The sequence below is a fragment of the Nocardioides sp. Arc9.136 genome, from assembly GCF_030506255.1.
Lineage (GTDB): Bacteria > Actinomycetota > Actinomycetes > Propionibacteriales > Nocardioidaceae > Nocardioides.
The window spans coordinates 1,692,984-1,750,654 of sequence record NZ_CP113431.1 but is presented as its reverse complement, the minus strand read 5'-3'; the positions used below and the strand labels follow the sequence as shown (position 1 = coordinate 1,750,654).

General features: G+C 74.0%; 52 protein-coding genes and 1 tRNA gene (2 of these 53 cut by a window edge). 11 read left to right on the top strand and 42 right to left on the bottom strand.

The features are described 5' to 3' along the window. On the top strand, positions 1-536 hold the end of the coding sequence (locus tag OSR43_RS08485) for an acyltransferase (protein WP_302270858.1). 694 nt of this gene lie to the left of the window's left edge; the window shows 536 of its 1,230 coding nt (coding positions 695-1,230); the start codon falls outside the window, past its left edge; its stop codon occupies positions 534-536. On the opposite strand, the gene OSR43_RS08480 is transcribed toward OSR43_RS08485, so the two are convergent. Continuing rightward, the gene (locus tag OSR43_RS08480) at positions 428-4,588 is read right to left on the bottom strand and encodes an alpha-(1->3)-arabinofuranosyltransferase family protein (protein ID WP_302270857.1); all 4,161 of its coding nucleotides are present in this window, start codon (positions 4,586-4,588) and stop codon (positions 428-430) included. The genes OSR43_RS08485 and OSR43_RS08480 overlap by 109 nt on opposite strands. Beyond that, positions 4,585-5,355, bottom strand: a complete 771-nt coding sequence (locus OSR43_RS08475; protein ID WP_302270856.1) for a class I SAM-dependent methyltransferase — start codon at positions 5,353-5,355, stop codon at positions 4,585-4,587. The genes OSR43_RS08480 and OSR43_RS08475 overlap by 4 nt, the downstream gene beginning before the upstream one ends. A 33-nt stretch (positions 5,356-5,388) precedes the next feature. Between OSR43_RS08475 and OSR43_RS08470 the strand changes: the two genes are divergently transcribed. Next, positions 5,389-6,627 carry a glycosyltransferase family 4 protein gene (locus tag OSR43_RS08470; protein ID WP_302270855.1) on the top strand — a complete coding sequence of 413 codons (1,239 nt, stop codon included), beginning with the start codon at positions 5,389-5,391 and terminating at the stop codon, positions 6,625-6,627. A 15-nt stretch (positions 6,628-6,642) separates the two neighbouring features. Here the strand turns inward: OSR43_RS08470 and OSR43_RS08465 are convergent, their stop codons facing one another. Together OSR43_RS08465 and OSR43_RS08460 are read right to left on the bottom strand one after the other, a co-directional pair. After that, positions 6,643-6,798 (bottom strand): hypothetical protein, encoded by a 156-nt coding sequence (locus OSR43_RS08465; protein WP_302270854.1) that lies wholly within the window; start codon positions 6,796-6,798, stop codon positions 6,643-6,645. Between the two features lie 76 nt (positions 6,799-6,874). Then, positions 6,875-8,560 (bottom strand): hypothetical protein, encoded by a 1,686-nt coding sequence (locus tag OSR43_RS08460; RefSeq protein ID WP_302270853.1) that lies wholly within the window; start codon positions 8,558-8,560, stop codon positions 6,875-6,877. A gap of 57 nt (positions 8,561-8,617) precedes the next feature. On the opposite strand from OSR43_RS08460, the gene OSR43_RS08455 reads away from it, so the two are divergent. Then, positions 8,618-9,865, top strand: a complete 1,248-nt coding sequence (locus OSR43_RS08455) for a lipopolysaccharide biosynthesis protein (protein ID WP_302270852.1) — start codon at positions 8,618-8,620, stop codon at positions 9,863-9,865. A 7-nt stretch (positions 9,866-9,872) separates the two neighbouring features. Here OSR43_RS08455 and OSR43_RS08450 read toward each other — a convergent pair whose 3' ends face one another. The 4 genes from OSR43_RS08450 to polA form a co-directional block, all read right to left on the bottom strand. Then, a complete protein-coding gene (locus OSR43_RS08450) occupies positions 9,873-10,793 on the bottom strand; it encodes a hypothetical protein (protein WP_302270851.1) in 921 nt (306 codons plus the stop codon). Continuing rightward, positions 10,793-11,329 carry a SigE family RNA polymerase sigma factor gene (locus OSR43_RS08445; protein ID WP_302270850.1) on the bottom strand — a complete coding sequence of 179 codons (537 nt, stop codon included), beginning with the start codon at positions 11,327-11,329 and terminating at the stop codon, positions 10,793-10,795. Before OSR43_RS08445 ends, OSR43_RS08450 begins: the two co-directional genes overlap by 1 nt. Before the next feature lie 68 nt (positions 11,330-11,397). Beyond that, positions 11,398-13,512: a SpoIIE family protein phosphatase gene (locus OSR43_RS08440; protein WP_302270849.1), complete on the bottom strand. Its 2,115-nt coding sequence runs from the start codon at positions 13,510-13,512 to the stop codon at positions 11,398-11,400. Positions 13,513-13,734: 222 nt separating this feature from the next. Continuing rightward, positions 13,735-16,428, bottom strand: a complete 2,694-nt coding sequence (polA, locus tag OSR43_RS08435) for a DNA polymerase I (RefSeq protein ID WP_302270848.1) — start codon at positions 16,426-16,428, stop codon at positions 13,735-13,737. Positions 16,429-16,483: 55 nt separating this feature from the next. On the opposite strand from polA, the gene OSR43_RS08430 reads away from it, so the two are divergent. Continuing rightward, complete coding sequence (locus tag OSR43_RS08430) at positions 16,484-16,903, top strand: PaaI family thioesterase (RefSeq protein WP_302270846.1); 420 nt, start codon at positions 16,484-16,486, stop codon at positions 16,901-16,903. Positions 16,904-16,924: 21 nt separating this feature from the next. On the opposite strand, the gene OSR43_RS08425 is transcribed toward OSR43_RS08430, so the two are convergent. Further along, positions 16,925-17,491 (bottom strand): GNAT family N-acetyltransferase, encoded by a 567-nt coding sequence (locus OSR43_RS08425; protein ID WP_302270844.1) that lies wholly within the window; start codon positions 17,489-17,491, stop codon positions 16,925-16,927. A 136-nt stretch (positions 17,492-17,627) separates the two neighbouring features. On the opposite strand from OSR43_RS08425, the gene OSR43_RS08420 reads away from it, so the two are divergent. Then, positions 17,628-18,374: a DUF554 domain-containing protein gene (locus OSR43_RS08420; RefSeq protein ID WP_302270843.1), complete on the top strand. Its 747-nt coding sequence runs from the start codon at positions 17,628-17,630 to the stop codon at positions 18,372-18,374. A 194-nt stretch (positions 18,375-18,568) separates the two neighbouring features. Then, complete coding sequence (locus OSR43_RS08415; protein WP_302270842.1) at positions 18,569-19,933, top strand: ABC transporter substrate-binding protein; 1,365 nt, start codon at positions 18,569-18,571, stop codon at positions 19,931-19,933. A 417-nt stretch (positions 19,934-20,350) separates the two neighbouring features. Here the strand turns inward: OSR43_RS08415 and OSR43_RS08410 are convergent, their stop codons facing one another. The 6 genes from OSR43_RS08410 to OSR43_RS08385 all read right to left on the bottom strand — a co-directional run bounded on the left by OSR43_RS08410 (position 20,351) and on the right by OSR43_RS08385 (position 25,760). Continuing rightward, positions 20,351-21,139: an ABC transporter ATP-binding protein gene (locus OSR43_RS08410; protein WP_302270840.1), complete on the bottom strand. Its 789-nt coding sequence runs from the start codon at positions 21,137-21,139 to the stop codon at positions 20,351-20,353. Next, a complete protein-coding gene (locus tag OSR43_RS08405) occupies positions 21,136-22,125 on the bottom strand; it encodes an ABC transporter ATP-binding protein (protein WP_302270839.1) in 990 nt (329 codons plus the stop codon). Before OSR43_RS08405 ends, OSR43_RS08410 begins: the two co-directional genes overlap by 4 nt. Beyond that, positions 22,118-23,329, bottom strand: a complete 1,212-nt coding sequence (locus OSR43_RS08400; protein ID WP_302270838.1) for a branched-chain amino acid ABC transporter permease — start codon at positions 23,327-23,329, stop codon at positions 22,118-22,120. The genes OSR43_RS08405 and OSR43_RS08400 overlap by 8 nt, the downstream gene beginning before the upstream one ends. 20 nt (positions 23,330-23,349) lie before the next feature. Beyond that, positions 23,350-24,714 (bottom strand): SdrD B-like domain-containing protein, encoded by a 1,365-nt coding sequence (locus OSR43_RS08395; protein WP_302270837.1) that lies wholly within the window; start codon positions 24,712-24,714, stop codon positions 23,350-23,352. A 191-nt stretch (positions 24,715-24,905) separates the two neighbouring features. After that, positions 24,906-25,520: an ANTAR domain-containing response regulator gene (locus OSR43_RS08390; RefSeq protein WP_302270835.1), complete on the bottom strand. Its 615-nt coding sequence runs from the start codon at positions 25,518-25,520 to the stop codon at positions 24,906-24,908. Between the two features lie 75 nt (positions 25,521-25,595). Then, positions 25,596-25,760, bottom strand: a complete 165-nt coding sequence (locus OSR43_RS08385) for a hypothetical protein (protein ID WP_302270833.1) — start codon at positions 25,758-25,760, stop codon at positions 25,596-25,598. A gap of 70 nt (positions 25,761-25,830) precedes the next feature. Between OSR43_RS08385 and OSR43_RS08380 the strand changes: the two genes are divergently transcribed. Beyond that, positions 25,831-25,906, top strand: a tRNA-Leu gene (locus tag OSR43_RS08380). A 164-nt stretch (positions 25,907-26,070) separates the two neighbouring features. Here OSR43_RS08380 and pyk read toward each other — a convergent pair. From pyk to trpC, 8 genes are all read right to left on the bottom strand, one after another. Further along, positions 26,071-27,537, bottom strand: coding sequence for a pyruvate kinase (gene pyk, locus OSR43_RS08375; RefSeq protein WP_302270831.1), 1,467 nt, complete (start codon positions 27,535-27,537; stop codon positions 26,071-26,073). 112 nt (positions 27,538-27,649) lie between these two features. Beyond that, positions 27,650-29,119 (bottom strand): glutamate synthase subunit beta, encoded by a 1,470-nt coding sequence (locus OSR43_RS08370; RefSeq protein ID WP_302270829.1) that lies wholly within the window; start codon positions 29,117-29,119, stop codon positions 27,650-27,652. Then, positions 29,112-33,656 carry a glutamate synthase large subunit gene (gene gltB, locus OSR43_RS08365; RefSeq protein ID WP_302270828.1) on the bottom strand — a complete coding sequence of 1,515 codons (4,545 nt, stop codon included), beginning with the start codon at positions 33,654-33,656 and terminating at the stop codon, positions 29,112-29,114. The genes OSR43_RS08370 and gltB overlap by 8 nt, the downstream gene beginning before the upstream one ends. Before the next feature lie 194 nt (positions 33,657-33,850). Then, the gene (gene lgt, locus OSR43_RS08360) at positions 33,851-34,771 is read right to left on the bottom strand and encodes a prolipoprotein diacylglyceryl transferase (RefSeq protein ID WP_367891520.1); all 921 of its coding nucleotides are present in this window, start codon (positions 34,769-34,771) and stop codon (positions 33,851-33,853) included. Continuing rightward, the gene (locus tag OSR43_RS08355) at positions 34,768-35,400 is read right to left on the bottom strand and encodes an SCO family protein (protein WP_302270827.1); all 633 of its coding nucleotides are present in this window, start codon (positions 35,398-35,400) and stop codon (positions 34,768-34,770) included. The genes lgt and OSR43_RS08355 overlap by 4 nt, the downstream gene beginning before the upstream one ends. After that, positions 35,393-36,196, bottom strand: a complete 804-nt coding sequence (trpA, locus tag OSR43_RS08350; protein WP_302270826.1) for a tryptophan synthase subunit alpha — start codon at positions 36,194-36,196, stop codon at positions 35,393-35,395. The genes OSR43_RS08355 and trpA overlap by 8 nt, the downstream gene beginning before the upstream one ends. After that, the gene (gene trpB, locus OSR43_RS08345) at positions 36,193-37,476 is read right to left on the bottom strand and encodes a tryptophan synthase subunit beta (protein WP_302270825.1); all 1,284 of its coding nucleotides are present in this window, start codon (positions 37,474-37,476) and stop codon (positions 36,193-36,195) included. The genes trpA and trpB overlap by 4 nt, the downstream gene beginning before the upstream one ends. Beyond that, positions 37,473-38,255: an indole-3-glycerol phosphate synthase TrpC gene (gene trpC, locus OSR43_RS08340; protein WP_302270824.1), complete on the bottom strand. Its 783-nt coding sequence runs from the start codon at positions 38,253-38,255 to the stop codon at positions 37,473-37,475. The genes trpB and trpC overlap by 4 nt, the downstream gene beginning before the upstream one ends. 165 nt (positions 38,256-38,420) lie before the next feature. Between trpC and OSR43_RS08335 the strand changes: the two genes are divergently transcribed. After that, positions 38,421-38,840: a DUF4190 domain-containing protein gene (locus OSR43_RS08335; protein WP_302270823.1), complete on the top strand. Its 420-nt coding sequence runs from the start codon at positions 38,421-38,423 to the stop codon at positions 38,838-38,840. A gap of 40 nt (positions 38,841-38,880) precedes the next feature. Here the strand turns inward: OSR43_RS08335 and OSR43_RS08330 are convergent, their stop codons facing one another. From OSR43_RS08330 to OSR43_RS08310, 5 genes are all read right to left on the bottom strand, one after another. After that, the gene (locus tag OSR43_RS08330; protein ID WP_302270821.1) at positions 38,881-39,276 is read right to left on the bottom strand and encodes a DUF2752 domain-containing protein; all 396 of its coding nucleotides are present in this window, start codon (positions 39,274-39,276) and stop codon (positions 38,881-38,883) included. 7 nt (positions 39,277-39,283) lie between these two features. Beyond that, the gene (locus OSR43_RS08325; RefSeq protein WP_302270819.1) at positions 39,284-39,478 is read right to left on the bottom strand and encodes an HGxxPAAW family protein; all 195 of its coding nucleotides are present in this window, start codon (positions 39,476-39,478) and stop codon (positions 39,284-39,286) included. Positions 39,479-39,558: 80 nt separating this feature from the next. Beyond that, positions 39,559-40,179 (bottom strand): Trp biosynthesis-associated membrane protein, encoded by a 621-nt coding sequence (locus OSR43_RS08320; RefSeq protein WP_302270817.1) that lies wholly within the window; start codon positions 40,177-40,179, stop codon positions 39,559-39,561. Beyond that, the gene (gene hisI / locus OSR43_RS08315; RefSeq protein WP_302270816.1) at positions 40,172-40,519 is read right to left on the bottom strand and encodes a phosphoribosyl-AMP cyclohydrolase; all 348 of its coding nucleotides are present in this window, start codon (positions 40,517-40,519) and stop codon (positions 40,172-40,174) included. The genes OSR43_RS08320 and hisI overlap by 8 nt, the downstream gene beginning before the upstream one ends. A 118-nt stretch (positions 40,520-40,637) precedes the next feature. Further along, entirely contained in the window at positions 40,638-41,234 is a 597-nt protein-coding gene (locus OSR43_RS08310) for a TetR/AcrR family transcriptional regulator (protein ID WP_302270815.1), read from the bottom strand. Positions 41,235-41,289: 55 nt separating this feature from the next. Here OSR43_RS08310 and OSR43_RS08305 point away from each other — a divergent pair, with 55 nt between their 5' ends. Then, the gene (locus OSR43_RS08305; RefSeq protein ID WP_302270814.1) at positions 41,290-42,465 is read left to right on the top strand and encodes an MFS transporter; all 1,176 of its coding nucleotides are present in this window, start codon (positions 41,290-41,292) and stop codon (positions 42,463-42,465) included. Positions 42,466-42,512: 47 nt separating this feature from the next. Here the strand turns inward: OSR43_RS08305 and OSR43_RS08300 are convergent, their stop codons facing one another. From OSR43_RS08300 to hisD, 11 genes are all read right to left on the bottom strand, one after another. Continuing rightward, a complete protein-coding gene (locus OSR43_RS08300; protein ID WP_302270813.1) occupies positions 42,513-44,309 on the bottom strand; it encodes an ABC transporter ATP-binding protein in 1,797 nt (598 codons plus the stop codon). Beyond that, positions 44,306-46,117, bottom strand: a complete 1,812-nt coding sequence (locus OSR43_RS08295) for an ABC transporter ATP-binding protein (RefSeq protein ID WP_302270812.1) — start codon at positions 46,115-46,117, stop codon at positions 44,306-44,308. Before OSR43_RS08295 ends, OSR43_RS08300 begins: the two co-directional genes overlap by 4 nt. A gap of 112 nt (positions 46,118-46,229) precedes the next feature. Next, a complete protein-coding gene (locus OSR43_RS08290) occupies positions 46,230-46,871 on the bottom strand; it encodes a TasA family protein (RefSeq protein ID WP_302270810.1) in 642 nt (213 codons plus the stop codon). Between the two features lie 215 nt (positions 46,872-47,086). Continuing rightward, entirely contained in the window at positions 47,087-47,548 is a 462-nt protein-coding gene (locus tag OSR43_RS08285) for an MOSC domain-containing protein (RefSeq protein ID WP_302270809.1), read from the bottom strand. A 151-nt stretch (positions 47,549-47,699) separates the two neighbouring features. Beyond that, complete coding sequence (hisF, locus tag OSR43_RS08280) at positions 47,700-48,461, bottom strand: imidazole glycerol phosphate synthase subunit HisF (protein WP_302270807.1); 762 nt, start codon at positions 48,459-48,461, stop codon at positions 47,700-47,702. After that, positions 48,458-49,192, bottom strand: a complete 735-nt coding sequence (gene priA, locus OSR43_RS08275; protein ID WP_302270806.1) for a bifunctional 1-(5-phosphoribosyl)-5-((5-phosphoribosylamino)methylideneamino)imidazole-4-carboxamide isomerase/phosphoribosylanthranilate isomerase PriA — start codon at positions 49,190-49,192, stop codon at positions 48,458-48,460. Before priA ends, hisF begins: the two co-directional genes overlap by 4 nt. 42 nt (positions 49,193-49,234) lie before the next feature. Next, entirely contained in the window at positions 49,235-49,561 is a 327-nt protein-coding gene (locus tag OSR43_RS08270; protein WP_302270805.1) for a hypothetical protein, read from the bottom strand. Further along, a complete protein-coding gene (gene hisH / locus OSR43_RS08265; RefSeq protein WP_302270804.1) occupies positions 49,558-50,205 on the bottom strand; it encodes an imidazole glycerol phosphate synthase subunit HisH in 648 nt (215 codons plus the stop codon). The genes OSR43_RS08270 and hisH overlap by 4 nt, the downstream gene beginning before the upstream one ends. Beyond that, entirely contained in the window at positions 50,202-50,810 is a 609-nt protein-coding gene (gene hisB, locus OSR43_RS08260) for an imidazoleglycerol-phosphate dehydratase HisB (RefSeq protein WP_302270803.1), read from the bottom strand. The genes hisH and hisB overlap by 4 nt, the downstream gene beginning before the upstream one ends. Then, positions 50,807-51,916, bottom strand: a complete 1,110-nt coding sequence (locus OSR43_RS08255; RefSeq protein WP_302270802.1) for a histidinol-phosphate transaminase — start codon at positions 51,914-51,916, stop codon at positions 50,807-50,809. The genes hisB and OSR43_RS08255 overlap by 4 nt, the downstream gene beginning before the upstream one ends. 7 nt (positions 51,917-51,923) lie before the next feature. Beyond that, positions 51,924-53,222 (bottom strand): histidinol dehydrogenase, encoded by a 1,299-nt coding sequence (hisD, locus tag OSR43_RS08250; protein ID WP_302270801.1) that lies wholly within the window; start codon positions 53,220-53,222, stop codon positions 51,924-51,926. Between the two features lie 89 nt (positions 53,223-53,311). Between hisD and OSR43_RS08245 the strand changes: the two genes are divergently transcribed. Further along, the gene (locus OSR43_RS08245) at positions 53,312-53,977 is read left to right on the top strand and encodes an LON peptidase substrate-binding domain-containing protein (RefSeq protein WP_302270800.1); all 666 of its coding nucleotides are present in this window, start codon (positions 53,312-53,314) and stop codon (positions 53,975-53,977) included. Positions 53,978-54,020: 43 nt separating this feature from the next. Further along, entirely contained in the window at positions 54,021-54,518 is a 498-nt protein-coding gene (gene ybaK, locus OSR43_RS08240) for a Cys-tRNA(Pro) deacylase (protein ID WP_302270799.1), read from the top strand. 23 nt (positions 54,519-54,541) lie between these two features. Here ybaK and OSR43_RS08235 read toward each other — a convergent pair whose 3' ends face one another. The 3 genes in view from OSR43_RS08235 to dnaE are tightly spaced (at most 52 nt apart) and all read right to left on the bottom strand, a layout consistent with a single transcriptional unit that may run on beyond the window. Next, positions 54,542-56,209, bottom strand: coding sequence for a DUF3352 domain-containing protein (locus tag OSR43_RS08235; protein WP_302270798.1), 1,668 nt, complete (start codon positions 56,207-56,209; stop codon positions 54,542-54,544). Between the two features lie 52 nt (positions 56,210-56,261). After that, a complete protein-coding gene (locus OSR43_RS08230) occupies positions 56,262-56,807 on the bottom strand; it encodes a hypothetical protein (protein WP_302270797.1) in 546 nt (181 codons plus the stop codon). Beyond that, positions 56,792-57,671, bottom strand: partial view of a DNA polymerase III subunit alpha gene (gene dnaE / locus OSR43_RS08225; RefSeq protein ID WP_302270796.1) — the 3' portion only. 2,681 nt of this gene lie beyond the right edge of the window; the window shows 880 of its 3,561 coding nt (coding positions 2,682-3,561); its start codon lies beyond the right edge, outside the window; the stop codon is at positions 56,792-56,794. Before dnaE ends, OSR43_RS08230 begins: the two co-directional genes overlap by 16 nt.

The window sequence follows — 57,671 nt, the reverse complement described above, 5'->3', positions numbered from 1 at the left end:
TCGTGCACGTCCTGGCCACGCGCGGCGGCGCGACCGCACGCCGGCTGCTGGCGCCAGGACGGCAGGCGGGCGCCTGCTGGGCGCTCGCCGGCGGGCTGCTCCTGGTCTCCGCCACCCCGCTGGCCGGGCCGACGCTGCTGGTGGCGCCCACGACGGCGGAGTCCCTGACCAAGAACCTGCTCTACACCGCCATCGGGGTCCTGCTCGTGCTGCCCGGCGTCGTGGCCGACGAGCGCAGCGGCTTCGGCCGCACCTTCGGCCACCCGGTCGCGCGCCGGCTCGGGCTCACGTCGTACAGCCTCTTCGCCCTGCACCTGCCGGTGCTGCACCTGGTGATGTGGGTGACGGGCTGGCGGATCTTCACCGCGCCCGGACTGCCCCTGTGGCTGCTCGTCCTGGCCGGCAGCCTGGTCGCAGCCGAGCTCGGCTACCGGCTGCTGGAGGTCCCGGCGATGCGCCTGAAGCGCCTGGTCCCGCGCACGCGGCCCGAGCCGACGGTCGACACCGCAGCGACCAGCGTCACCACCGACAGGTAGCCCACCCAGGCGTCCTCGCCGGCCCACCCCGAGCTGCTGCCCCAGGGCGTCAGGGCGTACGCCGCGGCCGCGACGAGCAGCGGTGTGGCGAGGGCCCACGGGGACACCTCAGGTGCCCGGCGATCGAGCACCAGCACCGCCGCGACCGTCAGCGCACCGACGACCAGGCCGCCGGTCCCGGCGACCAGCCCGGCGCCGAGCAGGCCCAGCACGACCGCGACCGGACGAGCCACGCGGCGGTCGGCCAGCGGCTCCGGCACCGGGCCGGCCCAGCGGCGCCGGGTCAGCCCGACGACCGCCACCAGGCCGAGGAGTGCCAGGGCGCCGCCGAGGAGGCCGGCGCGGTAGGTGGTGTCCGGAGCGAACCGCACGGAGACCGGGCCGTCCCCGGCCAGCCGGAACCCCTGCTGCCAGCCGTCGACGACGACCGGGTCCAGGGCCGCGCCGTCCTGGGTGGCCGTCCAGCCGGCGTTGGCGTTCTCCCGGAGCGCGACGAGCGTGTCGCCGGGTGCGGGCTCGAGCACCCGCTCGACCGGCCCGGAGAGGTCCTCGACCGCCGACGTGGGCGCCGGGGCGGGGCCGGGGTCGTCGACGGCGGTGAGCACCACCGAGGCCGCCTGGGACGCGTCGCCGCGGGCCGCCGCGACGTCGACCGCGCCCGCCGAGAGCAGGAGCGGCCCGCGGACCGGACCGCAGGGCACGGCCGGGACCTCCACCCCGCGCAGCAGCTGCAGGGGCGAGGCGCGCAGGGCGGTGCGCGTCCGCCGCGTGCCGATGCGCAGCTCCGGGCCGGTGCCGCACGGCTGGCGGACCTCGGTGTCGGAAAGACCGAGGGGCAGGTACGGCACGCCCTCGAGGCCCACCTCCCCGATGCCCACCGGGACGTCGGAGCCCGATCCGTCGAAGGACAGGTCCGAGGCCCGCTCCGCGGAGAGGACCTGGATCGTCACCCCGTCGGCGCGCACGGCGGGGAAGCGGGCACGCCCGGCGCGCCCGAGCTCGAGCTCGCGGAGCGCGACCACGCGGCCCTGCCGGGTGAACGAGAGGAGCACGCTGTCGGGCAGCCGGGCGGCCACGTCCGCGTCGACATCGAGGTCGATGCCCCGCACCGGGCGGCGGCCCAGCCAGGAGAGGGTCAGCTCGACCTGCTCGTCGTCCGGGGCGGCCAGCCAGGTGCTGGCGGGGTCGCCGTCGATCGTCGCGACCGCGCCGGCCCGCGGGTCGGCCAGGGCGGTGGAGGACGCAGCGGCCGAGGCGGGCTGGTCGCGCAGCACGAGCCGGTCGAGGGCAGCGCCCGCGCGGGGCCGGGCGGTCAGCGACGCGTCGTACGCCCGCGCGGCGGGGAGCTCGAAGGAACGCCGCACGACCGGCCCGTCCTCCGAGGTGCGGTCGCGCCCGGCGGCGCACCGGTCGCGGAGGGCGACCTGGACGCAGCCGGTGCGGCCGTCGAGGCCGGCACGGAGCACGACGGCGTCCGGCGCGCCCCACCCGGCGGGCACCGACGGCAGGTCGAGCACGCGGCGCACGGTCAGGCCCGGCACGTCGACCTCGGCGATCGCCAGCTGGCCCTGGGACGGTCCCCCGGCACCCTCGACGCGCACCCAGCCGACCTCGGTGCTGCCGTCCTGGCCGGCCGGGAGCAGCACCCGGCGCGTGCCGCCGGCGCTGAGCTCGACCGGCTCGGAGGCGCCGTGCTCGGTGACCACGCGCAGCCGCTGGCGGCCGTGGCCGGCCGCGGCGGTGACGGTGAGCTGCTCGACGTCGAGCGGCTCCTCGAGGTCCACCCGCCACCACGGGGTGCCGTCGCGGAACCCGGAGTCCCAGGCGGTGTCGGGGGCGCCGTCGAGCGCGGCGTAGGGCAGCGCTCCGCGGTCGCTGCCGCCGGAGGTGTCGGCGTCGGAGAGCGAGGACGAGGCGGAGACGGCGCGGGCCCCCTCGAGCCGCGCGGTGGTCGTCCAGCGGTCCATGTCGTCGAGGGGGTAGTCGCGCACCGGCCGGTCGCTGCGCGGGACGTCGCCGGGGGTGGTCACCGCGGACGTGCCGTCGTGGATCCGGGCGAAGGAACGCTCGCGCTCGCGCAGGCCGTCGGTGAGCACGACCCGCCCCGGGCGGCCGTCGCCGGTGGACAGGTCCTCCGCGTCCGGGGCGAGCACGGTCGGACCGCCACCGAGGACGTCGAGGTCGAGCAGGTCCGGGAGGTCCTCCGGTCCCGCGGCCAGGACGGTCGGGTCGCCACCGGAGACGGCGGGCGAGGCGGCCGGGGACACGGCGTACACCTCGACGGCGGGGCGCTCGGCCTGCCAGCCGCCGTTGACCAGGATCCGCTGGCCGTCGTCGCGCAGGTGGGCGTCGCCGCCGATGGCCGGACCGAACTCCGCCACCCGCTCGATGCCGGGCGAGGCGTCGATCGCCTGGTGCACCAGCACCGGGTCGGGGACGTCGTCGGAGCGCTGCAGGTCGTTGCGGACCACGAGGTGCTCGACGCCAGCGCGCCGCAGCGCAGCGGTCAGGCCGGCCGACCCGTCACCCTCCGCGAGCCGCTGCTCGATGCCGTCGAGCATGCGGATGGTCGCCGGCGGCGTGAGCGGGATGACGTTGCGCACCGCCCACCGGGAGTCGGCGAGCCACTGCATCGGCTCGTCGGCGGTGTCGCCCCACAGGTACTCGCCGAACGGCGAGCCGGGGACCAGCAGCGCGGTCCCGCCGGCGGACTCGTCGGCGACGTAGTCCGCGACCTCGTGCCAGTAGTCCGGGACGCCGAGCGTGGCGCCGGCCGGCTCGACGCGGCCCTGGAGCGCCGGGGCGGCGGTGCCGACCACGGCCACCACCGCCGCCAGGACCAGGACCCGCCGGTTGACCCGGTCGGCGCGGGGGGCGTCGCGGTGCTCGCGCAGTGCGGCGAGCGTGCGGTCGACGACGAAGGCCAGGCCCAGCACGAGCGGCAGCCGGAGGACGGGGTCGAACTTGTGCACGTTGCGCAGCGGCGCCAGGACGCCGTCGAGCAGGTCGGCCACCGGCTCGGCGAACCAGCCCTCGACGGCGCCGCGGTGCCCGGCGGTCACCATGAGCGCGCCGACCACCAGGGAGAGGCCGAGGAAGGCGCGGTGGGGCGTGCGGCGGTCCAGGAGGCCGGCCGCGCCGAGCAGGAGCAGGACGCCGCTGAGCACCAGGACCCAGGAGGTGCGGACCAGGTCGTTGCCCGCACGCGAGCCGGCGTCGGCGTACGGCACCCAGTTGGAGGTCCCGCGCAGCGCGTCGAAGAGGGTCGTCGGGAACGTCGTCACCGACGTGGTCTCGATGAAGTCGAGGAACGGCGGGCTGTAGGCGCCCATGACGAACAGCGGCACCAGCCACCACAGCGTCCCCAGTGCGGTGAACAGCGGCCACCACAGCATCAGGGAGCGACGACGGGGACCCGGCGTGCGGGTCAGCAGCCACACGATGCCCAGCGGCAGCACCGCGAAGGTCGCCGCGGCGTTGACGCCGCCGACCATCGCGACCGCCAGCGCGGAGAGGGCGGCCGCGCGGCGGGGCGAGCCGTGCGTGGCGCCGCGGACCAACGGCAGCAGCACCCACGGGGCGACCGCGCTCGGCCACGCCTCGATCGAGATCGGGCCGAGCGTCGTCAGCAGCCGCGGGGACAGCGCGAAGGCGAACCCCGCCACGAGGCACGCGAGGTCCGAGCGGACGCCGAGCGCGCGGGCGACCTTGGCGGTGCCGACGAGCGCCACGGACATGACCAGCCCCTGCCACAGCCGCTGCACCACCCAGCCGGGCAGGTCGACGAGCCAGCCGAGCAGGAAGAACGGCCCCATCGGCCAGAGGTAGCCGTAGGCCTGGTTCTGCAGCTGGCCGAAGGCGCCCTCGGCGTCCCACAGGTGGAGCGCGCGCGAGAGCCAGTCGGCCGGGGCGAGCGCGAGGTCGAGCTTGGTGTCGGCGGCCAGCAGGCCGGGGTCCTGGACGAAGGCCAGGCCGACCAGCAGGACGCAGGAGGCGAGCAGGCGGAAGCGGAAGGTCCCCGGCGTGCTCGCGAGCGGCTCGGTGGCGGTCACCGCTTGCGCAGGACGATCACGAGGTTCCACGTCACCACCTCGCGCGCCACCGGCACGTGCAGCAGGAACCGGGACCACCGGGGGTTGTACCGAGGGGTGAGGTCGACGACCTCGGCGACGCCGAGCTCCTGCTGCGCGCGCGCCCAGCGCATCCCGGCGCCCGCGGTCACGGCGAACAGCGACTCGCCGTACCGGTTCTTCGGCTCGTGGCCGTGCCGCGCGGCGTAGCGCCGACGCGCTCGCCGGCCGCCCAGGTAGTGCCACGGCGCGGTCTCGTGACCGCCCCACGGCCCCCACCAGAGGGTGTAGGAGATGAACACGGTGCCGCCGGGCCGGGTCACGCGGACCATCTCGTCGGCCATCCGCCACGGGTCCGGCACGTGCTCGAGGACGTTGGAGGAGTAGCAGACGTCCAGGCCGTCGCTGCGGAAGGGCAGCTCCATCCCGCTGCCTACGACCGTGCCGGAGGCGATGCCGCCCAGGCCGGCGAGCTCGCCGACGTCGGCGTCGAGGGCCCAGTACGTCGCGCCCGCGGCGCGGAAGGCGTCGCGGAAGTAGCCCGGCCCGCCGCCGACGTCGAGGAGGACCGAGCCCTCCAGCGGCACGTACGTCGAGAGCTGGTCGACCGAGTCCTCGGCCAGCGCGGTGTAGAACCGCGCGGGGTCGGGCTGCTCGTACCGGAACTCGCGGAACAGCCGCACCGAGCGCCGCAGCGTCGCCCGCCACGGCCGCCGGGGGCGGGTCGCGGACGGGGTCTGGCTCGGCACGCCGGAACCTTACCCACTGGTACCTTCCCGCGGGTGGGAGACCGAACAACCGGTGCCGACGGCGCCCTGGAACCGCTGCGGGGCAAGCACGTCGCCTTCCTCAGCTGGCGCGACACCCGCAACCCCGAGGGTGGTGGCGCCGAGCGGTACCTGGAGAAGATGGCCGCCGGACTGGTCGCCCGCGGCGCCCGGGTGACCATCTTCTGCGCGGCGCACGCCGCCGCGCCGCCGGAGGAGGTCGTCGACGGCATCCGCTTCGTCCGGCGTGGCTCGAAGCTCTCGGTCTACCCCGCCGGCATGCGCGCGCTGGCCGGCGGCGAGCTCGCCCGGGGCGGCTCCGGCGAGGTCGACCTCGTCGTCGACGTCCAGAACGGGCTGCCGTTCTTCAGCCGCCTGGTCACCCGCAAGCCGGTCGTCGTGCTCGTCCACCACGTGCACCGCGAGCAGTGGCCGGTCGTCTACAGCGGGCTGACCGCACGCGTCGGGTGGTGGATCGAGCGCAGCCTCGCGCCGTGGCTCTACCGCCGCTGCCAGTACGTCGCGGTCTCCCGGGCCACCCGGGCCGAGCTGCGCCGGCTCGGGGTGCGGGGTCCGCGGGTGGCCGTCGTGCACAACGGCACCGATCCCGTCGTGCCGGTCGACCCCGGCAAGGCACCGACCCCCGTGGTGGCGGTGGTCGGACGCCTCGTGCCCCACAAGCAGGTCGAGCACGCGATCGACGCGGTCCTGGCACTGCGCGCCGAGCACCCGGACCTGCGGCTCCACGTCGTCGGCGACGGCTGGTGGGAGGCCGAGCTCCGCGAGTACGCCGCGAGCCGCGGCGCCGGCGAGGCGGTGGTGTTCGAGGGCCACGTCGACGAGGAGCGCAAGCACGAGGTCTACGAGCGGGCGTGGGTCCTCGCGCTGCCCTCGCTCAAGGAGGGCTGGGGCCTGGTGATCGGCGAGGCCGGCATGCACCGCACGCCCGCGGTGGCCTACCGCTCGGCCGGCGGCACGCAGGAGTCGATCGCGGACCACCGGTCGGGCCTGCTGGTCGAGACCCCCGAGGAGCTGACGGCCGCCATCGGCCTGCTGCTGCGGGACGCCGCGGAGCGCGAGCGGCTGGGGAAGGGCGCGCGGGAGATGAGCCAGGCCTACACCTGGCAGCACGCCCAGCAGTCGTTCGCGCTGGTCGTGCAGGCGGCGCTCAGCGGGACGCTGGTCGACACGCAGGACCCGGAGGTCCCGGAGGAGGTCCTCCCGGCGAGACGCCGGGGGTGGCGGCGCGGGTGACGCGCCGCCGGGGGCTCAGCCCTCGGAGCCGTACTGGATGACCGGCTGGTTGACGTTCGCCGGCGACTCGCCGCTGGGGCTGGTCTGCGACGACACGACACCGACGATGGTGGCCGAGGCGACGATGCCGCCGATGGCCAGGCTGCCGATGGTGCTCAGGATGCTTCCCACGATGAAAACCCCTCCCTAGGTCCGGCCCGAACCGTAACAGCGCCGGCTCGCGAGCGCCGCATTTCCGAGACATCGGTCACGTCGCGGTCCGGTCGCGCCGGGTGCGCAGTGCCCGGCGGTGCAGGGCGAGGCCCCCCGCGAGCACGGCGCAGGCCCCCCAGAGGCCCCACGCGGCCCCGGCGGCGACCACCCACGAGGTCGGCACCGACCGCTCGACCACGTCGGCGAGGGCGACGACGAGCAGCTCCTCGCTGTCCAGCAGCACCCGGCCGGCGACGTCCGGCGCCTCGCCCGGCGCGAGCCGGTCGACCACCACGAAGCCCACCCCCATCGCGGCGAGCCGCTCCGCCCGCTCGCCCGGCGACGCGGCCGCCAGCGCGGCGGCGGCCCGGCGCACGCGCGGGTCCTCCCCCGCGACCGTGCGGTCCGAGACGACCAGCTCGTCGCTGGCGACCACGTCCCTGGTCAGGTGCCGCCCGAGCGGGTCGAGCACCTTCCGGTCGTGGTTCCACGACGGCTGCCGGTAGCTCGACAGCGGCAGCGCGAGCACGTCCCCGGGCCCGGCGGCGTCCACGGCGTCGCGCGCCGCGGCGTACGACGCGGGGTAGGTGGTCGGCTCCAGCCGCCCGGACAGGCCCAGCGCGGCGTCGGGCAGGAGGGTGACCGGCAGCACCGCGAGCGCGCCGGCCAGCACCAGCCGCGGGGTGGGGTCCGGGACCCGGCGCAGCAGGGCCGCCGCGCCGGAGCCGGCCAGCACGGCCACGAGCGGGGCGCACAGCACGAGGAGCCGCGACCCGTCGCGCACCAGGCCGGCCCCGGGCACGTGCTCGGCGAGCCAGGCGACGACCCCGGGGACCACCCACGTCGCCAGCGCGAGCACCAGCCCGACCGTCCAGCACACCAGCAGCGCGACGGCGTCGCGGCGCTCGGTGCGGGCCAGCCAGCCCCGCGCCCCCGCGGCCGCGAGCGCGACGAGCAGGAGCAGGCCGAGCCAGGCCAGGGCGCCGTCCCGGGACGGCAGCACCACCTCGGCGTTCCAGGTACCCCCGAGGGCCAGGGCGGCCAGCGGGGGCGGCAGCACGCCGTCCGGCCCGAGGGCGAAGACGTCGGCCCCCGTGCCGTCGGTGCGGGCGTCGGCGGCGTGCAGCGCGCCGGTCACCAGCCACGGGAGGTTCGCGACGAGCGCGAGCAGCACCACCGGCGCCGTACGTCGCCCGCCGACCGCGACCGCGACCAGCGCGACCGCCGTGGCCAGGCCGGCACTGGCGCTGAGGCAGCCCAGCGGCGCGAGCACCAGCAGCGACGCGGGCACCACGCCGGTCTCGCGCCACCGGCGGCCCGCGACCAGGACCCACGGCAGCACGCCGTACCCCACCAGCACCGGCCAGTGCCCGATGAGCAGCCGCTCGGCGACGTAGGGGTTCCACTGGTAGACCGTCATCGCCACCAGCTGGGCGGGCAGCGGCACCCCCGGCAGCAGCCGGCGCACGCCCAGCCCGCCGGCGACCAGCGCGCCGAGCAGGACGAGCTCCTGCAGCCACGCGCCGGGGACGACCTCGTCGAGCAGCGCGACCACGGCGTCCGAGGGCACCGCCCGAGGGAGGCCCGAGCCGACGCCCCACACGTCGGGGCGCACCGCGAGGTCCGGCACCCACACCATGTCGTAGGACAGGACGTAGCCCGGCGCGAGCTCGGGCCCGAGGAGGAGCAGCGCCAGCGCGAGCGACCACGCGCGCGGCACCCACCCTCGCCAGTCGGACACGCGGTGATCCAACCATCCGCCGTCGGGCGCGGCGCCGCTCCCCTTAGGCTTCCCCGCGTGTCCGAGACCGCCGGGGGCTTCCGCGCGCTGCTGAGGAGCGGCGCGGCGATCGCGGTCGCGATGGCCGTCATGAACGTCGCGACGTACGGCTACACCGTGCTCGTCGCCCACCTGGTCGGCCCCAGCGACTTCGGCGCCTTCTCCGCGATCATGGGCGTCCTGCTCGTCGTGAACGTGCTGTCCCTGGGCCTGCAGGCCACCGGGGCGCGCCGGATCTCGGCTCAGCCGGAGTCGGTGGTCGCGGTCGAGCGCGTGGTGCTCAAGGTCAGCTACCGCAGCGCGCTCGTGCTGTCCCTGGCGCTGCTGGCGCTGGCGCCCGTGCTCGACGCCGTGCTTCGGCTGGGCAGCCTGCCGACCGCCGCGCTGGTCGCGATCACCGCGGCTCCGCTCACGATCATGGGCGGCCAGGCCGGCGTGCTCCAGGGCGAGCGCCGGTGGGCGCCGCTCGCGCTCGTCTACCTCGCCCAGGGCGTGGGTCGCGTCGCGGCCGGCGTCGGCTTCCTGCTGGTGTGGCGCACCGAGTTCGCCGCCGTCCTCGGCGTGGCGATCGGCGCCTGGCTGCCCGTGCTCATCGGGTACGTCGCGCTGCGGCGGCCGCGCACCGACGCGGGGTCCTCCGACGTGTCGGCGGTCGAGCTGATCCGCGAGGTCGCCGGCAGCAGCCAGGCGCTGCTCGCGTTCTTCGCCCTCTCCAACGCCGACATCCTGCTCGCCCGCGCGGTGCTCGACGACCACACCGCCGGGCTCTACGCCGGCGGGCTGATCCTGGTCAAGGCGATCCTGTTCCTGCCGCAGTTCGTCTCCGTCATCGCCTTTCCCTCGATGGCCACCCGCGGCGCCGACAGCAGCACGCTGGTCAAGGCGCTGCTCGTGGCGCTCGCGCTGGGCCTGTGCGGGATGGGCGGCACCCTGCTGCTGCCGGACCTCGCCCTGGTCTTCGTCGGAGGCTCGGACTTCGAGGAGGTCAAGGACCTGCTCTGGCTCTTCGCGCTGGTCGGCACCCTGCTCTCGATGATCCAGCTGCTGCTCTACTCCGCGCTGGCGCGCCAGCAGTGGCGGGCGATCCTCGCCATCTGGGCGACGCTGGTCGCCCTGCTGTGCAGCGCGCCCTTCGTGCACTCCGTCGACGGCCTGGTCGCGCTCGTCCTGGCGCTCGACGCCGCGCTGTTCGTCGTCCTGGTCACCGTCGCCCTGGTCGGCCGGCCCGCGGCCGCCGACCGCGAGCCGGCCGACGCCACGGCCTAGCGCCGGCCTAGCGCCGGCCCTGCCCGGTCACGAACCACCGCGGGCTGCCGGCGATCGCCAGCGACTGCTGGGGGTCGAGCACGGGCTGGTCGGCCACCAGCTCGCCACTCTTCTCGGCGGAGGTGTTGTAGGAGTCGACGACCACGACGTAGCCGTCGTCGGTGTAGAGCGCGACGAGCAGCTCCTGGTAGGTGTCCGGCATCGCCGCGCCCTGGCTCGGGCGCATCTGGGAGTACCACCCGCCGTCGGTCGGCGTGCACTCGATCGGCGGGAACGAGCGGTAGGCACCGGCACAGGCCTCGCGCGCGGTGGTGGCCGCCTTCCTCTCGGGCTCCTCCTCCCCCGGCCCCGGCAGGGAGGCGACGCCCACGGCCGCGTAGCCGTCCCAGCGCTGCAGCGTCACCGACGCCCCGGCACCGTCGAGGGTGAAGGAGACGAGGCGCCCCTCCCGGGTGCGGTCGGCGCGGTGGGAGACGATCGACGTCGCCGTCTGCTCGACACGCAGGTCGGCGACGACCCCGTCCGGCGGCAGCAGGTCCCGGGCGACCGCCGCCAGCACGCGCTCGTCGGCGATCCGGCGGTCCGTGGCGACCACCGGCCCACCGGGCACCTCGGTCGCCGACCCCTCGGCGTACGTCGGCTCGGGGTCGGCCGGCCCCGGGCCGACGGTCTCCACCGGTCCGGTGCCGGTGCTCGCGGCCGGGTCGCGCGCCGTCGTACCGCCGTCGCGGTCACCCAGGGCCAGCCCGGACCCGGCCACCGCGGTGGCCGCCGCGGCGGCGCAGGCGCCGACGGCCAGCCGGCGACCACGTCGTCGCCGGGCGCCCGCGGCGAGGGCGTCGCGCAGGATCCGCTCGCTCGAGCCGCGGTCGAGCGGGTGCTCGTCGGCCTCGCGGCGCAGCAGGTCGGTCAGCTCGGTCTCGGGCATCAGGGGGTCCCTTCGGCGATCAGGTCGGTGAACGGCAGGTCGAGGTGCTCGCGCAGCCGGCGCAGTGCCCGCATCAGCCGCTTGCGGACGGCGCCGCCGGTGAGGCCCAGCAGCCGCGCGACCTCCTCGGTGGAGGCGTCGTCGAGGTAGCGCAGGACGACCACCGCGCGGTCGAGCGGCTCGAGCCGGTCGAGCGCGGCGAGCAGCGTCAGCCGCAGGTCCCCGTCGGTGCCGGCAGGGCGGGCGGCGCGGGTGGCCTGCGCCTCGGGGACCGCCGCCACCGGGCGCTCGTGCGTGCTGCGCCGCCGCTGCTGGCTGATCCAGGTGCGGGTCAGCGTCGTCTGGGCGTACGCCGCCGGGCTGGCGATGGCGCCGCCCCACCGGGCGTAGACCTTGGTGAGCGTCTCCTGCACCAGGTCCTCGGCCCGGTGCCGGTCACCGCAGAGCAGCCACGCCGTCCGGTGCAGCTGGGGCATGCAGGAGCGCGCGAAGGCGGTGAACTCCGCCTCGCGGGCGGCCCTGCTGGCGTCGGGCATGGTCCTCCTCGATGGGTCCTCACCCCATCTGACGCCGCCGGGCCCTCCCGTGTCCCGCGGTCAGCGGCTCAGCCGAGCAGGTGGACCGCCACCAGCACGACGTCGTCGCTGCCCCCGACGTCCTCACGGGGGTCGGCGAGCGCCTCGATGACCTGGTCGGTCCGCACGCCTGGTCCGGCGGCGACCGCCACGCGCAGCCGCTCGAAGCCGACGTCCAGCGGCTCCCCGCGCCGCTCGACCAGGCCGTCGGTGTAGGCCACCACCGTCGTCCCTGGCTCCAGCACCACGCTGACCTCGCCGCGGGTGACGATGTCGAAGCCGAGGATGGGTCCGCGCGCCCGGTCGGGGTCCAGGAGCTCGGCGCGGCCGTCGGGGTGGCGCACGACCAGGGGCGGGTGCCCGGCGCTGGAGACGGTCAGCTGCCACGAGCCGCCCGCGAGCGGCTCGAAGTGCGCGAAGAGCATCGTCGCCAGCGGAGAGGTCACGTTGAGGGCGGGCAGCAGCTCGTCGACGTGCTCCAGGACCGCCGCCGGCATCAGGCGCTGCGAGGTCGCGGTCGCCCGCAGGACCCCCTTGAGCTGGCCCATCGCGGCGGCGGCGTACACGTCGTGCCCGGCCACGTCGCCGACCGCGAGCCCGAAGGGGGTGCGGCCGTCCGGCGCCGCGTCGCCGGTCGGGTCGCCGGCCGGCAGCTCCACGACCTCGTAGAAGTCGCCACCGACCTCCGCCCCGTCGGCGCCGGGCAGGTACCGCGCCTCGATGCCCACACCGGTCAGCTCGGGCAGCTGCGGGAGCAGGCTGCGCTGCAGCGTCTGGGCGATCAGCCGCTGCGCGGCGTAGAGCCGCAGGTTGTCCAGGATCAGGCCCGCTCGGCGGCCGAGGTCGACCGCGACGTCCGCGTCGTCCGCGGTGAACGGCGAGCGGTCGGCGGTGCGGCCCAGCAGCACGAGGTCCCGCACGCCGAGCCGGCCCGGGAGGGCGACGGCGAGGGCGGACCCGACGTCGAGGTCGCCGGCGACCTCCGGCGGGAAGGCGTCCAGCTGCCGGTAGGGCCGGCCGTCGAGGAGCGCGACCACGAGGCCCTGGGGCGGTACGACGTCGGGCACGCGGGCGGCGACCCGGCCCAGCGCCTCCGACCGGTCGGGGTCGCGGTGGACCGCTCGGTGGTCGGTCACCGCGCCGTTCTCGTCGACGTGGACGAACACCGCCATGTCGGCGAGCGCCGGCACGAGCAGCTGCAGCAGCCGCGTCCGCGCCTCGTCGATGTCGAGCTCGCCGCTGAGCGACTCGCTGGCCCCGGCCAGCAGCCGGAGGCGGGCCTGGCTCTCCTCGGCCCGCGTCCGCGCGCGCTGCTCGGCCGCCAGGGCCGCGTCCCGCTGCCGGTCGGACTCGATCCGACCGCTGACGTCGCTCTGCACGCCGACGAAGTGGGTGACGGTGCCGGAGTCGCCGAGGATCGGCGACATCGTCACCTGGTTCCAGAAGGCCAGCCCGTCCTTGCGGTAGTTGAGGAGGGTCGCGGTGACCGCCTCCCCCGCCTCCAGGGCGGTCCGGACCCGGCGGACCTCCGCGCGGTCGGTGTCGGGCCCCTGGAGGAAGCGGCAGTTGCGGCCGACCGCCTCCCCGAACTCGTAACCAGACGTCGCGGTGAAGGCGGGGTTGACCCAGATCAGTGGCAGGTCGGGGTCGGAGGCGTCGGCCACCGTGAAGGACAGCCCCGTGGCCAGCACCGCCCGGTCGCGCACGCGGGCGTCCTGGTCGGCGAACGCCTCGACCGCAGCGGTCGCGTGCCGCTCGCGCACCGGGAGGAACACCACGAGCGCGTGGTCGTCCAGCATCGGCGCGCCGGTCATGGGCAGGCCCACCACCCACAGCGGCTCGCGGGACGCACCCAGCTCGCTGCGCCGCTCGGCGGACACGCGCTGCCCGGGCACCGGCTCGGAGCGCAGCAGCCGGGTGAGCGGGTGCTCGGAGTCCGACAGCTCGGTCCCCGCCGGGTCGCGGAGCCGCGCCGCGTCGGACCACCGGTCCAGGGCGACCGGCAGCCGCAGCGCCGGGGCGAGCTGCTGGGCCACGTCGTTGGCGTGCACGACGGCACCCCGGGCCAGGTCGACGACCAGCACGGCCGCCGGCGCGTCCCCGATCACCGCGTGCAGGTCGGACGCCGCCTCGGCGCTGCTCATCGTCGATCGCCTCCTGGCGTGGTCATCGGGGTCGGTGCGGCCGGCGGTCCCGCCGGGCCGGGGCGGCCCGCCTCGGGCACGGGGTGGACGAGGCGGGCCGCGCTCCGGCGTCCCCGTCGGGATCTCCCCCGCGGATCTCCCGGTGCGTGGACACCTCAGGTGCTTCGGTGCCGGCGCGCAGGCGGATGGGTGGCCGGTCCCGGGCCGGACCGGGGCCCCGGGTCAGTGCGCGGCCTCGTGCCAGCTGCGGCCGGTGCCCACCGACACGTCGAGCGGCACCGCGAGCTCGGCGGCGCCGGCCATCTCGCGACGCACCAGCTCCTCCAGCGCCTCGCGCTCCCCCTCGGCGACCTCGAGGACGAGCTCGTCGTGGACCTGCAACAGCATCCGCGAGCGCAGCCCGGCCTCGCGGACGGCGCGGTCGACGTTCAGCATCGCGATCTTGATAAGGTCCGCAGCAGAGCCCTGGATGGGGGCGTTCAGCGCCATCCGCTCGGCCATCTCCCGCCGCTGGCGGTTGTCACTGGTCAGGTCGGGCAGGTAGCGCCGACGGCCGTAGATCGTCTCGGTGTAACCGGTGCGCCGGGCCTCGTCGACCACCCCGCCGAGGTAGTCGCGGATCCCGCCGAAGGTCTCGAAGTACTCGTCCATCAGCACCCGGGCCTCGGCGGGCTCGATGGTCAGCTGCTGGCTCAGGCCGTACGCCGAGAGCCCGTAGGCCAGGCCGTAGTTCATCGCCTTGATCTTCGCGCGCTGCTCAGGCCCCACCTCCTCGGCGGGCACGTCGAAGACCCGGGCGGCGGTCACGGAGTGGAAGTCGTGGCCGGAGCGGAAGGCGTCGATGAGCAGGGCGTCCTCGGAGAGGTGCGCCATGATCCGCATCTCGACCTGGCTGTAGTCGGCCGTCATCAGCGACTCGTGGCCCGGGCCGACGACGAACGCCTCGCGGATCCGGCGGCCCTCCTCGGTGCGGATCGGGATGTTCTGCAGGTTCGGGTCGGTGCTCGAGAGCCGGCCGGTCGCGGCGATGGTCTGGTTGAACGTCGTGTGGATGCGGCCGTCCGGGGCCACCGTCTTGAGCAGCCCCTCGATCGTCTGGCGGAGCCGGGCGACGTCGCGGTGCCGCAGCAGGTGCAGCAGGAACGGGTGCTCGGTCTTGACGTACAGCGCCTGCAGGGCGTCCGCGTCGGTGGTGTAGCCGGTCTTGGTCCGCTTGGTCTTGGGCATGTCGAGCTCGTCGAAGAGCACGACCTGCAGCTGCTTGGGCGACCCGAGGTTGATCTCCTTGCCGATGACCGCGAAGGCGTCCTCGGCCGCGAGCTTCACCTCGCCGGCGAAGTGCCGCTCGAGCTCCTCCAGGTGCTCGATGTCCACCGCGATGCCGGTGCGCTCCATGGTCGCCAGCAGGTCGACGAGCGGCAGCTCGATGTCCTCGAGCAGCCGGGTGCCGCCGCGGTCGGCCAGCTCCTCGTCGAGCGCGGCGGCGAGGTCGAGCACGGCACGGGCGTGCAGCATCTCGACCTCCCCGGCCGTCTCGTCGGTGATGCCGTCGAGGCTCAGCTGGCCGTCGTCGGCGCCGCCGGTGCGCAGCTCGCGCTTGAGGTAGCGGACGGTGAGGTCGGCGAGGTCGTAGGAGCGCTGGTCGGGCCGGGCGAGGTACGCCGAGAGCGCGGTGTCGCGGGTGAGGCCGGCCAGCGGCATGCCCCACGCGTCGAGCGCGAGGATCGGACCCTTCGCGTCGTGGAGGACCTTGCGCCGGGCAGGGTCGGCCAGCCAGGAGCGCAGCGCCTCCTCGTCGGCGGGGTCCATCGTCTCGGCGGTGACGTACGCCGCCGCCCCCTCGACCGTGGCCAGCGCCAGCGCGTCGACGTCCCCCGTCCCGGCGCCCCAGCGGCCGGCGACGTGCACGCCGACGCGGTCCTCGCCGGAGGCGTGCTCGGCCAGCCAGGCGGCGAGCTCGCCGGCGCCCAGCCGGCTCATCGCCACGTCGAAGCCGGAGTCGTCGATCTCCTCCTCCGAGCTCAGCGTCTCGAAGAGCCGGTCGCGCAGGACGCGGAACTCCAGCCCGTCGAAGAGGGTGTGGACCTCCTGCCGGTCCCACGGCCGGATGAGGAGGTCCTGCGGGCCGAGCTCGAGGTCGAGGTCGCGCACGAGCGCGTTGAGCCGGCGGTTGCGGATCACGTCGCCGAGGTGCGCGCGCAGCGACTCCCCCTTCTTGCCGGTGATCTTGTCGGCGTGGGTGATGACGTTGTCGAGGCCGTCGTAGGTGTTGATCCACTTGGCCGCGAAGCCGACGCCCACACCGGGCACGCCCGGGAGGTTGTCGGAGGTCTCCCCCACGATCGCGGCGATCTCGGGGTAGCGGTACGGCGGCACGCCGTACTTCGCCTCGACCGCGTCGGGGGTCATCCGGGCCAGGTCCGAGACGCCCCGCATGGGGTAGAGCACGGTGGAGCGGTCGGTGACCAGCTGCAGCGCGTCGCGGTCGCCGGTGAGGATCAGCACCTCCATCCCCGCGTCGAGCGCCTGGGTGGTCAGCGTCGCGATGATGTCGTCGGCCTCGTACCCGTCCTTCTTCAGGAACGGGACCCGCAGGGCGCCGAGGACTTCCTCGATCAGCGGCAGCTGGCTGCCGAACTCCGAGGGCGTCTTGGCCCGCTTGGCCTTGTACTCGGAGTACTCCTCCATGCGGAAGGTCTGGCGGGAGACGTCGAAGGCGACGCCGAGGTGGGTCGGCTGCTCGTCGCGCAGCACGTTGATGAGCATCGAGGTGAAGCCGTACACCGCATTGGTGTGCTGCCCCGTGGTCGTGGAGAAGTTCTCCACCGGCAGCGCGAAGAACGCCCGGTAGGCCAGGGAGTGGCCGTCGAGCAGGAGCAGTCGCGGGGTCACGGCATCAGTCGCGGCGTCGGGCACCCGTCGACTCTATCCGCCGTCGCCGACAGTCCCGGGGTCGGCAAGAATGCCCGGCATGGACGTCGAGGAGTACATCGCCGCCATGCCGCAGGGCATGGGCACGCTGAACGAGAAGATGGGCATCGAGCTGCTCGAGGCATCCCCGGACCGGGTGGTCGCGACCATGCCGGTCGAGGGCAACCAGCAGCCCTACGGCCTCCTCCACGGCGGCGCCTCGGTCGTGCTCGCCGAGACCCTCGGCTCGATCGGCTCGGCGCTGCACGCGCACCCCGACCGCGTCTCGGTCGGCGTCGACATCAACGCCACCCACCACCGCTCGGCGACATCGGGGACCGTCACCGGGACCGCGACGCCGATCCACCTCGGCCGCACGTCGGCGTCCTACGAGGTCGTGGTCACCGACGAGCGCGGGAAGCGGGTGTGCACGTCCCGGATCACCTGCGCGCTGGTGCCCAAGGAGCGGGTCGGGTTCTGAGGGCCGGCCGGGCCCGGGGGGTCAGCCCGCGGCCTGGGCGCGGCGCTGCGAGCGCCGGGCGGCCAGCACCTGGGTGAGCTGGCGGCCGCCGCGCTCGTGCGCGGGCCGCAGCGCGGTCAGCCGGGCGCGCAGGGCGTGCGTGGTGGCCACCCGCAGGACCGCCTGCGGACCGAGCCCGAGCCGGGCCATGAAGCGGTTGGCGTCCCGCGACCCGGAGGTCGCCGCCGTCGCGACGTGGCCGACGCCCTGCTCCTCGGCGAAGGTGACGGCCGCCTCCATCAGCGCCCGGCCGACGCCGTGGCGGCGGTACTGCGGCAGCACGTGCGGCGAGAGCGCCTGCACGGTGAGGTCGAGGTTGATCGGGCTCAGCGTGGTCACGCGCAGGAGGACGGCCCCGGCGGGGTGGCCGTCGAACTCCGCCACCACGATGCGCTGCTCGGGCGACTCGGCCGCGGCCTTGATGATCAGCTCGAGGTCGGCGACGTGCTCGCTCCGGTCGGCCCTGCGCATCGCGTCCGCCCACACGTCGGCCAGGAGCGGCGCGTCCGTGAGCTCGGCGCACCTCAACGTCACCACTGAGCGGTGCATGGTGCCCCTGCCTTCCCCCGGCCCTCACGGGCCACTGACGGAACCAACCGGTCGGCGTCCGGTCCCCGAGGACCCGACCTGCTCGGGCGAGACTACGCTCCCACCGCCGTCTTGTCAGACCCGTGTGAGGAGAACCGTGGTCCCCGGAGTCGGAACGCTGGTCAACGTGCTCGCCGTGCTCGCCGGTGGCCTCCTGGGCCTGCTCCTGGGCAACCGGCTCCCCGTCCGCACGCGCGAGGTGGTCACCGACGCCCTCGGGCTGGTCACCCTGCTCATCGCCGGCACCTCGGCGATGGCCGTCCTCGACGTCGAGCTCTCCGACGTGGTCGGGGACAGCGCCCCGATGCTGATCGTCCTCGGCGCCCTGCTGGTCGGCGGGATCACCGGCTCGCTGCTCGGTCTCGAGCAGCGGGTCGAGCGGCTCGGCGGGTGGCTGCAGCGCGTGCTGGCCGGCGACCGCGGGTCGGCGGAGAAGCAGCGCTTCGTCGAGGGCTTCGTGATCTCCTCCCTCATCTTCTGCACCGGTCCCCTCACGATCCTGGGGTCGCTCAACGACGGCCTCGGGAACGGCGCGGACCAGCTGTTCCTCAAGTCCGCGCTCGACGGGTTCGCGGCCATCGCGTTCGCCGCGTCGTTCGGGTGGGGAGTGCTCGCCGCGTCCCTCACGGTCGTCGTCGTGCAGGGGTCACTGACCCTGCTCGGCGTCGGCCTCGGCGGCGTGCTCCCCGACGCCCACCTGGCGGCGGTCACGGCGACCGGCGGGCTGCTGCTCGTCGGCGTCGCGCTCCGGCTGCTGCGGGTCCGCGAGGTCCCGGTCGCCGACCTGCTCCCGGCCCTGGTCGTGGCACCGCTCCTGGTCCAGCTCGTCGCCCTCGCCCGGTGACGCGCGGGACGGCTCGTCCGCCGGATCCCGGCCGCCGCGCCGCCCGGCGTCGTTGACGTAACGGTTTGGTGACGAGAGGGTGCCGTTCGCCACACCGCCTCTCCACCAGTCCTACGGTGACGGAGCCATGACCGGCCTTCCCGGGGGTCGGGAACCTGCGGTTAGTGCACCAACCTGACAGAAAGGTTCACCACGTGAATCGCTCCACCACCACCGCCTCCTGGGTGAAGCTGATGGCCGGTACCGCCGTGCTGTCCCTCGCCCTGGCTGCGTGCGGCTCCGAGGACGAGGGTTCCCCGGAGGCCGGCGACAGCCCGTCCGCCTCCACCTCGGAGTCCTCGGACACCGCCGCGCCGACCGGCGAGTTCACCAACGACAAGTGCGGCAACGGCACCACCAGCGCCGACACGTACAAGGTGGGCGGCATCCTGCCGCTGACCGGCAACCTGGCCTACCTCGGCCCGCCGGAGATCGCGGGTGTCGGCCTGGCCGTCTCCGAGATCAACGCCGCCGGCGGCGTGAACGGCGCGGACGCCTGCCACCAGGTGCTCGACTCCGGTGACACCACCGACCTCGCGGTCAGCACCGCCTCCGCCGACCGCCTGGTGAACGCCAAGCCGTCGCTGGTCGTCGGCGCCGCCTCCTCCAGCGTCTCGCTGAACGTGGTCGACACCTTCACCGACGCCAAGATCGTCCAGGTCTCCCCCGCGAACACCGCGGTCGACCTGTCCGGCTACTCGCCGTACTACTTCCGCACCGCCCCGCCGGACGGCATCCAGGGCTCGGCGCTCGGCACCCTGATCTCCAGCGACGGCTACTCGCGCGTCGGCTTCCTGGTCTTCAGCGACACCTACGGCACCGGCCTGCGCAACGCGGTCCAGTCGACCGTCGAGGCCTCCGGCGGCGAGTGCACCTACGGCTGCAAGGGTGACGGCAACGAGTTCCCCGCCGGCCAGACGACGTTCTCCTCCGACGTCAGCGCGGTGCTCGCCACCAACCCCGACGCGATCGTCATCCTCGCGTTCGACGAGACCAAGGCGATCGTGCCCGAGCTCGTCTCGCAGGGCTGGGACATGTCGAAGACGTACCTGACCGACGGCAACACCGCGGACTACTCCAAGGACTTCCCGAAGGGGACCATGGAGGGTGCCCAGGGCACCATCCCCGGCGCCGACGCCTCGGACGACTTCAAGCAGCTCCTGCAGGGCTGGAACCAGCAGGTCAACGGCAAGGAGCTCACGGACTACGCCTACGCGGCCGAGTCCTACGACGCCACCATCCTGGGCGCCCTCGCGGCGGTCAAGGGCGGCGCCACCGACCCGACCACCATCCAGGAGAACTACGCGGCCGTCTCCGGCGGGACCGACGGCGAGGAGTGCTCCTCCTTCGCCGACTGCGTCGCCCTCCTCGAGGACGGCTCGGAGATCCGCTACACCGGCCCGTCGGGCATCGGCCCGATCGACGACGAGAACGACCCGTCCTCGGCGTTCGTCGGCATCTACACCTACGACGGCGACAACAAGAACGTGTTCGCCTCCACCGTCGAGGGCACCAAGTGACCGAGTGACCACCTGGTCGCACGGTGACGAGGTCGGCTGACCTGATCGGCTGGCCACCCGCACCACCCAGCACCACGGCGAGGCCCCGGACCGGATCGGTCCGGGGCCTCGCTGCGTCCCGGGTCCGGGCGTCCCACGACGGGCCGTCCAGGCGGCACCGTCCGATCGCTCCACCGCCGTTCCCCCGCCGACGCTTGCCACCTGGTGGCTCCGGCAGGGCGGGTAGCGCGCCTCGTGCTCGCCAGCGGCCAGCGCCGATCGCGCCCGGCAGGCGCAGCGTCGGGGCCCCGGCCCGCGGCGGGGGGGCGGCAGCACCGGCAGCAGGAACAGGAACAGGAACGACGGGAACGACGGGAACGACGAAGCCGCCCACCCGCCTCGCGGGTGGGCGGCTTCGTCGTACGCCGTGGTGAGGGCTCAGGCGCCGGTCTGGCGCTCCTCGTCGACGTCCTTGGCGAGGGTGCCGAGGTAGAGCTCGATGACCTTGGGGTCGTTGGCGAGCTCGCGGCCGGTGCCGGTGTAGGCGTCCCGGCCCTGGTCGAGCACGTAGCCGCGGTCGCAGATCTGCAGGCAGCGGCGGGCGTTCTGCTCGACCATCACGACGCAGACGCCGGTCTTGTTGATCTGGCGGGTGCGGATGAAGGTCTCGTCCTGGCGCACCGGGGAGAGACCCGCGGAGGGCTCGTCGAGCAGCAGCACCTTGGGCTCCATCATCAGCGCGCGCGCCATGGCGAGCGACTGGCGCTCACCGCCGGAGAGCGCGCCGGCGCTGCGGTCCCGCCGCTCGTGCAGCGTCGGGAAGAGGTCCCACATCGCGCCGAGGCGCTCCTGCAGCTTCTTGGGCCGCAGGAAGAGACCCATCCGCAGGTTCTCCTCGATGGTGAGCGAGGGGAACACGTTGTTGGTCTGCGGGACGAACCCGACGCCCATCTGCACCAGGCGGTTGGCGCGCGAGTTGGTGATGTCCTCGCCGTGCAGCGTGACGCTGCCGGAGTGGATCTTCACCAGCCCGAACATCGCCTTGAGCAGCGTGGACTTGCCGGCGCCGTTGGGACCGATGATCCCGATCATCTCGCCGGGGTGGGCCACCAGGCTGCACCCGTTGAGGATGTTGACGCCGGGGAGGTAGCCGGCGACGAGGTCCGTGGCCTCGATGACCGGCTGGGCGGATCCCGCGGCCGGCGAGGTGGTCTGCGTCTGGGTCACGACTTGTCTCCCTCGTGGTCCTGCTTCTCGTGCGCGGCCTCGTCGGCGCGCACCTCGGCCTCGATCTCCTGCAGGGCGTCCTCGGTCAGCAGGTCGTCGTCTCCGAGGTCGGTGTCGTGGTGTGCGCCGAGGTAGGCGTCGATGACGGCCTGGTTCGACATCACCGTGTCGGCCGGGCCCTCCGCGACGACCCGACCCTCGGCCATGACGACCACCCAGTCGGAGATGTGGCGGACGACGTGCATGTCGTGCTCGACGAACAGCACGGTCATCCCCTCGTCGCGCAGCGCCTGGATGTGGCCGAGCAGCGACTGGGTCAGCGCCGGGTTCACACCGGCCATCGGCTCGTCGAGCATGATCATCTTCGGGTCGCTCATCAGCGCCCGCGCCATCTCGAGCAGCTTGCGCTGGCCGCCGGAGAGGCTGCCCGCGTAGTCGTCCTTCTTCTCGAGCAGCTTGAAGCGGGCGAGCAGCTCCTTGGCCTTCTCCTCGACCGCCCGCTCCTGGCCGCGCCACAGCGGCTTGAAGACGGACTTGAGGAGGTTCTCCCCGGCCTGGCCCTGGGCGCCCAGCATCATGTTGTCCATCACCGTCATCCGGTTGAGGGACTTGGTGAGCTGGAAGGTGCGGACCATGCCGGCCTTCGCGACGCTCGACGCGGACGTCTTGTCCAGGGCGCGGCCGTCGAACTCCCAGTGCGCGCCGTTGCCGGCCGAGCTGGGCTTGTCGAAGCCGGTGATCAGGTTGAAGAACGTCGTCTTGCCGGCACCGTTGGGGCCGATCAGCGCGGTGATGACACCGCGCTGGACCTCGAGGTGCTCGACGTCGACGGCGGTGATGCCGCCGAACCGGCGCTCGATCTTGTCGACCTTGAGGATCGGGTCGACCTTGGCCGAGCCGGGCTCGGGCGCGACGCCCGACATCAGCTCGCGGCGGGCGGCCGGGTCGGCCAGGTGCGACGTACCGCTGACGGTGGTCTCAGACATTGAACCGGAGCTCCCTCTTGTCGCCCAGGATTCCCTGCGGTCGGAAGATCACGAGCAGGACCAGCGCCACACCGACCACGATGAACGAGAACTGCTCGGTCTGCTGGCTGCTCATGATGCTGTCGGGCACGTAGGCGCGCGCCGACTCACGGATGAGGATGCGCGCGGAGAAGAACAGCACGGTGCCGAGCACCGGGCCGAGGATCGTCGCCGCGCCGCCCAGGAGCAGGGCGGTGTAGGCGAAGAACGTGATCTGGCGGCCGAGGGCGTCGGGCTGCACGGTCGAGGCGAGGACGTAGACCATGCCGCCGAGGGCGCCGAAGAGGCCACCGATGACGAGCGACTGCATCTTCACCGCGAACACGTTGCGGCCGAGGCTGCGCATGGCGTCCTCGTCCTCACGAACGCCCCGCAGGAGGCGGCCCCAGGGGCTGCGCACCAGCAGGAAGACGATCAGCGTGCTGAGCGCCACGAGGGACCACGCCACGGCGCGGACCCACCAGCCGTTGACGCCCGAGCGGCCGTAGGTGACCGGCATCGCGAAGAACACGGCGTACAGCGCGACGACCACGAGCAGCGCGACCAGCAGCTTGCCGGGCAGGCCGTTGAGCCCCTTGCGCGGCACCTCGGAGGTCGGGTCGTCGGCACGCTTGGTGCGCCGGACGAGGACGACGATCGCGACCACGCAGGCGAGGAAGACCAGGCCGCCGAGGGCCCGGACCCAGCCGGCGCCGTCGGCGACGTCGGTGTAGTTGAACGGCGCCAGCGTGAAGCTGCCGTCGCCGAAGAACGAAAGGTTGACGAAGGCCGGCTGGTAGGTGCGGCCCTGGATGCCCTGCGCGCCACCGGTGAGGTCCTTGAGGTTCGCCAGGCGTCCGACGAACCGGATGATCTCCGCTGCGGAGATCGTCACGATCGCGAGGTAGTCACCGCGCAGCTGCAGGGTCGGGATGCCCAGCACGAGCGCGAAGACGAAGGCGAGACCGAGGCCGATGAGCACGGCGATCGGCAGCGGTATGTCGTGGACCAGCGAGATGGCGAAGCCGTAGGCACCGAGCAGCATGAAGCCGGACTGGCCGAAGTTCAGCAGGCCGGTGTAGCCGAAGTGCAGGTTCAGGCCGATGACCGCGATGGCGACGGCGGCGGTGCCCGGGCTGATCATCTCGCGGATGACGGCGCCGAGGATTTCGAGGATGGTGTCCATGGATTGAGTCCCTCTCCCTCTCAGCCGACCCGCTCGGCGCGGCCGAGGATGCCCTGGGGCCTCACCAGCAGCAGCACGATCAGGATGCCGAGGGCAACGGCGTACTTGAGGTCACCGGGCGCGCCCAGCGGTCCGGCCAGCTCCACGACGAGCCCGATGATGATCGAGCCGACGAAGGCGCCGAAGGCCGTGCCGAGGCCGCCCAGGGTGACCGCGGCGAACAGCAGCAGCAGAATCTGCATGCCGGTGTCCCAACGGATGCCGTTGCTGATGACCAGGGCGTAGAGCACGCCGGCGAGGCCGGCGAGACCGGCCGCGGCCGTCCAGACGAGGCGGATGATCTTGTCCACGTCGATGCCGGACGCCGCCGCGAGCGCGGGGTTGTCGGACACCGCGCGGGTCGCCTGGCCGACGCGGGTGCGCACGAGGACGAACCCGACGGCCGCGATCGCGACGATCGCGACGCCCATGGCGAGGAAGGAGAGGTTGGTCAGCGTCACCGGGCCGAAGGTGGTGGTGCCGAAGTCCTCGACCACGACCTTCTGCAGCGAGGCGCCGACGAAGTACTGGTAGGCGTACTGCGCGGCCAGCGCGAGACCGATCGTGACGATCATCAGCTGGGTCAGGCCCAGCCCGCGGCGGCGCAGCGGCTGCCAGAGGAGGCGGTCCTGGAGGTATCCCGAGCCCGCGCAGACGAGCGTCGTGACCACGATGCCCAGCCACAGGTTCATGCCGGCGAGGTTGACCAGGCCGTAGGCGACCATGCCGCCCAGCGTCACCTGCTCGGCGTGGGCGAAGTTGGACAGGCCGGTGGTGCCGTAGATGAGCGAGAGGCCGAGGGACGCCAGCGCCAGCAGGAGGCCCAGGCGAAGGCCGTTGACGACCGACTGGGCGATCTGGTCGGTGAAGGACTCACCGCCCGCGTCGTAGTCCTCGTCGCGGACCTCGACGATCGGGGAGACCGACATGCCGACCTTCGCCGCGACCTTCACCGAGCCGTCCGGCCCGGCGATGGCGGCGCGCGGCGGGAGCTGCTCGAGGCCGTCGGGGAGGGTGTCCTCGTCGAGGACGACGAAGTAGTCACCCGACTCGGTCACCGAGAAGCTGAACTTGCCGTCCTCCGCGGTGGTGACCGTCTCGAGGTCGGTGCCCTGCGCGTCACGCAGGACGACGTCGACGCCGGCGACGGGTTCGGCCCGGGACCCGATGGTGCCGCTGATGCAGCCCGTCTCGTCCGGCTTGGGCAGGCACAGGGTCGCTGCGCTCGCGCTCGAGCCGCCGACCAGCAGGAGCAGCGGGACCAGCAGGCCCAGCAGCACGGCGGCGACCAGACCCTTCCCCACCGCCCTCGCACCGGTCGTGCGGACGTGGTGACGAGACTTCAAACCGGTCCTCCTCATCAAGGCACCCGGCGGGTACCGCCCGGAGAGTCTAGGGGGACCGAACGTGGTCTGGGGCACATCGGGGCAGGCACGCCTCGGCTTTACCGGACCGTGATCTTGCGGTGACCTGCGGCGACGCGGGGCGGGGCCCCGGTCGGGGGCCCGGCACGAGCCCGGCTCGGCGACGCGAGCGGTCAGCCCGCGATGCCCGGGCCGTGCTCGACGACGCCGTCGGCGACCTGGCGCATCGAGAGCCGCAGGTCCATCGCGGTCTTCTGGATCCACCGGAAGGCCTCGGGCTCGGAGAGGCCCAGCTGCTGCTGCAGCACGCCCTTGGCGCGGTCGATCGACTTGCGCGTCTCCAGCCGCTCGGTGAGGTCGGCGACCTCCGCCTCGAGCAGCGAGAGCTCGGAGAACCTGCTGACCGCCATCTCGATCGCCGGCACCAGGTCGGACTTGGAGAACGGCTTGACGAGGTACGCCATCGCCCCGGCGTCGCGCGCCCGCTCGACGAGCTCCCGCTGCGAGAACGCCGTCAGGATCACCACGGGCGCGATCCGGTCGCGGGCGATCGCCTCGGCCGCGGCGATCCCGTCGAGCACCGGCATCTTGACGTCGAGGATGACCAGGTCGGGGCGGAGCTCCTGGGCCAGCTCGATCGCCCTGGCCCCGTCGCCGGCCTGGCCGACGACGTCGTACCCCTCCTCGCCCAGCATCTCCGCGAGGTCCATGCGGATCAGCACCTCGTCCTCGGCGATCACGACGCTGCGCGTGGTGCTGGTGCTCGGGGCGGGCTGGGGCTCGGTCACGGGCGACAGGGTATCGGCGGCAGCCCTCCGCGCGCCGTGGGACCGCTCACGCAGCGGGCGCCGTCCGGGGGCGGGTCAGGCGCGCCGGCGGAGGCGCCCCTCGACCGACACCTCGACGTACGCCGCCACCTCAGCGCGCTCGAGCCGCCGGCGGCTGCACTCGACCGCCGCGGCGCGGGCGTTGGCCACCGCGCGCGCGTTGCTCGCCGCCGCCCACCGCCACGGTCTCGTCCAGGTCACGCACCAAACCGTAGCGAACTGGTCGACTTAGAGGAAGGGGGTCGCGTGGCGCTATGGTTCCGTCCCGCCGGCCCCGGTAGCCCAACGGCAGAGGCAGTGGTCTCAAACACCATCCAGTGTGGGTTCGAATCCCACCCGGGGCACCACCCGGCCGCGCGGGCGGCGGTTCATCAAGGGATGCCGACGAACCGCCGCTTCTCCAGGCGAGCTCCACCTGGGAAGCGACTACTTCCCTGCATCCCTTGATGGACCGACAGGCACACACCCCGGCCACGCGAGCGGCGCGGGCCGCACGGGACCAGCGCGACGATCAGGTCGCGGACCGCCGGTAGGCAGGCGCGACGCCCTTGATGGCGTCGCCCATCCGGTGGATGCGCAGGGCGTTGGTGGAGCCGGGGATGCCCGGAGGGGCACCCGCGATGATCACGACGAGGTCACCCTCCTCGACCCGGCCGATGCGCAGGAGCTGCTCGTCGACCTGGCGGACCATCTCGTCGGTGTGCTCGACCGAGGCGGTCTTGAAGGTCTCCACGCCCCACGACATCGACAGCTGCGAGCGGACCGCGGCCTCGGGGGTGAAGGCGAGGATCGGCACCGCGCCGCGCAGGCGCGACATCCGGCGGGCGGAGTCGCCGGACTGGGTGAACGCCACGACGTACTTGGCCTCGACCCGCTCGGCGACTTCGAGGGCGGCCTTGGCGATCACGCCGCCCTTGGTGTGGGGGTCCCAGTCGATCGCGGAGACGCGGTCGACGGCCTCGGCGGACAGGGCGTGCCGCTCGGTGGCCTCGATGATGCGGGCCATGGTCTCGACGGTGTGGACGGGGTACTCCCCCACGCTCGTCTCCCCCGAGAGCATCACCGCGTCGGCGCCGTCGAGCACGGCGTTGGCGACGTCGGAGGCCTCCGCGCGGGTCGGGGCCGGGTTGCCGATCATCGACTCCAGCATCTGGGTGGCGACGATGACGGGCTTGGCGTTGAGCCGGGCCTTCTCGACGATCCGCTTCTGGAGGAACGGCACGTCCTCCAGCGGGCACTCCACGCCCAGGTCGCCGCGCGCCACCATGAAACCGTCGAACGCCGCGACGACCTCGTCGAGGTTCTCGATGGCCTGCGGCTTCTCGATCTTGGCGATGACCGGCACCGAGACGCCGACCTCGCGCATGATCCGCCGCACGTCCTCGGCGTCGTCGGCGCTGCGGACGAAGCTGAGCGCGACGAAGTCCACGCAGAGCCCGAGGGCGAAGCGCAGGTCGGCCTCGTCCTTGTCCGACAGCGCGGGCACGGACACCGCGACGCCGGGCAGGTTGATGCCCTTGTTGTTGCTGACCTTGCCACCGACGAGCACCTCGGTGCGCACGTCGGAACCGTCGACGGAGAGCACCCGCAGGCGCACCTTGCCGTCGTCGATGAGGATCGGGTCGCCGACGCCGACGTCGCCGGGCAGGCCCTTGTACGTCGTGCCCGCGATCTCGGCGTCCCCCGGGACGTCGCGCGTGGTGATGGTCCACTCCTGGCCGCGGCGCAGCTGGACCGGCCCGCCGGCGAACTTCTCCAGGCGGATCTTCGGCCCCTGCAGGTCGGCGAAGATGCCGACGCCGTGCCCGCTGGCGTCGGCGGCCTCGCGCACCAGCCGGTAGGCCTCGGCGTGGTCCTCGTGCGAGCCGTGGCTCATGTTGAGCCGGGCGACGTCCATCCCGGCGTAGACGAGCTCCCGGATCCGTCGAGGCGACGAGGTCGCGGGGCCGAGGGTGCAGACGATCTTGGCTCTACGCACGGTCCCAGCCTACCGAGGTTTTGAACGATCCAACACCGAACCCCGGACAAGACGGCAGGGTCGGCCCGCCCGGTTCCCCGGACGGGCCGACCCTGGTCGGTGCGGGTGGTGCTCAGACCATCAGCGGACGGTCCGTCGGCTTGACCGGGGCCGGCAGCGCGGTGGAGCCGGTCAGGTAGGTGTCGACGGCCGACGCCGCGGCGCGGCCCTCGGCGATCGCCCACACGATCAGCGACTGGCCGCGGCCGGCGTCGCCGGCCACGAAGACGCCCGGGACCGAGGACTGGTAGCCCAGGTCACGAGCCACGTTGCCGCGCTCGTCGAGGTCCACGCCGAGCTGCTCGACCAGGCCGGGCCGCTCGGGGCCGGTGAAGCCCATCGCGAAGAGCACCAGCTCGGCCGGGATCTCCCGCTCGGTGCCCTCGAGCTCGACGAGCTCGCCGCCCTCGAACCTCACGTCGACCAGCTTCAGCGCGCGGACGTTGCCGTCCTCGTCGCCGAGGAACTCCTTGGTCGACACCGCGTAGACGCGCTCGCCGCCCTCCTCGTGGGCCGAGGACACCCGGAACGTCATCGGGTACGTCGGCCACGGCTGTCCCGCGGGGCGGCTCTCCGGCGGCTCGGGCATGATCTCCAGCTGCGTGATCGACGCCGCGCCCTGGCGCGTGGAGGTGCCGAGGCAGTCCGCGCCGGTGTCGCCGCCACCGATGATGACGACGTGCTTGCCGGTCGCGGTGACCTGGCCCTCGACGGTCTCCCCCAGCGCGACCCGGTTGGCCTGCGGGAGGAACTCCATCGCCTGGTGGATGCCGCCGAGCTCACGGCCCGGCGCCTGCAGGTCGCGCGGGACGGTCGAGCCGATGGCGAGCACGACCGCGTCGTACCGCTCGCGCAGCGCGTCGGCGGTCAGCGCGCCGCCGCCCACCTCGACGCCGGCCCGGAAGACCGTGCCCTCGCGCCGCATCTGGTCGAGGCGGCGGTCGAGGTACTTCTTCTCCATCTTGAACTCGGGGATGCCGTAGCGCATCAGCCCGCCGATCTTGTCGGCCCGCTCGTAGACGGCGACGGTGTGACCGGCGCGGGTCAGCTGCTGGGCGGCCGCGAGCCCCGCCGGGCCCGAGCCGATCACCGCGACGGTGCGGCCCGACAGCCACTCGGGCGGCTGCGGGCGGACGTAGCCGGAGTCGAACGCGCGGTCGGCGATCGTGACCTCGACGTTCTTGATCGTCACCGGGTCCTGGTTGATGCCCAGGACGCAGGCGGCCTCGCACGGGGCGGGGCAGAGCCGACCGGTGAACTCCGGGAAGTTGTTGGTCGCGTGGAGCCGGTCGATCGCGTCGTCCCAGTCCTCGCGCCAGACCAGGTCGTTCCACTCGGGGATCAGGTTGCCCAGCGGGCAGCCCTGGTGGCAGAACGGGATGCCGCAGTCCATGCAGCGCCCCGCCTGCGGGGTGATGATCGGCAGCAGCGCCCGACCCGCCCCACCCGGGTAGACCTCGTCCCAGTCCTTGACCCGCTCCTCGACCGGGCGGCGGGCCGCGACCTCGCGACCCTCCTTCAGGAATCCCTTCGGGTCAGCCATGGAGGGCTCCCATCATCGCGTTCGCGGTCTCGTTCTCGTTCAGCCCGTCGGCCTCGGCCTTCGCCTTGGCCTCGAGCACCTTGCGGTAGTCGCTCGGCATGACCTCGGTGAAGCGCGGGAGGGCAGCCGGCCAGTCGGCCAGCAGCGCCGCCGCGACCTCCGAGCCGGTCTCCTCGTGGTGCTCGCGCACCATCTGCTCCAGCTCCGCCGCGGCCTCGCCGGTCACGGGGCCGAGCTCGACGAGCTCGGTGTTGACCCGCTCCGGCTTGAGGTCCAGCACCCACGCCACGCCACCGGACATGCCGGCGGCGAAGTTGCGCCCGGTCCCGCCCAGGACGACGACCCGGCCGCCGGTCATGTACTCGCAGGCGTGGTCGCCCACGCCCTCGGTGACCGCCCAGGCGCCGGAGTTGCGGACGCAGAAGCGCTCGCCGACCCCGCCGCGCAGGAAGATCTGGCCCGACGTCGCGCCGTACCCGATCGTGTTGCCGGCGATGATCTGCTCCTCGGAGCGGAACGACGCCGAGCGGTCGGGCCGCACGACGACCCGGCCGCCGGAGAGGCCCTTGCCGACGTAGTCGTTCGCGTCGCCCTCGAGGCGCAGCGTCATCCCCCGCGGCACGAAGGCGCCGAAGGACTGGCCGGCCGACCCGGTGAAGGTCAGGTCGATCGTCCCGTCGGGCAGGCCCTGGCCGCCGTACCGCTTGGTGACCTCGTGACCGAGGATCGTGCCCACGGTGCGGTTGACGTTGCGGATCTCGACCTGCCCGCGCACCGGCTCGCCGCGCTCGAGCGCGGCCTCGGCCAGCGGCACGAGCGTGGTGACGTCGAGCGCCTTCTCCAGCCCGTGGTCCTGGCCGGTGGTGTGGTGCAGCGACGCGCCCTCGGGCAGCTCGGGCATGTGCAGGACCGGGGTGAGGTCCAGCCCCGAGGCCTTCCAGTGGTTGACCGCGGGGGTCGTGTCGAGGGTGTCGACGCGCCCGACGGCCTCGTCGATGCTGCGGAAGCCGAGCTCGGCGAGGTACTCGCGGACCTCCTGGGCGATGTACTCGAAGAAGTTCACGACGTACTCCGCCTTGCCGGAGTAGCGCTCGCGCAGCACCGGGTTCTGCGTCGCGACGCCCACGGGGCAGGTGTCGAGGTGGCAGACCCGCATCATGATGCAGCCCGAGACCACCAGCGGGGCGGTCGCGAAGCCGAACTCCTCGGCGCCGAGCAGCGCCGCGACGACCACGTCGCGACCGGTCTTGAGCTGCCCGTCGGCCTGCACGACGATCCGGTCGCGCAGGTTGTTGAGCAGCAGCGTCTGCTGGGTCTCGGCCAGGCCGAGCTCCCAGGGACCACCGGCGTGCTTGAGCGAGGTCAGCGGCGAGGCACCGGTGCCGCCGTCGTTGCCCGAGATGAGCACGACGTCGGCGTGCGCCTTGGACACACCCGTCGCGACCGTGCCGACGCCGACCTCGGAGACAAGCTTCACGTGGACGCGAGCCCGCGGGTTGGCGTTCTTGAGGTCGTGGATCAGCTGTGCGAGGTCCTCGATCGAGTAGATGTCGTGGTGCGGCGGCGGGCTGATCAGGCCGACGCCCGGCGTGGAGTGCCGGGTCTTGGCGACCCACGGGTAGACCTTGTGGCCGGGCAGCTGGCCGCCCTCGCCGGGCTTGGCGCCCTGCGCCATCTTGATCTGGATGTCGTCGGAGTTCGTGAGGTACTCCGCGGTCACGCCGAAGCGGCCCGACGCGACCTGCTTGATCGCGCTGCGGCGCTCGGGGTCGTAGAGGCGCTCGGGGTCCTCGCCGCCCTCACCGGTGTTCGACTTGCCGCCGAGCCGGTTCATGGCGATCGCGAGGGTCTCGTGCGCCTCCTGGCTGATCGAGCCGTACGACATGGCGCCGGTCGAGAACCGCTTGACGATCGACTCGACCGACTCCACCTCCTCGATCGGGACCGGGTCGCGGCCGGTGACCTCCGCGCCCTTGAACCGGAAGAGCCCGCGCAGCGTCATCAGCCGCGCCGACTGCTCGTCGACGCGCTGGGTGTACTGCTTGAACACGTCGTACCGGCCCGCGCGCGTGGCGTGCTGGAGGCGGAAGACGGTCTCGGGGTCGAACAGGTGCGGCTCGCCGTCGCGGCGCCACTGGTACTCGCCACCGGTCTCCAGCTCGCGGTGCGTCGGGGAGATCCCGCCTCGGGGGTACGCCGTGGCGTGGCGCCGGGCGACCTCCTCGGCGAGGGTCTCGAGCTCGACGCCGCCCAGCTTGGAGGTCGTGCCGGTGAAGTACCGGTCGACGACGGACTGCGAGAGCCCGACGGCCTCGAAGATCTGGGCGCCGGTGTAGGACGCCACGGTCGAGACGCCCATCTTCGACATGACCTTCAAGACGCCCTTGCCGAGCGCCTTGACGAGGTTCTTGACCGCGACCTCGGGCTCGGTCTTGACGTAGTAGCCGTCCCGGGCAAGGTCCTCGACGGACTCCATCGCCAGGTAGGGGTTCACCGCGGCCGCGCCGTACCCGACGAGCAGGGCGACGTGGTGCACCTCGCGGACGTCGCCGGCCTCGACGAGCAGGCCGACCTGGGTGCGGGTCTTCTCGCGCACCAGGTGGTGGTGGACCGCGCCCATGAGCAGCAGCGACGGGATCGGCGCGAGCTCGGCGGTCGAGTGGCGGTCGGAGAGCACGATGATCCGGGCGCCGTCGGCGATGGCCCGGCTGACCTCGGCGCAGATCTCGTCGATCCGGCGCGCGAGCGCCTCGCCGCCGCCCTCGACCTCGTAGAGGCCGCGGGAGACGTGGGTGACGAAGCCCGGCATGTCGCCGTCGCGGTTGATGTGCCGGATCTTGGCCAGGTCGTCGTTGGAGATGACCGGGAACGGCAGCACCACCTGCCGGCACGAGGCCGGCTGCGGCTCGAGCAGGTTCGACTCCGGGCCGATGGTGCCGTTGAGCGAGGTGACGAGCTCCTCGCGGATGGCGTCCAGCGGCGGGTTGGTCACCTGCGCGAAGAGCTGGTTGAAGTAGTCGAACAGCAGCCGCGGCTTGTCGCTGAGCGCCGCGATCGGGGTGTCGGTGCCCATCGAGCCGATCGGCTCGGCACCGGCGTTGGCCATCGGCGCGAGGATGACCCGCAGCTCCTCCTGGGAGTAGCCGAAGACCTGCTGGCGTCGGGTGACCGAGGCGTGGGTGTGGACGACGTGCTCGCGCTCGGGGATGTCCTCGAGCTTGACCAGCCCGGCGTGGAGCCACTCCTCGTAGGGGTGCTCGGCGGCCAGCTCGGCCTTGATCTCCTCGTCCTCGATGATCCGGTGCTCGTCGGTGTCGACGAGGAACATCCGGCCCGGCTGGAGCCGGCCCTTGCGGACGACCTTGGCCGGGTCGATGTCGAGCACGCCGACCTCGGAGGCCAGGACGACGAGGCCGTCGTCGGTGACCCAGTAGCGCGAGGGGCGCAGGCCGTTGCGGTCCAGCACGGCACCGATCTGCGAGCCGTCGGTGAAGACCACGCAGGCCGGCCCGTCCCAGGGCTCCATCATCGCGGAGTGGAACTCGTAGAACGCGCGGCGCTTGTCGTCCATCTCGCCGTGGTTCTCCCACGCCTCCGGGATCATCATCAGCACCGAGTGCGGCAGCGAGCGGCCACCCATGTGGAGCAGCTCGAGGACCTCGTCGAAGGACGCGGAGTCCGAGGCGCCCGGCGTGCAGATCGGGTAGAGCCGCTCCAGGTCGCCGGGGATGAGGTCGGAGGCGAGCAGGGCCTCGCGGGCCCGCATCCAGTTGCGGTTGCCCATGACCGTGTTGATCTCGCCGTTGTGCGCGATGTAGCGGAACGGGTGCGAGAGCGGCCAGCTCGGGAAGGTGTTGGTCGAGAAGCGGGAGTGCACCACGGCCATGGCCGAGGTCATCCGCTCGTCGCGCAGGTCGGGGTAGACCTCGTCGAGCTGGGCCGGGGTGAGCATGCCCTTGTAGACCAGCGTGCGCGAGGACAGCGACGGGAAGTACACGTCGGTCTCCCGCTCGGCGCGCTTGCGCAGGCAGAAGGCCATCCGCTCGAGGCCGAGACCGGTGAGCCGGCTGCCCTTGCCGGCGACGAACAGCTGCGCGAAGGACGGCATGACGCCGAGCGCGGTCTGCCCGAGCGGCGTGGGGTCGACCGGCACCTCGCGCCAGCCGAGGACGTCGAGGCCCTCCTCGTCGGCGATCTGCTCGATGCGGCGCCGCGTCGCGGCCACCGCCTCGTCGTCGCCCTGGAGGAACGCCGTGCCCACGGCGTACGCGCCGCGGCCGGGCAGCTCGAAGTCCACGACCTCGCGCAGGAACGCGTCGGGCACCTGGATCAGGATGCCGGCGCCGTCGCCGGAGTTGGTCTCGGCGCCCGCGGCTCCGCGGTGGTCGAGGTTGAGGAGTGCGGTCACGCCCTGGCGGACGATCTCGTGGCTCGCCACGCCTGTCAGGGTCGCGACGAAAGCCACACCGCACGCGTCGTGCTCGTGGGTGGGGTCGTAGAGCCCTTGGGGCGGCGGGAACGCGTGCGAGTAGGGCACTGGGTTCTCCCGTCGTCGTGCCGGCCCCGCACCGGACCACCGAGGTGGGCTCCGTGACGGGTGACCGGCTGGTCGGCACATGCAGGATCAGCGCGGGCCGGACGGCCCGGGAGCTGAGGGTGGGTGCAGGGACGACGTTGGCCCACGCGGAGACCTCAGATTACCACCGCGTTGCGGGTCGAAGTCATCCAGCGTCACCCGGTGACGTCGTCGCGAACATCACTCCCGGCCGGCGTCCCGCCCGCGACCGCGGGTCGGCCGTCGGTGTGGACGCTCGTCTCGCGTCCCGGGTGGCGCCGCGAGGCCCAGGCGAAGTACGCCGCGGCGAGCACGAAGAGCACGATCGAGGTCCACACGTTGAACCGCAGGCCGCCCACGTCGGAGAGCTCGACGTCGTCGATCCGGAGCATCTCGATCCAGCCGCGACCGGCGGTGTAGGCCATCACGTAGAGCGCGGCGACGCGGCCGTGGCCGAGCCGGAGCCTGCGGTCGAGCCAGACCACCAGCGCGAAGGCGGCGAGGTTCCACAGGCACTCGTAGAGGAACGTCGGGTGGAACGTCGTGCCGGGCGCGAAGCCCGCCCCGATGGCGGTCGAGTCGCTGACCTCGAGCGCCCACGGCAGCTCGGTGGGCTTGCCGAACAGCTCCTGGTTGAACCAGTTGCCCCACCGCCCGATCGCCTGCGCCACCAGCACCGTCGGCGCGATGGCGTCGAGGACCGGGAGCAGCTTGATGCCCTTGAGCCGGGCGCCGATGATCACGCCCACCGCGCCGAGCGCGATCGCACCCCAGACGCCCAGGCCCCCGCGCCACACGTACAGCGCGGTGATCGGGTCGTTGCCCTCGCCGAAGTAGCGGCCGCTGTCGGTGGCGACGTGGTAGAGCCGGCCGCCGACGAGCCCGAAGGGGATGCCCCAGATCGCGAGGTCCTGGATGTCGCCGGCGGTGCCACCGCGCGCGATCCAGCGGCGCTCGGAGAGCCAGACCGCGACGACGATGCCCAGGATGATCGCGAGGGCGTAGCCCCGGATCGGCACCGGGCCGAGGTGCCACGTGCCCTGGTCGGGGCTGGGGATCGTCATGGCCGCCAGGCCGGCGACCAGCTCGGGGCTCACGCGTCGCCCAGCAGGCTGGAGATGTCGGCGGCGTACTCCGCGGCGGAGGTGTCCTGGCGCCAGAACATCGGCGCCTGGTCGTTGCCGTCGACGGCGATCAGGTAGGTGCCGTGGCTGCCGAGGTCGTAGCCCCCGGAGTCGAGCTGCTCGCCGTCGGCGACGAACACGCCGACCGACCTCGCGACCTCGACGGTGGTGTCGAGGTCCCCGCGCACGCCGACGTACGACGGGTCGAAGCGGTCGAGGTAGTCACGCAGCACCGCCGCCTCGTCGGTGGCCGGGTCGGTCGTCACGAAGACGACCTCGACCTGCTCGCGCTCGGCGTCGGTGAGCTTGCTCAGCCCCGAGGTGAGCGTCTGCATCACCAGCGGGCAGATGTCGGGGCACTGGGTGTAGCCGAAGAAGACCAGGGTCAGCCGGGCGTCGGTGTCCTCGGTGAGCGAGAACGCACGGCCGTCGGTGTCGGTCAGCGGCGCCGACGCCACGTCGAACGGCGGCTCCACGACGCTGCCGGTGGTCGCCGCGCCGCCACCGCCGTCGTCTCCCCCGCTGCAGCCGGCGAGGAGCAGGCCGGCCGCGAGGGCACCGGCGAGGGCGCGGGCGGTCCGGGAACGGCGCGGGCTACGCACGGCGCACCCCCGCGGCGAGGTCCTCGGTCAGCGCGGTGAGCGCGCGCAGGCCGGCGGAGCGGTCGTCGGGGTGGTCGAGCAGGCAGCGCACGAACGCCGAGCCGACGATGACGCCGTCGGCGTACGACGCGAGCTCGGCCGCCTGGGCGCCGTTGCTGACGCCCAGGCCGACCCCGACGGGCAGGTCGGTCGTCTGCTTGGTGCGCGCGACGAGCGGGCCGGCGAGGTCGCTGGTGGTCGTGCGGGCGCCGGTGACGCCCATGACGGCGGTGGCGTAGACGAAGCCGCGGCACGCGGCGGTGGTCATGGCGATCCGCTCGTCGGTGGACGACGGCGCGACGAGGAAGACCTTGTCGAGGTCGTGCTCGTCCGCGGCGGCGATCCACTCCGGTGCGCTGTCCGGGGTGAGGTCGGGCGTGATCAGGCCCGCTCCCCCGGCACCGGCGAGGTCGGCCGCGAAGCGCGGCACGCCGTAGCGCTCGACCGGGTTCCAGTAGGTCATCACGACCGTCGGGGTGCCGGTCGCGGCGACGGCCTCGACCGTGCGCAGGACGTCGGTGGTCCGGACCCCGCGCTCCAGCGCCTGCTGGGCGGCGGCCTGGATGGTGGGTCCGTCCATCACCGGGTCGCTGTAGGGCAGGCCGACCTCGATGACGTCGCAGCCGGCGTCGACCATCGCGCGGAGGGCGTCGATGCCGCCGGCGACGTCCGGGAAGCCGGCGGGCAGGTAGCCGACGAGCGCGGCGCGGCCCTCGGCCCGCGCCGCCTCGAAGGCGACCGTGGTGGTGGTGCTCATCCGACGGGCTCCTCCGTCACGTCGTCGGAGACCTCCGCCTCGGTCCGGCCGAGGCCGAACCACTCGATGGCGGTCCCCATGTCCTTGTCGCCGCGGCCCGAGAGGTTGACCAGCACAGTCGCGTCCGGGCCCTTCTCGGCGGCCAGCTCGCGCGCGACGCGGAGCGCACCGGCGACCGCGTGCGCCGACTCGATGGCCGGGATGATCCCCTCGGTGCGGCTGAGCAGGGCCATCGCGTCCATCGCCTCCGCGTCGGTCACCGGCGTGTACGTCGCACGGCCGGTGGCGGCGAGGTGGGCGTGCTGCGGCCCCACGCCCGGGTAGTCCAGGCCCGCGGAGATCGAGTGCGACTCGATCGTCTGGCCGTCGGCGTCCTGCAGCACGTAGGTCCGTGCACCGTGCAGCACACCCTTGTCGCCGGCGTGGATCGTCGCGGCGTGCCGCGGGGTGTCCACGCCCTCGCCGCCCGGCTCGAAGCCGTGGATGGCCACGGCCCCGTCGTCGAGGAAGGCGGTGAACAGGCCGATGGCGTTCGACCCGCCGCCCACGCAGGCCGCGATCGCGTCGGGCAGCACGCCGTACCGCTCGAGGCACTGGGCGCGTGCCTCGTCCCCGATGCCGCGCGTGAAGTCGCGGACCATGCTCGGGAAGGGGTGCGGACCGGCGGCGGTGCCGAAGAGGTAGGCGGTGTGGTCGACGCTGGCGACCCAGTCGCGCATCGCCTCGTTGATGGCGTCCTTGAGCGTGGCGCTGCCGGACTCCACCGGGACGACCTTGGCCCCGAGCAGGTGCATCCGGGCGACGTTGAGCGCCTGGCGGCGGGTGTCGACGGCGCCCATGTAGACGGTGCAGTCGAGGCCGAAGTACGCCGCAGCGGTCGCGCTCGCGACGCCGTGCTGGCCGGCACCGGTCTCGGCGATGACCCGGGTCTTGCCCATCCGCTTGGTCAGCAGGGCCTGGCCCAGGACGTTGCGGATCTTGTGGGCGCCGGTGTGGTTGAGGTCCTCGCGCTTGAGCAGGATGCGGGCGCCGACCTGCCGGCTGAGCCGCTCCGCGTGGTAGAGCGGGCTGGGCAGGCCGCCGTACTCGCGCAGGATCGCGTCGAACTCCCCGACGAAGGCCTCGTCGGCCATCGCCTCCTGCCAGGCCTCGGTCAGCTCGTCGAGCGCGGCCACCAGCGCCTCCGGCATGAACCGGCCGCCCCAGCCGTTCTCGGGCCCACCGAACCAGCCGCGCTCGTCGGCGTCGTAGCTGGTCGTGCGCTGCACCTCGGTCGTCATGCACCCACCCCTGTCATCGAGCGCACCGCGGAGCGCGGGTCGCCGTCCTTCACCAGTGCCTCGCCCACCAGGACCGCGCGGGCGCCCTCGCCGACGAACCGCTGCACGTCGGCGGGCGAGAAGATCCCGGACTCCGCCACCTTGACCCGGTCGTCGGGCACGAGCGGGGCGAGCCGCCCGAAGGTGTCGTCGTGGATCTCGAGGGTCTTCAGGTTCCGCGCGTTGACGCCGACCAGCTCGGCGCCCAGCTCGACCGCACGCTCGGTCTCGGGCTCGTCGTGCACCTCGACCAGCACGGTCAGGCCCAGCTCGCGTGCCTCGTCGTGCAGCCGGCGCAGCTCGTCCCCGGGCAGCGAGGCCACGATCAGCAGGGCCAGGTCGGCGCCGGCGGCACGGGCCTCGACGAGCTGGTAGGTCGAGACGATGAAGTCCTTGCGCAGGACCGGTACGTCGACGGCCGCGCGGACCGCGCGCAGGTCGGCCAGGCTGCCGCCGAACCGGCGCTGCTCGGTGAGCACGCTGATCGCGGCGGCACCGCCGGCGGCGTACTCCGCGGCGAGCACGGCGGGGTCCGGGATGTCGGCGAGGTCGCCCTTGCTGGGACTGCGGCGCTTGACCTCGGCGATGACGCTCGAGCCCGGCGCACGGAAGTGCGGCATCGGGTCGAGCGGCGGGTCGACGTCCGCGAGCGCCGCACGCACGTCCGCCAGCGGGAGGGCCGCCTCGCGCTCCGCGAGGTCGGCCCGGACCCCGGCGACGATGTCGTCGAGCACGGACACGGGTCCTCCTCGGATCGGATCTCGTTCGGGTCGGGCAGGTGCACGGGTGGGACCGCGCCGTCGGGCAGCGGTTCCGCCTCCCAGGAGTCTGTCACGCGGACCGCTACGGTCCTTCCACCGGCCGGGCGCTGGGACCCCGGCCACGAGACCCAGGAGAGACCCCTCATGAGCTACACCGACCCGCCCCCGCCGTCCGGACCGTACGACGGCGGCCAGCCGCCCTACGGCGGCGCCGGCGGCCAGCCCCCCTACGGCGGCGGCCAGCCTCCCTACGGCGGTGGCCAGCCCCCGTACGGCGGTCAGCCGTCCTACGGCGGCGGCGGCCCGCAGCCGACCAACAAGAAGGCCGTCTGGGCCCTCGTCACCGGCATCCTCGGCCTCCTGTGCTGCAGCCCGCTCGGCGTGGTGGCGATCATCCTGGGCCGTGGCGCCCAGGCGGAGAACGCCCGCACCGGCCAGGGCGGCTCCGGCATGGCCAAGGCGGGCTTCATCCTCGGCATCATCGCCGTGGCGCTGCTGGTGCTGCAGATCATCCTGTTCGCGACCGGCGCGCTGACCTTCGACGGCGGCATCGAGACCAGCTGATGCCGACGCGTCGCCCGTCGTGGCGACGCGGGCCTGCCGGTCAGGGGGCGAGCCAGCTCCCGGCCGGCAGGTTGCGCAGCACCGTGAAGACCAGCACGACGCCGACCGCGGCGCAGGAGGCGGTCCCCCCGGCGGGGAGCGCGCGGGACCGGTCTCGCCAGCGGTCGGCCGTCCACACCGCGAGGGCGAGCACCGCGAGGGGCAGCAGCACGACGAGCAGCAGGTTGCTCGAGGCGGCGTCGGCCCACCGGCCGTGCGTGAGGTCGTTGACCGCCCGCAGCCCGCCGCAGCCCGGGCAGGAGAGCCCGAGCAGCGCGCTCGGGCACACGCCCCAGCTGCCGCCCTCGTGCGGGTCGCGCAGGTGCAGGGCGAGGGTGGCGGCCGCGAGGCCGCCGATGGTGACCGCGGGCGCCAGGAGGCGCTGCCGGCGGGTCACCGCGGGATCACCCGTGCAGGCCCATCTTGTCCATGACGATGAACAGCACCAGCGAGCCGACGGCCAGCGCGACGCCGACCCAGAAGACCACGAAGCTGATCGGGTCGAGCATCAGCCCGACGCCGCCGACCACGAAGCCGAGCAGGGCCACCACGACGGCGGTCCAGGCCGCGGGAGTGTTGCCGTGGTTGTCAGCAGACATGCGTGGTGCTCCTCGATCAGGGTCGGGGTGAGGGTCGTGCGGGAGGTTCGGGGGCGATCCTAGCGACACCGGGGACGGCATCAGGCCGTCGGGTCGTGCCCCTCGTCCATCGCCTTCCACAGGTCGATGTTGGTGGCCTCCTCCACCGGCCGGGCGACCGGGTCGGCACCGGTGCCGCCGGTCGGGGCGTCGTAGCGGCTGCCCATCTCCGGCCACTGCGGGACCAGCCGCACCGCGAGGACCGAGGCGACGAGGGTCAGCAGCGCCCCGACCGCCGAGGCCCAGAACCAACCGGTCCGGCCGACCTCGGCCGTCGAGCTGGCGGCGGTGTAGGCGTCCCGCAGGTCGTCGACCGTCGAGGACCAGCCGACGACGACCGCGGCCGCCAGCCCCACCGCGGCGACCGCGCCGAGGACGGCGACCGCGCGGCGTACCCGGCGCCGGGTGACCAGCACGACGCCCCAACAGGCGAGCACCACCAGCGCCGCCGCGGTCGCGGCCGGCATCTCGCCGGTGTCGCCGAGGGAGTAGCCGAGCACGGCGCCCGCCTGGTCCGAGCCGCCGGCGACCTCGGCCCAGGGCCTGCTGCCCCCGACCGCGGCGAGGGTGCCGCCGGCGAGGCCGAGCAGGACGACCGGCCCGAACGTGCGCCGGCCCGGAGGCGTCGCGGGCGTCTGGGGAGCGGGGGCGGTCTCAGCCACGGGTCGGCAGCTCCACCGCGTCGAAGCAGGTCCGGTCGCCGGTGTGGCAGGCCGCGCCCTCCTGGTCGACCTTGACCAGCAGCGTGTCGCCGTCGCAGTCGAGGCGGACCTGCTTGACCCACTGGACGTTGCCGGAGGTCCCCCCCTTGATCCAGTACTCCTGGCGGGAGCGGGACCAGTACGTCGCGCGCCCGGTCGTGAGCGTGCGGTGCAGGGCCTCGTCGTCCATCCAGCCGAGCATGAGGACCTCGCCGGTGTCGTGCTGCTGCACGACCGCGGGCACCAGGCCGTCGGCGGTGCGCTTGAGTCGGTCGGCGATGTCGGGGGCCAGGGAGCTCACCGGGCCAGTATCCCCGGTCGGGCGCGAGCACCCGACCGCCGCCCGACCGCCGCCCGACCGCCGCCGGCCGCCGCCGGCCGCCGCCGGCCGTCGCCGGCCGTCGCCGACCGTCGCCGGCTCAGCCCGAGCGGCGGGTCCGCCGGTCGACGGCGGCCTCGGCGAGGTCCCTGGCCAGCACGAGCGGGTCGGGCCCCGGCCCGGCGTCCCCCCGGGCGTACGCCGCCAGGAGCCCGTCGTAGACGACCAGCAGCTCGGCGGCCAGCGCGTCGGCGTCGTCCGCGCCCGCCTCGGCGGCGAGGCCGCGGAGCCGCTCGCGCAGCAGCCGGGTGTCGGCGTCGACCCAGGCCCGCGCGGGGTGGCCGGCCGCGGGCAGCTCCACGGCCGCCGCCAGCACGGCGCACCCGCGGGTCGCACCGTGCTCCCGACGGAAGCCGGCCACGGCGTCCAGGACCGACAGCAGCCGCGCCTCGGGCCCCTCGGCCGCGGCGAGCGCTTCGTCCCAGGCCGCGCGCCACCGGTCGTGCCGGCGCTCGAGGTAGGCGGCGACCAGCCCGTCCTTGCCCCCGAACTGCGCGTAGAGGGTGGCCGGCGACGCCCCGGCCTCGCGCAGCACCGCGTCCACGCCGGTGGCGGCGATCCCGTGCGCGTAGAAGAGCCGCTCCGCGGCGTCGAGGATGCGGTCACGGGCACCCGTCCGGGTCTGGGCCTCCACCATGCGGCTACTGTAACGATCGGCTCACCGTAACGATCGTTATTGTCGAGGAGCAGGCATGGGAAGCACGGAGCACCGGGGTGTCGTCGCGGCGGGGACGGCCGTCATCGCGGTCACCTACGGGCTGGTCCGGTTCGGCTACGGCCTGCACCTGCCGGTCCTGGCCGACGAGTTCGCCATCTCGCCCGGCATCGCGGGTGCGGTGGCCGGCGGCAGCTTCGCCGGGTACTGCGCCGCGGCGCTGCTCGCGCACCGGCTGGTCGCCCGCGGCCACCCGCGGGTCACGCTGTGGGTGGCGGGCCTCCTCGCCGCCGCCGGGTCCGCGACGGTCGGCCTCGCGTGGTCCGCCCCGGCCCTCGCCGCAGGGGTCCTCGTCGGTGGCAGCGGCGCCGGGCTGGCCTCGCCGGCGCTGGTGGCCGCGGTGGCCGCCACCGTCCGGGCTCCGGCCGCGGACCGTGCGCAGGCGGTGGTCAACAGCGGTACCGGGCTCGGGGTGGTGGCCGGTGGCCTGCTCGCCGCGGTGGTGGCTGACCAGTGGCGCCTGCTGTGGCTGGGCTTCGCCGTCGCCGCGCTGCTCACCACGTGGTGGGCCGACCGGCGCGCGACCTGGGCGGCGGCAGAGGCGGGACCGGACGCGGACCGTCCGGGGGTGGACCTCTCCGCGGTGCGGCCCGCCATGCTGGCCGCCGTCCTCGCCGGCGCCGGGAGCGCCGCGGTGTGGACCTTCGGGCGCGAGCTCCTCGGCGAGGACGGCGGGATGGGTGGGGCGACCACGGCCCTCCTGTGGGCCGTGCTCGGCGGTGCCGGGGTGCTCGGTGCGTTCAGCGGGGACCTCGTCGTGCGGTGGGGTCCGCAGCGGGCCTGGACGGGGTCGGCCCTCGTCGTGGCGGCGGCGACCGCGCTCCTGGTGGCCGCACCGGCCAGCGTCCCGGCAGCGGCGGTGGCGCTGGCCGCCTTCGGCGGCGGCTACGTCGCCCTCAGCGGCGTGCTCATCGCCGTGGCCACCCGGGTCGTCCCCCGCGGGGCGGCCCAGGCGACCGCCGCGCTGTTCATCGCGCTGACCGCCGGGCAGGCCGTCGGCGCCGCCGGGCTCGGCGCGCTGTCCGGGGCGACGACGCCGACCGTCGCCTTCGGGACCGCCGCGGCCCTGGTCGTGGCGAGCGTCGCCGTCCACGCGCGCCAGCCGAGCACGCCGCGCCCGACCCCGGCGACCACCGCGGAGCTGCGGGGCTAGGTATCACAGCTAGGGCCGTACCGGGCCCGGCGCGGCGGCCCGGCGGGTCAGCGGCCCTGCTGGGCGATCCAGGAGGCGTGCAGCCCGGCGTACACGCCGCCCTCCTCGGCGACGAGCGCGGCGTGCGGCCCCCGCTGCACGACGCGACCCCGGTCGACGACGACGACCTCGTCGGCGTTCTCCGCGGTGGAGAGCCGGTGGGCGATGGTCACCGACGTGCGCCCGCTCATCAGCCGCTCGAGCGCCCGGCCGATGCGCATCTCCAGCGCCGGGTCCACCGCGCTGGTCGCCTCGTCGAGGACGAGCAGGTCGGGGTCGGCGAGGTGCGCGCGCAGCAGCGCCACGAGCTGCCGCTCGCCGGCCGAGAGCGACTCGCCCCGCTGCCCGACGCGCGTCTCCAGCCCGCGCGGCAGGCCGGCGAGCCAGTCCCCGAGGCCGAGCTCCTCCGCGCTCGCGCGGATCTCGTCCTCGGTCGCGTGCAGGCGGCCGTAGCGGACGTTCGCGGCGAGGGTGTCGTCGAAGAGGAAGCCCTCCTGCGGGACCAGCACGACGCTGCGCCGCAGCGACTCCGACCGGATGTCGCGGACGTCGACGCCGTCGAGCAGCACGCGACCCTCGGAGGGGTCCATCAGCCGGGTCAGCAGCTTGGCGACGGTCGACTTGCCCGAACCGGTCTCGCCGACCACGGCGACCCGCGTGCCCGAGGCGATGGCCAGGTCGATGTCGCGGAGCACCATCGGACCACCGGGGTAGGCGAACGACACGTCCTGGAACCGCACGTCGATCGGGCCGCGCGGCAGCACGACGCCGTCCTCGCCCGGGTCGACCAGGTCGGCCGGCGTCTCCAGGATGCCGATCACCCGGCGCCAGCCGGCGATGGCGTTCTGGGCGTCGGTGAGGATCTGGGTGCCCATCTGCACCGGGCCGACGAACAGCGTCACGAGGAACGCGAAGGCCACGACCTCACCGGCGGTGATGTCGCCGCCCCACAGCCGGCCCTGGCCCAGCCAGATGCCGACGATGAGCACGCCGGCGTTGGCGAGGCCGGCCGAGACGCCGCCGAGGGAGAAGGAGAACGCCGTGAAGCCCTGCGCGCGGGTGCTGGCGGCCTTGTGGGCGTCGATGGCCTCGTCGATGCGGCGCTGGGTCCGGTCCTCGACGGCGTAGGACCGCACGACCGCGGCACCGACGACCGGCTCGGACACGGCGGAGAGCATCAGGCCGACCTGGCGCCGCACGGTGCCGTACGCGTCGGAGAGCTTGCGCTGGAAGTAGCGCAGCGACAGGAACAGCGGCGCGAAGCAGAGCCACACCACGAGGGCGAGCTGCCAGCTGTAGACGACCATCACGATGGTCGCGATCACCACCTGCCCGACGCTGACCACGAAGAGCAGCCCGCCGAAGACGAGGAACTGGCTGACCTGGTCGACGTCGCTGGTGACCCGGGCGACCAGCGCGCCGCGGCGCTCGGTGTTCTGCGTCAGCAGCGGCAGGTCGTGGACGTGGCGGAAGGCCTTGGTCCGCAGCGTCGCGAGCCCCCGCTCGGCGGTGGTGAAGAGCCGCGTGGTCATGGCGTACGACGCCCAGCTGGTCACCACGATCGCCAGCGCGGCGATGACGCCGGCCCAGACCGTGAACGACACGTCGGGGCCGTCGGGGCCGTTGACCCCGCGGTCCAGCACCTGCTGGACCACCACCGGGACGACGACCTGGCCGATGGAGGCGAGCACCGCCAGCACGAGCGTGCCGCCGATGCCCTCCTTGAGCTCGGGCGAGAAGTGCACGCCGCGGCGGATGGTGCGGATCGCACCGATGTCCTCGCCGGAGTCCATGACGGTGCTCATGCGCCCACCTCCTGCCCCTCGGGCTCGTGCTCCTGCTCGTAGGCGTTGACGAGGTTGGCGTACGCCGGGCTCCGGCGCAGCAGCTCGGCGTGCGTGCCGCGGTCGGCGACGCGGCCGTCCTGGAGGTGGACGACCTCGTCGGCCAGGGCGATCGTCGCCTTGCGGTAGGCCACGACGACGAGGGTCGGGCCGGCGTCGGTCTCGTCGCGGAGGGCGGCGAGGATGCGCGCCTCGACCTCCGGGTCGACCGCGGAGGTCGCGTCGTCGAGCACCAGCAGCCGCGGGCGGCGCACGAGCGCACGGGCCAGCGAGATCCGCTGACGCTGGCCGCCCGAGAGCGAGGTCCCCCGCTCCCCCAGCCGGGCGTCGAGGCCGTGCGGGAGGGCGGCGACGAACCCGTCGGCCTGCGCGGCGCGCAGCGCCGCCCACACCTCCTCGTCGGAGACGTCGGCGCCGAGGGTGACGTTGCCGCGGACGGTGTCGTCGAAGAGGAACGGCGTCTGCGGGACGGTCGCAACGGCGTCGGCGAGCTCGCCGCGGGCCAGGTCGCGCAGGTCGGTGCCGTCGAGGAGGATCCGACCGCCGTCGGGGTCGACCAGGCGGCTCAGCAGCATGGTGAGGGTGCTCTTGCCGGACGCGGTCGCGCCCACGACCGCCACGGTGCGGCCGGGGGCCACGGAGAAGTCGACGCCGTCGAGCAGCCGTTGGCCGGGCTCGTAGGAGTAGGCGAGACACTCGACCGCGAGCGAGGCGCCGCGGGGGCCGGTCCCGCCCGCGGGCACGGTGCGGTCGCCGTACGGCATCTCGCCGGTCGCGTCCAGCACGCTGCGCACGCGGCGGTAGCCCACGACGCTGCGCGGGAACTCCCCCAGCAGCCAGCCGATGGAGCGGATCGGGAAGGAGACGATGGTGAGCAGGTAGGCCACGGTGACCACGTCGCCGGCGTCGGTGGCGCCGCTGAGCACCCGCGAGACGCCCACGGCGAGGACGACGAGCACCCCGAGGTTGGGCAGCGCGGCCAGCGTCGGGTCGAACGCCGCGCGGATGCGACCTGCCTTGATGTTGACGTCGCGCAGCTCGCGCGCCCGGGCGGCGAACCGCTCGGTCTCCTCGCCCTCGCGGCCGAGGGTCTTGACGACCATCGCCCCGTCGAAGGACTCGTGGGCGATCTCGCTGACCTCGGCGCGCAGCTGCTGTGCCCGGGTCATCCAGCCCTGGGCCAGACGCTGGTAGGCGACGTTCACCGCGATGACGACCGGGAAGATGGTCAGCCCGACGACGGCGAGGACGAGGTCGGCCAGCAGCATCTGGACCACGGCGATCGCCATCATCGCGACCGTCCCGACGGCCATGGGCAGCGGTGCGATCGGTCCCCACGCCGCCTCGACGTCGGAGTTGGCGTTGGAGAGCAGCTGGCCGGTGGGGTGGCGCTGGTGCCACGCCATGGGGAGCGAGAGGTACTGGCGCGTGACCGCGCGGCGCGTGTGCGCCTGCATCCGGTACTGCATGACGCCCGCGCCGAGGCGGCGGGCCACGATGCCGACCGCGCGGAGGATCGCGACGCCGAGGAAGAGGCCGAGGACGGCGAGCAGCATGTCGGCGCCCACCTCGCCGTCCTCGAAGGCCGGCAGGACGACGTGGTCGGTGGACCAGCCCAGGACCCAGGCGTCGGCGACGGTCAGCGCGCCGAACAGGACGCTCCCGAGGGTCGACAGGGTGAAGATCCACGGCTCGCGCCGGATCGCCACCCACAGCACGCGGAACCCCGCGCTCGTGGAACCCCGGCCTTGCTCCTGCTCGTCCGTCACCCGCTCCTGCTTCCCTCGGCCCGGGCTCAACCTCCGGGGCGCGCCACGATATTCCGGCCGCCGTCGGCGACCGGAATCCGTGGGGTGCTGCTGGGACCTCGTCGGCAGGTGGTCAGCGGCTCTCGGCGGCGCGCTGGGTGGCGTCGAAGGTGAAGTCGACGGTGGCGTTCTTGCCCTGGAAGTCGTTGCCCGCGGCCTCCGGCAGGGTCATCGTGACCCGCAGGTAGGAGGTCTTGGCGTCGTTGAGCGAGGTCAGGGCGACGGGCAGGGCGCGGTTGGCGCCGATGACCGGGCTGGCGGCGAGCACCGAGGTGGTCGTGCCGGAGCAGGTGAGGGCGCCGTTCGTCGCGGCGGGGGTCGCCTTGGTCCACGGCACCGAGCACTGGTCGACGGCGAGCTTGAGGCCGTTGGCGGTGTCGGTGGTGAGCAGGCTGCCGACCTTCGGCGTGGTGGTCATCGAGACCGAGCCGAACTTCTCGTCGGTGGCGCCGCGGGTCAGGGTGAGGTCGCGCTGGACGTTGTCACCGGGGACCAGGCCGGCGGCCTGCACCGAGGTGGGCTGGGACGCGGCGCCCAGGCCGAGGGTGATGGTGCCCGCGGCGACCTGCTCGGAGGCCGAGGTCGTCGAGGTGAACGCACCGAAGGTGCCGAGGCCCGCGACCGACGCGGCGCCGGCGACCAGGACGACAGAGGCGGCGATCTTCGCGGCGGTCTTGCGGGTGTTCTTGCGGTTCGTGGTGGTGGAGGTGCGCATCGGAGGGAGCCTTCCGGTGAGTGGTCCGCCGGTCTCTCCGGCGGTGTGTTCCTTGATGACCTGAACTCTGCCGAGCCCAGATCAAGGCACTCCCCGGCTCCTCCCCGACGTTCCCTCAAGGCCTGCGCAAGTCCGCTGAGGTTCCGCCGCCGTCGCTCCCTCACGGGGTGTCGACGGACCGCCGCTCGGTACGCCAGCGACGCCGCCGAGCGCCTCTAGGCGGTGGGGACGACGCTCACCTCGTCGCCGAGGCGGACGGTGCCGGAGGTGAGCGCCCGGAGGATCGAGCCACCACGGCGGCGCAGGGCGGTGGCGCCGCCGGGGCCCATCGAGGACTCCATCACCCGGCAGGGCGCGGCCACGCGGACCACCTCGAGCAGCACGTCGCCGACCTGCAGCCGGGCCCCGGGCTCGGTGGGGACGGCTCCCCCGGCGATCGTGACCGTACGTCGCGTGGCGGCCGGCGGGACCGGCCGGCCGAGCTCCGCGGCGGCCTCGGCCAGCGCCTCGGCGGACTGCACCGACACGTGCCGGTGCTTCGTGCCCCACCACCGGTCCCCCACCACGCCCCGCCCGGCGACGACCTCGATGCTCGCCCGCGCCTCCATCGGCGCGTGCCGCTCCGGTGCGACGTGCAGCGCGACGACCCGGGCGCCCGCCGTGCTCCCGGGGCTCACCGGGCCGCCCGCGGCGTACCGGTCCCGGGGTGCACCGATCGTTCGATTGTCGCCGTGGCGACGGGTGCAAGCGCTTGCACAGCGTCACTTCCGCGCAATTGAACGATGGCGACGGCCCCGGGATCCGCGCCGGCCCGGCGAGCAGGCCCGGTCACCGGACCGGGTGGCCGGCCTCGTCGAGGGCCCGCTTGACGTCACCGACGCGGAGGGTGCCGAAGTGGAAGACCGTGGCGGCGAGGACGGCGTCGGCGCCGGCGTCGACCGCGGGCGGGAAGTGCTCGACGCGGCCGGCGCCGCCGGAGGCGATGACGGGGATGGTGACCTCGCGGCGGACCGCGCGGATCAGCTCGAGGTCGAAGCCGTCCTGGGTGCCGTCGGAGTCCATCGCGTTGAGGAGGATCTCCCCCGCCCCGAGCTCGGCGGCGCGGACGGCCCACTCGACGGCGTCGAGCCCGGCCGACCGGCGCCCGCCGTGCGTGGTGACCTCGAAGCCCGAGGCGGTGCCGGCCGCGCGCCGGGCGTCGACCGACAGCACGAGCACCTGGTTGCCGAAGCGGTCGGCGACCTCGGCGACGAGCTCGGGGCGCCGGATCGCGGCGGTGTTGACCGCGACCTTGTCGGCACCGGCGCGCAGCAGCCGGTCGACGTCCTCGGTCGAGGAGACGCCGCCGCCGACCGTGAGCGGGATGAAGACCTGCTCGGCGGTGGCCGAGACGATCTCCATGGTCGTGGAGCGGCCCTCGTGGGAGGCGGAGATGTCGAGGAAGGTCAGCTCGTCGGCGCCCTCGGCGTCGTAGACCTTGGCCAGCTCGACGGGGTCACCGGCGTCGCGCAGGTCCTGGAAGTTGATGCCCTTGACCACCCGGCCGCCGTCGACGTCGAGGCACGGGATCACCCGGACCGCGAGCGTCACGACGCGCCGCCCTTGGTCAGCGCGAGGGCGTCCTCGAGGGTGAACCGGCCCTCGTAGAGCGCGGTCCCCGCGATGGCCCCCTCGACGCCGGCGGGCACCAGGTCCATGAGGGCCCGGATGTCGTCGAGGGTGGTGACGCCGCCGGAGGCGACCACCGGCCGGTCGGTGGCGGCGCAGACGTCGCGCAGGAGCTGGAGGTTCGGCCCCTGGAGCATGCCGTCCTTGTTGACGTCGGTGACGACGTACCGCGCGCAGCCCTCGGAGTCGAGCCGGGCGAGGGTCTCGTAGAGGTCGCCGCCGTCCTGGGTCCACCCGCGGGCCGCGAGGGTGCGGCCGCGCACGTCCAGGCCGATCGCGATCCGGTCGCCGTGCTCGGCGATCACCCGCGCGCACCACTCGGGCTGCTCGAGCGCCGCGGTGCCGATGTTGACCCGCCGGCAGCCGGTGGCCAGGGCCGCCTCGAGCGACTCGTCGTCGCGGATGCCGCCGCTCATCTCCACGTCGATGTCGAGCGCGCCGACGATCTCGGCCTGCAGCGCCCGGTTGGAGCCGCGGCCGAACGCCGCGTCGAGGTCGACCAGGTGCAGCCACTCCGAGCCGGCGTCCTGCCACCGCATCGCGGCGGCGACCGGGTCGCCGTAGACCCGCTCGGAGCCCGCGACGCCCTGGGCGAGCTGCACGGCGCGACCCTCGGTGATGTCGACGGCCGGGAGGAGCTGGAGGTAGGACATGGGGTTCGCTTCCTGGTTCGGGTGTGGGGTGGACCGCGGGCTTCAGCGGCGGAACAGCAGGGTGTGCAGGACGGGCGCGGCGAGGGCGGCGACGACGAGCGCGGCCAGGCGGGCCGACCACTCCGGGACGAGGACCCAGACCGCGACGTTCGCGACCAGCAGGGCGCCGAGCAGCCACTGCCACTGGCGGCGGCGCCGGGTGGCGAGGATCCCCGAGGGCCGGGTACGCCGCGCCGGCAGGCGGGCGGTCACCGCACGGACGCGCGCGTCACGACGTTCCCGCCGCTCGGCCTCGGCGGCCCGGGCGGCCGCGACGACAGCGGCCTCCCGCTGCCGCTCCTCGCGACGGCGGGCCCGCTCCTTGCTCACCGCCCGGCGCTCAGCGAGGCGACCCAGTTGCGCAGCAGCGCCGCGCCGGCGTCCCCGGACTTCTCCGGGTGGAACTGGGTGGCGGTGAGCGGGCCGTTCTCGACGGCCGCGACGAAGCGGTCCCCGCCGTGCTCGGCCCAGGTCACCAGCGGCGCCCGGGTCCGGTCGTTGGTGACCAGCTCCCACTCGCGCACGCCGTAGGAGTGCACGAAGTAGAACCGCTCGTCCTCGATGCCGGCGAACAGCGTGGAGCCCTCGGCGACCTCGACGGTGTTCCAGCCCATGTGCGGCACGACCGGGGCCTGCAGCCGCTCGACCACGCCGGGCCACTCGTCGCAGCCGTCGGTCTCGACCCCGTGCTCGACGCCGCGGCCGAAGAGGACCTGCATGCCCACGCAGATGCCCAGCACCGGCCGCCCGCCCGCGAGGCGGCGCCCGATCAGCCGGTCGCCCTTCACGGCGCGCAGGCCCTCCATGCAGGCGGCGAAGGCACCCACGCCGGGCACCAGCAGCCCGTCGGCGGCCAGGCAGGTGTCGAAGTCCGAGGTCAGCTCGACCTCGGCGCCCGCCTGCTCCATCGCGCGGACCGCGGAGCGCAGGTTGCCCGAGCCGTAGTCGAGGACCGCGACGCTCGGCCCGCTCACAGGGCGCCCTTGGTCGAGGGGATCCCCGTCTCGCGCGGGTCGAGGGCGACGGCGTCCCGGAAGGCGCGCGCGAAGGCCTTGAACTGGGTCTCGACGATGTGGTGCGGCTCCCGGCCCGCGAGCACGCGCACGTGCAGGGCGAGGTGGCCGTGGAAGGCGATCGACTCGAAGACGTGCTGGGTCAGCGACCCGAGGTAGGCCGGGGTCGACCCGCCGAGCTGGACGTACTGCTGTCCCTCCGGCTCGCCGGTGTGCACGCAGTAGGGCCGGCCGGACACGTCGACGACCGCGTGCACGAGCGCCTCGTCCAGCGGCACGGTGGCGTCGCCGAACCGGCGGATGCCGACCTTGTCGCCCAGGGCCTGGCGCAGCGCCTGGCCCAGCGCGATGGCGGTGTCCTCGGTGGTGTGGTGGGCGTCGATCCAGTGGTCGCCCTCGGACTGCACGGTCAGGTCGACCAGGCTGTGCCGGGCGAACGCGGTGAGCATGTGGTCGTAGAAGCCGATGCCGGTGGAGACGTCGTGGCGACCGGTCCCGTCGAGGTCGACCTCGACGAGCACCTTCGACTCGCTGGTCTGTCGCTCGATGCGTGCGGTCCTGCTCATGACTGTCCCTCTTCCGTCACCAGTACGTCGCTCAACGCCTGCCTGAACGCGGCCATCTCCGTGGGTGTTCCGACCGAGACCCGCAACCACCCCGCGGGGCCGACCTCCCGGACCAGCACCCCGCGGTCCAGCAGCCCCTGCCAGACAGCATGGCGGTCGGCGAAGGTGCCGAACAGCACGAAGTTGGCGTCGCTCTCGGCCACCTGCAGGTCCTGCTCGCGCAGCCAGGCGACGGCCCGGTCCCGCTCGGCCCGCAGCTCGTCGACCTTCCCGAGCAGCTCCGGTGCGTGCCGCAGGGCCGCGACCGCGGCAGCCTGGGTCACCGCGGAGAGGTGGTAGGGCAGCCGCACCACGCGGATCGCGTCGCAGATCGCCGGGTCGGCGGCCAGGTAGCCCAGCCGCAGCCCGGCCGCGGCGAAGGCCTTGCTCATGGTCCGGGTGACGACCAGGTTGCGGTGGACCGGCAGCTGCTCGAGCGCGCTCGGGACCCCGGCGCGCCGGAACTCGCCGTACGCCTCGTCCACCACGACCAGGCCCTGCGGCTGGTAGGACGCCGCCGCCTCGCACAGCACGGTGACCGCCTCGGGCGGCAGCGCGGTGCCGGTCGGGTTGTTCGGCGAGGGCAGCAGCACCACGCTGGGCCGCTGCTCGCGCACCAGCGCGGCCGCGGCGTACAGGTCGAGGGAGAAGTCGTCCTCGCGGCGCCCCTGCACCCACGTCGTGGAGGTGTCGCGGGCGTACTCCGGATACATCGAGTACGTCGGCGCGAAGCTCAGCGCCGAGCGACCGGGCCCGCCGAAGGCCTGCAGCAGCTGCAGCATCACCTCGTTGGAGCCGTTGGCCGCCCACACCTGCTCGACCGCGATCCCGTGCGGGGTGTCGCGGGCGAGGTAGTCGGCCAGCGCGGTGCGCAGCGCGAGGTGCTCGCGGTCGGGGTAGCGGTGCAGCCCCCGGGCCGCCTCCGCGACCGACGCCGCGATGTCGGCGACGCAGGCCTCGGACGGGCCGTAGGGGTTCTCGTTGGTGTTGAGCTGGACGGGCACGTCCAGCTGGGGGGCGCCGTACGGCTCGAGGCCGCGCAGCTCCTCCCGGATCGGCGGGAACACGACGCGATCAGCCCCCGAAGCGGACGCGGACCGCGGCGCCGTGACCGGGCAGGTCCTCGGCCTCCGCCAGCGTGACGACGTGGTCGGCGACCTCGGCCAGCGCCTCGCGCGAGTAGTCCACGACGTGCACCGACTTGGTGAACGCGCGCACCGACAGGCCCGAGGAGTGGCACGCGCAGCCGCCGGTGGGCAGCACGTGGTTCGACCCGGCGCAGTAGTCGCCGAGGCTCACCGGTGCGTGCGGACCCACGAAGATCGCCCCGGCGTTGCGCACCCGGCCGGCCCACGCGGGCGCGTCCTCGGTCTGGATCTCGAGGTGCTCGGCGGCGTAGGCGTTCACCACGTCGAGGCCCTGCTCCAGGTCCTCGACCAGCACGATGCCCGACTGCGGGCCGGTCAGCGCGGTGCGGATCCGCTCGGTGTGGCGGGTGGCGGACACCTGCTTGTCCAGCTCCGCCTCCACCTCGCCGGCCAGCCGCTCGGAGGGGGTGACGAGGACGGCGCCGGCCAGCGGGTCGTGCTCGGCCTGGCTGACCAGGTCGGCGGCGACGTACGCCGCGTCGGCGGTGTCGTCGGCGAGGATCGCGATCTCGGTCGGACCGGCCTCGGAGTCGATGCCCACCTGGCCCTTGAGCAGCCGCTTGGCGGTGACGGTGTAGATGTTCCCCGGCCCGGTGACCAGGTCGACCCGCTCGCAGGGGCCGGTGCCGTAGGCGAACATCGCGATGGCCTGGGCGCCGCCGACGGCGTAGACCTCCTCGACGCCCAGCAGCGCGCACGCGGCCAGGATCGTGGGGTGCACGGCTCCGCCGAACTCCTTCTGCGGCGGGGAGGCGAGCGCGATCGACTCCACGCCGGCGACCTGGGCGGGCACCACGTTCATCAGCACGCTGGAGACCAGCGGCGCGAGGCCGCCGGGCACGTAGAGACCGACGCGGCGGATCGGCACCTTGCGGTGGGTCACCCGGGCGCCGGGGCCGAGGTCGGTGACGGCGTCCTTCTCCAGCTCGGCCTCGCAGGTCGCGCGCAGGCGGCGCACCGACTCCTCGAGCGCGGCGCGGATCGCGGGGTCGAGCTGCGCGAGCGCGGCGGCCGGCGCACCGTCCGGGACGCGCAGGTCGTCGACCTCGACACCGTCGAACTGGCGGGCGTACTCCTTGATGGCGTCGACGCCGCGGGTGCGCACCGCCTCGCAGATCGCATGCACCGCGGGCACCGCTGCCTCGACGTCGAAGTCGGCCCGGGGGACGACGTCGCGGTAGTCGACGGGACCCGTGGTCCCGCGCAGGTCGATGCGGCGGATCATGGCCCCGATCCTACGTTCGGGCGGTCCCCGCCCCCGAACCGCCGACGCTGCGTGGACCACCCGCAGGCCCCGCGCACTAGGTTGGGGGCGTGACCGACGCGCTGCCGATGTTCCCGCTGAACGCGGTGCTCTTCCCCGGGGTCAGCGTGCCGCTGCACGTCTTCGAGGACCGCTACCGCGCCCTGGTGCACCACCTGCTGCGCGTCGAGGACCCCGCCGAGCGCGTGTTCGCCTCCGTCGCCATCCGGGAGGGCTACGAGATCGGCGACCACGGCGCGCAGTCGCTGTACCGGATCGGCGTCAAGGTGCAGCTGACCGAGGTCGAGCCGCACCCCGACGGCTCCTTCAACGTCGTCGCCGTCGGGCTGGACCGCATCGAGCTCGACCGGCTCGACTCGACCGGCCTCTTCCCGGTCGGCCACGTGCACGACCGGCCCGAGCCCACCCGGCCGGTCCCCGAGGGGCTGCTCGAGCAGGCGCGGGCGACCTTCGTCGCCTACCGGGCGGCGCTGGCCGAGATCCGGGCCGACCCCTACGACGGCACGCTGCCCCGCGACGCGTCGTACCTCTCCTGGACGCTGGCGGCCTGCGCTCCCCTGCCGATGCCCGAGCGCCAGATGCTGCTGGAGGCCGAGGACGCCGAGGAGCGGCTGATCCTCGTGACCGACCTGCTGCGCACCGAGCTGCGCGCGATGAACGTCATCCCCTCCCTGCCGGCCACCGACGTGGCCCGCACCCGCTGGTCGCCCAACTGACCGGACCCGCCTGGGCCGCCGAGAGAGAGTCGTCGAGGAAGACGTGGCCAAGAAGAAGACCGCCGCCCGCGCCGGCGGGACCCCCGCGACGGTGGCGCTCGGCGCCGCCGGGATCGCGTTCACCACCCGCGAGTACGAGCACGACCCGCGGGCCGCGTCGTTCGGGCTCGAGGCGGCCGAGGCGCTCGGGCTCGACCCGGCGTGCGTGTTCAAGACGCTGATGGCCAGCTGCGACGGGCGGCTCGTCGTGGGGATCGTGCCGGTGGACCGGCAGCTGGACCTCAAGGCGCTGGCCCGCGCCCTGGGCGGGAGCAAGGCGGCGATGGCCGAGGTGGCCGCCGCCGAGCGGGCGACGGGGTACGTCGCCGGCGGCATCTCCCCGCTCGGGCAGAAGCGGGCGCACCCGACCGTGGTCGACGCCACCGCCCTGGAGCACCCGACGGTCTACGTCTCCGGGGGCCGCCGCGGCCTCGACCTTGGCCTCGCCCCCGGCGACCTGGTGACCGCGACCGACGCCGTCGTCGCACCGATCAGCCGCTGACCCGTGCGGCCGGGGCGACCAGGTCAGTCGGTCGAGATCCGGACGGTGGACCGGGAGACGCCGTCCTCGATCCGCGAGGTGGCACCGAGGGCGGCGAGCGGCCCGAGCACACCCGAGACGTCCTCGTCGTCGGCGGCCAGGTCGGCGAGGAAGCCGGCGTCGAAGTCGAGGTAGAGCACCGCGCCGGCCTCGTCGACGTCCGTGACGACGCTGCGGAACCGTTCCGAGCCGCCGAGGTCACCGCCGGCGGCGACCTGCTCGCGCCACGCCGGGTCCGGCCCGACGGCGACCGCGCCGTCGGCCACCGTCCGCTCCAGCACGCTGGCCAGGAACGGCGGCAGCTGCCCGTCGAGCCGGTCGAGGACCGGCTCGACAGCCTCGACCTCGCCGCCCAGCCGGGCGGCGACCGGGACGGTCCCGCCCTCTCCGGTGAAGAACGCCTCGGGGTCGCTCCCGGCTCCCACCGCGACCGCCACGCCACCCGAGGTGAGGGTCTCCAGGTCCTCGGGGAGCTCCAGCCCGGTGACGCCCAGCTCGGCGAGCAGCTCGTCGGGGTCGGCGCCGAGAGGGGCGGCGACCTGCTCGAGGAGGCCCTCGGCCCAGCCGTCGGCGAGTCCGATCCCGAGCGCGGCCACGGTGTCGTCGGGCAGGTCGGCGACCAGCGCGCCTCCCTCGTCGGTGGTCGTGACGTCGTCGGCACCGCCGGCGCCGGCGGCCACCTCGAGCTCCAGGGAGCCGTCGTCGAAGCGGAGCGTCGCGGCCATCCCCTCGAAGTCCTCGAGTGCGGCGGTCATCTCCTCCGTCGCCCCCGGCGCGGGGAGCGGCGGCAGGTCCTCCTCGGTCGGGGGCTCGGAGGAGTAGCCGTCGCTCCCGCCGTCCGGCACGGACAGCCCGAGCGCGGCCGCAGGCACCTCCCCGCCGAGGAACGGCATGGAGAGCTCGTCGGCCAGGTCGGCGAGCACCCGGCCCGCCTCGGGGGCGGCGTACGCCGTCGCGATGCCGGAGCCGCCCGCCTCGCCGGTCCAACGCGTGAAGTCCTCGTCCTCGGACAGCGGGGAGTCCTCCGCCTCCTCCGCGACCCGGTCGGCGATCTCCTGGGTCTCGGCGACCACGGCCCAGTCCCCCGCGACGTGCCAGGCGCCGTCCTCGCCGCCACCGAGGCAGTCCTTCACCGCGGCGAGCCCGTCGTCGGCAGCGTCGGCGTCGTCGAGCTGCAGCACGAACACCGCCGCCGGGTCCTCCTCCCCCACGTCGACGGCCGCCGCCGCGGCCCGGTCGCCGAGCCAGGGGTCGACGTCGTCGCCGAAGTCGACGCCCTCGCACGCCGCGCCGCCGAGGACCTCCTCGAAGACCCAGCGGCGCACGTCGTCGTCGGTGTCCAGGCCGACCTCGTCACGGAACGCCTCGAACTCACGCAGCGTCCGCAGCGCCTCGATCTTCTGCGCACCACCGGGGTCGAGGTCGACCGAGACGTACCCGAGCGTCGAGCCGGGCAGCGCCTCGGCCGGCTGCGGTCCCGTGGCCAGGAACGACATCGCCGCCCACGCGCCACCTCCCACGACCGCGGCCGCGAGGACACCGCCGGCGACGAACGCCGTGCGGCGGCGGGTGCCCGGGGAGCGGGGCGCGGGCGCACCACCACCCTGCTCGAGGTACTCGGGGGTGCCGGACGGGGGGACGGGGCTGCTCATCGTGGCCTCCTGCGGCTGCGGTCAGCCGGACCCTACCCGCGCAGCGACCTGCTCAGGCCCCGCGCTTGGTGGTGGCGAGGAAGACGACGGCGGTGCCGAGGAGCGCCGCGCCCGGGAAGGCCAGCCAGGCGTGCGGGACGTCGACGGTGAGCGCGCTGTCCAGCTCCGTGCCGTCCCTCGCCGTCCGGGCCAGCACCTCGGGGTCCGCCGGGCTCCAGTGCAGCCCGAGCCGGAGCATCAGCCAACCGCCCAGCGCCGCCCCGACGAGCGTGGCGGCGAGGGTGACCAGCTCGGCGCGGTCGAGCAGGAAGGCCACCAGGGCACCGGAGAGGAGCCCCGCGGCGACGGCCACCAGGACGTAGAGACCGGTGCCGGCGAACGCGTGGCGCAGCCCGTCCTCGTCGGTGAACCACCGGCCGTCCTGCACGACGCCCGGCGTCGGCGTCCACAGCTGGAACCACACCGCGCCGGCGGCGGCGCCGGCCACCACGAGCAGCGCGACGGCCGCGAGCGCCTGGAGCACCAGGACGCGGATGGGGGGCCGACCGCGGACGGTCGTCGCGCCGCGGGGTGCGGCGACGGTCAGCTGGTCAGGCACCCGGGGCCCAGCAGCTGCTTGAGGTCGGCGAAGAGCGCGGGGCTCGGGGTCACCCGCAGCCGGTCGTCGAGGCGCATCACCTTGGTCGCCTCACGCGTCAGCAGGCGGAGCCGCACCTCGGTCATGCCGGGGTGCGTGCCCAGGACGTCTCGCAGCTGTTCCACCACGGGACCAGTACACCGGGTGGACGGTAGCGAGATCACGACCGGACCGGACGGACCGTCGGAGATGTCGGGGACCGTCACCTCCTGGCCGTGGATCTCGGGCTGGTCCTTGCTGCGCGAGAGCCGCCCCTTCACCGTGAGGATGGCGTCCTCGGTGAGGTAGGTGCTTGCCAGCTGGTAGGCGCTCGGGAACAGCAGCACGTCGATCGCGCCGTCGAGGTCCTCGAGGGTGATCATCGCCCAGGCGTCGCCGCGCTTGGTGATCTTGCGCTGCACCGACGTGACCAGGCCCGACACCGTGATCGGCGCGCCGTCCTGCCGGTCCTCGTCGAGCATCAGCTGGCCGATCGTGCAGTCGGTGCCGTTGGCGAGCACGTGCTCGAGGCCGAGCAGCGGGTGGTCGGAGACGTAGAGCCCGAGCATGTCCCGCTCGTGGCCGAGCAGGGTCGTCTTGTCCCACTCGTCCATCTCCGGCACGGTCACCGAGATGCCGAACCCACCGCCGTCCTCGGTGTCCATGCCGCCGAAGAGCGAGTCCTGGCCGATGGCCTCGTTGCGCTTGATGTCGACGTACTGGTCGACCGCGGTCTCGTGGATGGCGACCAGCGAGCGCCGCCGGTGGTTCATCTCGTCGAAGGCACCGGCCTTGATCAGCGACTCGATGACCCGCTTGTTGCAGACGAGCGCCGGCACCTTCTCC

Coding starts and splice junctions, on each gene's coding strand:
- OSR43_RS08450 (WP_302270851.1), bottom strand. CDS start 10,793: ATGCCCGAGACCGAGCTGACCGACCTGCTGCGCCGCGAGGCCGACGAG.
- OSR43_RS08445 (WP_302270850.1), bottom strand. CDS start 11,329: ATGCCCGACGCCAGCAGGGCCGCCCGCGAGGCGGAGTTCACCGCCTTC.
- OSR43_RS08440 (WP_302270849.1), bottom strand. CDS start 13,512: ATGAGCAGCGCCGAGGCGGCGTCCGACCTGCACGCGGTGATCGGGGAC.
- OSR43_RS08430 (WP_302270846.1), top strand. CDS start 16,484: ATGGACGTCGAGGAGTACATCGCCGCCATGCCGCAGGGCATGGGCACG.
- OSR43_RS08425 (WP_302270844.1), bottom strand. CDS start 17,491: ATGCACCGCTCAGTGGTGACGTTGAGGTGCGCCGAGCTCACGGACGCG.
- OSR43_RS08405 (WP_302270839.1), bottom strand. CDS start 22,125: ATGTCTGAGACCACCGTCAGCGGTACGTCGCACCTGGCCGACCCGGCC.
- OSR43_RS08400 (WP_302270838.1), bottom strand. CDS start 23,329: ATGGACACCATCCTCGAAATCCTCGGCGCCGTCATCCGCGAGATGATC.
- OSR43_RS08370 (WP_302270829.1), bottom strand. CDS start 29,119: ATGGCTGACCCGAAGGGATTCCTGAAGGAGGGTCGCGAGGTCGCGGCC.
- trpA (WP_302270826.1), bottom strand. CDS start 36,196: ATGAGCACCACCACCACGGTCGCCTTCGAGGCGGCGCGGGCCGAGGGC.
- trpB (WP_302270825.1), bottom strand. CDS start 37,476: ATGACGACCGAGGTGCAGCGCACGACCAGCTACGACGCCGACGAGCGC.
- OSR43_RS08335 (WP_302270823.1), top strand. CDS start 38,421: ATGAGCTACACCGACCCGCCCCCGCCGTCCGGACCGTACGACGGCGGC.
- OSR43_RS08325 (WP_302270819.1), bottom strand. CDS start 39,478: ATGTCTGCTGACAACCACGGCAACACTCCCGCGGCCTGGACCGCCGTC.
- OSR43_RS08310 (WP_302270815.1), bottom strand. CDS start 41,234: ATGGTGGAGGCCCAGACCCGGACGGGTGCCCGTGACCGCATCCTCGAC.
- OSR43_RS08305 (WP_302270814.1), top strand. CDS start 41,290: ATGGGAAGCACGGAGCACCGGGGTGTCGTCGCGGCGGGGACGGCCGTC.
- OSR43_RS08300 (WP_302270813.1), bottom strand. CDS start 44,309: ATGAGCACCGTCATGGACTCCGGCGAGGACATCGGTGCGATCCGCACC.
- OSR43_RS08290 (WP_302270810.1), bottom strand. CDS start 46,871: ATGCGCACCTCCACCACCACGAACCGCAAGAACACCCGCAAGACCGCC.
- priA (WP_302270806.1), bottom strand. CDS start 49,192: ATGTCCTACCTCCAGCTCCTCCCGGCCGTCGACATCACCGAGGGTCGC.
- hisB (WP_302270803.1), bottom strand. CDS start 50,810: ATGAGCAGGACCGCACGCATCGAGCGACAGACCAGCGAGTCGAAGGTG.
- hisD (WP_302270801.1), bottom strand. CDS start 53,222: ATGATCCGCCGCATCGACCTGCGCGGGACCACGGGTCCCGTCGACTAC.
- OSR43_RS08235 (WP_302270798.1), bottom strand. CDS start 56,209: ATGAGCAGCCCCGTCCCCCCGTCCGGCACCCCCGAGTACCTCGAGCAG.